The following is a 57,671-nucleotide window of genomic DNA, read 5'->3' as shown; positions in this document are numbered from 1 at the left end:
CGACCAGTTCGACGATCCGGTCATCGCCGGAACCGGAGGCGGCCACGGTGGCCACCGTGGCCGCCGACGACACGGTCCGTGCCTTGCCCTCGACCACCATCACCACCTCGACCGGCCCGTCGAGTCCGGGCAGGCCGGTGCCGGCGAGACCGGCCAGACGATCGCGTAGTCGCTCGGTCGCGCCATGCCGATCACGCCACCAACCGTCGGGTCGCGAACCCACGACGTTGGCGGCGTCGATGATGATCAGGGAGCGCGGCGTATCCGACATGGGAGCCAATCTAGCCCCGGCCTGGGTGTGCCGGGCCCTCTGGCGGAGGGTCGTGCTCGGGCGTCAGCCGAACGCGACCCCGTGGCAGAACCGGTTCTCCGGGTCGAGGGCGGCTTTGATGGCGTTGAGCCGGCGACGATTGGTGTCGCTGAAGGCGCTCGCCGACCGTGCGGCCTTCTCGTCGCCTTCGAGGAAGTTCAGGTAGGCCGCACCCGTCACGTACGGGGTCAGTGCCTGTCGGGTCAGCCGTTGGGCGGACTCCACCGCGAGCCCCACGTGGGGATCGGGCACCACCGAGCCGAATTCGAGCAGGAAGGTGCCGTCACGGCCCCGGTCATTGGGGGCGTCGGTCGCGCCGCGGGCGACCGCCGCGCCGGCGTGACGGACCTCGGCGAACAAGATCAACGGCATGGTCCCGGGGGAGGGGAGCACGCGATCCACCAGGATATCGACGGCACCATCGGGCAACTCGTCCATCCACTCGGTCGTGACCATTGCCGGCATCGGATCGGTCGGATCCATGCTGATGGCGTCGGCCGCCGAGAACGGCATCTCGGCCCACATGTCGAGTTCGGGCGTCTTCCACCGCCGCCACTCGTCGATGATCTCGGCGCCCACGGCGACATCACCGGACCAGCAGCCGCGCAGAAGAGTGAAACTCTTGCCGCGCAGCGGCTCCGGCACGATGTCGAGCGGCGGGAAGTTCATCAGCGTGACCGCCGACGTGAGGTCGTCGGGTTGGTGCGGCGCCCATGCGGCGAACCGTCGCATGATCTCCGCGGCATCCTCGGCCGGATAGAACAGGTTGCCCGCGTACACGGTACTGACCGGGAACAGGTCGATGACGACATCGGTGACGACGCCGAGATTTCCGGCGCCGCCGCCGCGCAGTGCCCAGAAGATGTCCGGATGGCTGGTGGCGCTGACGCGCAGCGGATTCCCGTCGGGGGTGACGAGATCGAAGGAGCGCACCGCATCCGAGGAGAGCCCGTACTTGCGGCCCAGCCATCCGAAACCGCCGCCGAGGGTGTAGCCCACCACACCGACGCCGGTGGTGGAGCCGAGCAGCGGCGCCAGACCGTGCCGCTGCGTCAGTTCGAGCACCGGTGCCCATGTCGCGCCGGCACTCACCGTGGCGGTCCGCGCGACCGGATCGACGGTCACCTCGGTCATCTTCGACGTGTTGATCAGCAGCGCGTCGTGGGCCGGCGCTCCGGGACCGTGTCCGGTGGCCTGGATCGCCACCCGCAGACCCTGCTCCGCAGCGAATCGGACGGATTCGACGACGTCGTGCCGGTTGGCCGGTACGGCGATCAACGCGGGCCGGTGATCGGTCAACAGATTGAAGCCTGTGCGCGCCTCGTCGTAGCCCGGCTCGCCGGGACCGTGGACGTAGCCGGCGATGCGGTCGGCCAGTTCGGCCAGGACAGTGGTCCGGGGCCGGATGGCGAGGTCGGTCGGATCGGGTGCGTCGGTCGGTCGGGTGGACTGGATCGTCATCGGGGTTCCTCACTGTGTGCCGGATGTGCGGCGGGCCTGGTTCTCCGGATGTCCCGGACGATCAGTACTCTCGTCGGCCGGCCTTGAGGGGCACTTGGATCCGACTTGGGGTTGCGATCGCAAGTCGTCGGGGATCGATCACCACCTGCGCGTACCGCAGTGCGCGGCTCTCAGAGCGCGGTGTCGGTGACGTCGGGCCAGTAGCCGTGGTCCATCGCAAAGGCATCGATCCGCGCGCACAATGTGGTGGCCTGCTGGCGGATCGCCACCCTGCGGGCCTCCCGCAGGGTGTCGTGGACCGTCGCGGCCGGGAGGTCGGTGGCGTTCTGGAACTCGGCACAGACCAGCAGCCGATGGGCATCCGGATATCGCTGGCCGGTGCGCTCGGCGAAATCCTGTGCTTGCCGGAGCAGGGCCGGGACGTGCTCGAACCGACCCGCGATGACAAGGGCCTCCGCATACAGCGACCACCACAGGCCGGTGCCCGTCCGGTGTTCTCCGCGCGGATCGTGCAATCGGGCGATGTGATCGAACGCCTTGTCGGGTGATCCGCTCACCGCTCGGGCCCACCAGTAGATCCGCTCCCCGCCGGTGCGCAGATACTCCAGCGCGCTGTGCCCGGACGAACCCACCATCCGTTCGCCGACCTCACCCACCCAGTCGGCATCACCGACCAGGGCGCCGGCCGTGGCCGCAAAGATCGCGGTGCCCAGGTGCGACATCGGGTCGTCGGGCCCGATGTCGATCTGCTCGAACAGCTCACGACCGTACGAGGGGCCCACATGCAACGTCGCCGCGACCGCTCGGAACCCTCGGCCGATCATCAACTGGTCGGTCTGCACACCGTCCACCGACCCGTCGATCGGAGCATGCGCCTCGAGGAGCCGGTGGGCGTCACCGATGTGCCCTCGGTCGAACAGGTCGATGGCGGCGGCCTGCATCCCGAGGTGCTGCACGACAGGCTGGTCGGAGCGCCGCGCCCGTTCGGCCAACGCTTCGGCGTATCGACGTGCCGGTCCGATCTCCGCGAGCTGGGAGTGCGCGGCGAAGCGGGCATAGTCGAGTCGGGCGAGAAGAGCGTCGTCGGAGGCGCGCTCACCGAGTTCACGGGCACGGCGCAGCAGCTCGCGATCGGCCGCGAAGTAGCCGTTGCGGGCGACCTCGCTGTCGAGAAGTGTGGTGATCGACTGGAGTTCCAGTCCGTCGTCCCCGGTGGTCCGGGCCAACTGGGCCGCGCCGGTGAGTCGACGACCCGCTGCGTCGAAATCGTAGCTGCGCAACGCGATTCGACCCGCATCCAAAAGTGTGCGGGCGGTGCGAGACCGGTCGGCGAGAGGGCCTGCCGCCCACAGGTGGGTGGCGCGCTGGGAGACGGCGGTGGAGGTGGTCGAGTTCTCGAGCTGATCGGCTATCGCGAGGTGGATGCGGTATGCCCGCGCGGTCGACATTCTCCCGGCGATGGCCTCGCGAATGAGATCGTGGTCGAACTCGACGGTGAACGGGTCGTCGGGTGCGGTGCTGATCAGGCCGGCGGCGTACGCGGACTCGAGGGTCTCGAGCATCTCGTCGGTCGGCATCCCGGCCGCGGACGCCAACAGCGAGAGGTCCACGCGGCTTCCGATCAGGGCAGCCACCTCGAGCAGGGCCACGGTCGCCGCCGCGAGCGGGCCGAGCCGGTCGCGGACCACGTCGCGAACCCCGGCCGGAACTGCGCCGTCGTCGATTGCCCCGCGGTCGGCGAGGATTCGTGCCAGCTCGCGGACGAAGAACGCATTTCCGCGCGTCCGGCGAGCGATCGTGGCCACAGTGCCCGATGCGGGCCACTCCCGGGTCTCTCGCCGCACCAACGCCGAGATGTCGTCGTCGGACAGCGGACCCACTTCGATCCGACGATGCTCGGGTAACCGCGAGACCGCCGCGAGTGCATCGGCGACGGCCGCCCGCTGGGTGCGGGTGCGTACGGAGGTGAAGAATGTGACTCCCGCGGTGCGACGAGCAGCCATGTGCGCGAACAGTTCCAGCGAGGCGCCGTCGGCCCACTGTAGATCGTCGAGGACGATGATCAGCAGGTGACCATGTGCCACGCGCGCGAGCATGTCGGCGGCCTGATCGTAGAAGCGGAAACGAGCGGCGGCATCGGGCATCTCGCGCGGCGGCGGTATGACGGTGCTGCCCTGGGTCACCATACGGCCGAGGTCGTTGTCGAGGAGTGCGTCGCGATCGTCGGTGGTCAGATCGGGCAGGACAGCGCCCAGGATCTGCACCCATGGCCACATCGACGGTGCCGCCGCATCCTCGATGCACCGTCCCCACAACACCTTCAGGTGGGCGGAGGCGGCGGCGCGGCGGGCGGCTTCGCCGAGGAGGGCGCTCTTGCCCGCGCCGGCATCACCCTCCACCACGACGATGCCGCCGGGCCCCTGCACGGAGGTGAGCACGGCGCGATGCAGAACCGCGAGTTCGTCGGATCTGCCGATCAGTGCGGCCTCGTCGTCGGCCCGCGCGGGCGGTGCCGCGGTTGCCGTGTCGGCGTTCGCGTGCGGACTGTTCGTTTCCCGGTTGGCCGGCCTGTCCACCTCGACGCCTGCCACATCGACGCTGCTGACTTCGACGGTGTTGTGTGTGGGGCCCTGGAGCCGCGGGGAGTGGTCCAGGATGTCGCGTTCGAGTTCCCGCAGCCGGGGGCCGGGGTCGACGCCGATCTCGTCGGCGAGAATGCGGCGGGCATCCGCGATGGCGGCCAGCGCCTCGGATTGGCGGCCCAACCGGTAGCGTGCGGTGGCCAACAACACCCAGAGTCCCTCATCGAGCGGCGCGTGGCGCACAGCCTGCTCCAGTTCGGGGACGAGTGCCCGATGCTCGCCGAGTGCGAGTCGCAGCTCGTAGGAGAACTCCCGGGCCTCGGCGATGGTGCGTTCGAGATGTACCGCCGCCTCGTCGCGAAACGCCAACCCCTCGAACTCCGGCAGCAGCGGGCGGTAGTCGGCCAGCGCCGTGCGTAGATCGCGTGCAGCGGTGGCGAGTTCGCCACTGCGGTGTCGCTCGTGTGCGCTCACGATGGCGGCGTAGAGCACCCGGATGTCGACGTCGGCGTCGTCGGCGATGAGGGCGTAGCCCGTGCCACGCGTGAGGAGCACGGTCGACGGGGTGCGCGGCCGACGGCCCGGCTCGAGCGCCTTGCGCAGACCCGAGACATATGCCTGTACCGAAACCTCGGCGCGATCCGGGGGCGTCGGACCCCAGATTCCGTCGATGAGTCGATCGACGCTCACCGAGTCGCCGCGGGCGAGGAGCAGTTGTGCGAGGACGGCTCGTTGCTTGCGCGTGCCGAGTTCGGCGGGCTCGGAATCGATCTGCGCGCCGAGGCCGCCCAGGACCGTGTACGCGAGCCGAGCCATCAGCGAGAGTGTAGACCGGAATGCGTGGCCTCGCCCCGTATCGGCAGACTGCCGGACTACGCTGGCGCCGTGTCCGTTTCCGCGACCGAGGTGGTGTCTCGGGCCGCCGCCAATATGAGGAGCCGATGGGATTCACCAAAGACGAGTTGATGCGGTATCGCGGCGTGGAGGTCGCCGATCTGGTCGGGGACGACTGCCGACTGCTGTTCGTCGGAATCAACCCGGGGTTGTGGACAGCGGCGGTCGGCGCCCACTTCGCCCGGCCGGGGAACCGCTTCTACCCGGCGCTGTTCCGCGCCGGGATCGTCGACCGATTGATCGACGCGTCCGCGGGCATGTCCGCCGACGACCGTGATCTGCTGTACCGCCGCGGTGTCGGCATCACGAATGTGGTCGCACGCGCCACGGCGGGGGCCGCCGAGTTGTCCGCCGACGAACTCCGATCTGGTGGACGCGACCTGCGGGAGCGGGTGGCGAAGATTCGCCCGAGGGTCGTCGCCGTCGCCGGGATCACCGCATTCCGTTCGGCGTTCGGCGCGCCGCGTGCCGTCGCCGGCCGCCAGGAGGAGCGCTGGGCGGGGGCGCAGGTGTGGGTGGTGCCGAACCCGAGTGGTCTCAATGCGCACGAGACCGTCGATTCGCTCGCGGTCGCCTACGCGGCGCCGGCACGGGCCGCGGGGCTGTTCGGCTGATGCTCAGATGTCCGACGAGGAGATGATCCGTCGCCGGACCGAGAGCAGTTCGAGTTCGGGGCGACCGCCGGCGAACCGCTCCACGTTGTCGAGCACTTCGATGACATGCGCTCGGTCGGCGGCCACCACGCCCACTCCGATCAGCGTCCGCCGGTGCGCGTCGAGATGGCCGACCTCGGCGGTGGAGACGGCAAAGCGGCGACGCACCTCCGCGACGACCGGTCGCACCAACGACCGCTTGTGTTTGAGCGAGTGCACATCTCCCAGGAGATAGTCGAACTCCGCGAAACCGATCCACATGGTGAGGACACTAACCGGTATCCGACCCAGGACACCGGTGCCGGACGTGGCTACCGGTCAGAAGCGTCGTCGCGGGTACAGGCGATCGGCGAGGGCACGCTTGTCGGCCACCAGCCGTGCGCGTGCATCCGGGTCGAACCCGCCGGTGGTGGGGCGGTCCGGGATGACCTCGGGGTCGTCGACCACGGTCCAGCGTGAGCCAGACGCCACCAGCGATTCGTGCTTGGTGGCGTAATAGTCGCGCCTCGGTATCACGGCCACCCCGGAGTCACCGGCGGCGGCGGCCACCAGATGCGGGTGGAAACGGGTACTGATCCAGGTGTCGCCGGCGCCGACCGGCAGACCCCGCCGCCACAGGTCGAGGAAGGGAATCGTGCGGGCACCGGTCAGACGGTCACCAAGACGGACCGGCACGTCCCGGTCGCGGCCCGGGATTCCCTCGACCACGGTGACCGCATCGCCCGGCACCTCCCACGCATCGAGGGTGGCGCGGACGAACTCCGCGAGCGCGGCGGCACCCGAACGGCCGCGCATCGTGAAATCCTCCGTCAGATCCCCCTGGACGCAGAGCGTCACTCCGCCACCCGCAGCCGGGTTCTTCGGCATGTGGAAGGCGTCGCGTCCGTCGAGTCCGAGCCAGGCGTCGTCACCGGTCCTGCGCACTGCCGGCGTACCTGCCAGCGCCTCCAGCGACGCCGCGTCGCGGACGTCGAAGACGCTGAACTCCTCGACCGCCTTGAGGAGAACCGACCTGGCCGGTTCGCCGGCCAGCGGCTGCAGTCCCTGCCCGGTGGCGTATGCCGGGACGCCGGTGCTTCGCACCAACTCGGCGACCGCAGCCACCAGCGAGATGTGGTGGGGCCACACGGCATTGAGGTAGCCACCGCCGAGCAGGTGGACCGAGGAGGCGCGGCGGAACACGTCGACGCCCTCGGCCAGGCGCGGAGCCGGCCCGAAGCGCGTCGCGGCGTCGGCGACCCAGTCCCACGGTGCGTCGGGGTCGGGCCCGTCGGTTCGGGTGCGATTCGAGGCGTATTGGGTGAGTTGCCAGAGGGTGTCGACGAACACCGCGCGGGGGTGGATGCCGCGCAGCAGCAGTCCGGCCTGACCCGGATTGTGGCAGTCCAGGACGACCAGCGCCCGTGGGCGGGTGCGGGCCAGGTGGCGCAGCCAGCTCCGCGCGATCAGTTCGTCGCCGTAGTTGGGCCATCCGGCGGGGGAGATGAGATAGATGATCTCCTCGTATCCGCGACGCGCACGGACGCGATCGCGGATTGCAGCAGGCACACCGGGCACAGGCACCCACGGGATGTTACCCATCCGCGGCGGTCGCCGGAGCGGGTGACTCAGTGATCGCCCCCGAGCAGACTGGACACGTGGTCGGGGACGTACTTCGACAGCGACCGCGGCGGTCGCCGGTAGTTGCCGGTGTCGACCGGTTTCTTCGGCAGCTCGACCTTCGGCCGGGGGACGTCCTCATAGTCGATGGTGGAGAGCAGATGCGAGATCATGTTGAGGCGGGCGTGCTTCTTCACGTCGGATTCGACCACATACCACGGGCTCGTTGCGGTGTCGGTGTGCACCATCATCTCGTCCTTGGCCCGGGAGTAGTCCTCCCACCGATACACCGCCTCGAGGTCCATCGGACTGAGCTTCCACTGCCGGACCGGGTCGTGCAACCGTGACCGGAACCGCTTGAGTTGTTCGTCGTCGGAAACCGAGAACCAGTATTTGCGCAGCACGATTCCGTCGTCGATCAGCATCTGCTCGAAGATCGGTGTCTGGCGCAGAAAGCGCGTGTGCTCGACCGGGGTGCAGAAGCCCATCACCTTCTCGACGCCGGCCCGGTTGTACCAGGAGCGGTCGAACAGCACGATCTCGCCCGGGGCGGGGAGATGAGCGACGTAGCGCTGGTAGTACCACTGGCCGCGTTCACGATCCGTCGGTGCGGGCAGAGCTGCGACGCGAGTCACGCGAGGGCTCAGGTATTCGCTGATCCGCTTGATGGTGCCGCCTTTGCCTGCGGCGTCGCGTCCCTCGAAGATCACCACGACGCGGCTGCCGGTGACCCGAACCCACTCCTGCAATTTCACCAATTCGGTCTGCAGCCGAAAGAGTTCGGCCTCGTAGACCTCTTTCGAGAGCTTCTTCTTCGTCGAGCTCTTGTCGCCCTTCGCCTTCTTCGCCATGGACAGAGGATGCCATGGACACCGGCCGTCGGCGACGTCCGATCCGGGACCCGGACGCCATGCCTGCTGAGGTCAGGCGGGCAGCAGGTCGCCCACGGCTGTGATCTCGCCGGCGAGTTCGGCCACCGAGGCGTCTATGCGGGCGCGCGAGAACTCGTTGATCTCGAGACCGGAGACGATCTCCCACCGACCGCCGACCGACCGGACCGGGAAGGAGCACACCAGCCCCTCCGGAACGCCGTACACCCCGGGGGACGGGAGTGCGGCCGACGTCCAGTCGTCGCTCTCGGTGCCGAGCACCCAATCGTGAATATGGTCGATGGTCGCACTCGCTGCCGACGCCGCCGATGATGCCCCGCGCGCCTCGATGATCGCCGTGCCGCGTCTGGCCACCGTGGGGATGAAGTCGTCGACCAGCCAGGCGCGATCTGTGGCGAGGTCGGCGCCGCTGCGCCCGGCGACCCTGGCATGGAAGATATCGGGATATTGCGTGGGGGAGTGATTGCCCCACACCGAGACCCGGCTGATGTCGCGGGCCGCGCAGCCCGCGCGGTGGGCCAACTGTGCGATCGCGCGATTGTGGTCGAGACGGGTCAGCGCGGTGAACCGCTCCGGCGGGATGTCCGGTGCGTGTGCCGCGGCGATGGCGGCGTTGGTGTTGGCCGGGTTGCCGACGACAACGACCCGGAGATCTGCTGCGGCGACATCGTTGAGCACTTCGCCCTGCTCGGCGAAGATGGCCGCGTTCGCCTGCAGCAGGTCCGCGCGTTCCATGCCCCTGGCGCGCGGTTTCGCACCGATCAGGAGTGCGAACTCGGCGCCGTCGAATGCGGCGCGGGCGTCGTCGAAGATGTCGACCGAGAGGAGTTGCTCGAAGGCGCCGTCGTCGAGTTCCATCGCGGTGCCCTCCGCGGCCGACACCGCGTGCGGCAGCTCGAGCAGTCGCAGCCGAACGGGGCGATCATGGCCCAACATGGCGCCGGCGGCGATCCGGAACAGCGCGGCGTACCCGATCTGACCCGCGGCACCGGTCACGGTCACCACTGCGGGGGTGGTCGACGACATCGCGTCCTCTCGTCTCGGTCGATGAACGACGTGGTGGATCCTGCACAGTCAGGATGACCAACAGGCGACGGCCGTGTGAATGCCGCGTTCTACGACTGTTCCTCGATGAGGACGACGGTCTGCAGCGGGCTCGACAAGGTGAGGATCGGGCCGAACACGCGCCACGTCAGTGGCACCGAGGTGAACCGGGCCAGCCAGTCGTCGGCGTCGGCACGCGGCGGCGGACACGCCATCATGGTGGACGCGAGCCGACCGATGCGGAGTTGGTCGCCGGACGCGGTCACGCTGCCGGCGTGGCTGTTGCAGCCGGCGTCCATTCCGACGCGGGGCGTCTCGTCGAACGCGACCACCAGTGGTCCGCCGCCCGGGATGGAGCCGCCGATGACGGCCACCGAGGAATAGGTGCGGTCGGCGAGCAGGGTGTAGGGGTCGTCGGGCACCACCGGAGGCACCGGGGCCGGCCTGATGGGCGCGGGTGGCAGTGGCGCGGGACCCGCCGCGGCCGATGCGGTGACCAGAGTCGGCGCCGCCAGCGCGAGGCAGGCCGCGAGCATCGGCACCGATCGACGGAGCAGCCGCGACCGGGTTCGCCGGGGACGGTGCGGTTCGCCGTCCGCGGTGTGGCGGTCGCTTGTCGGTGATGGTGCCTGCGCCCCGATGACTGGCATGGTCCCACGGTACCAACCGGGACGTGCGACGTGGGAGCAGCAAACGGATGAGATGACATCGATTCAACCGTCGGGTGTCTGGCATCGGACGCCCCCGGTGGTTCACGCAGAACCGGTGGGAGCGGCGCGTACCGTGGACGGCGACCTCGGGGCGCCCCGCGGTGACTTTCGACGCGTCTGCGGACGTGGTCGTTCATCGAGTCGGGTGCCACGACCGCTACCCATGCCCGGCAGGCACGAGTCAGGAGAAGTGTTTCGGTGGGAAAGCTGACCAACAGCATGTGGCGCCTTCTCGGCTCCCAGTCATCGCGCAACCAGTCGAAGTCGGTCGCACTGATCAAGGATGCGGACGCGCACACATCCTGGGCCGCCGACCTCACCGACGGTGAGTTCGCCCCAGAGGCCCAGAAACTCGACATCGGTTCGAAGACTGCCGATCGGGCGCGGTTTCTCGCGCTCGTTCGCGAAGCCGCCGACCGCTCGCTCGAGATGCGGCCATTCGACGTGCAACTGCAGGGCGCGCTCCGGTTGCTCGAGGGTGACGTCGTCGAGATGGCCACCGGCGAGGGCAAGACCCTGGCGGGCGCCATCGCCGCCATCGGACACGTCCTGCAGGGACACCGGGTGCACGTGATCTCGGTCAACGACTACCTCGCGACCCGCGATGCCGAGTGGATGGCGCCCTTGTTCGCGACGTTCGGGCTGGTCGCCCGAGCGGTTTCGGAGAACTCCGATCGCGCCGAACGCCAGGCCGCCTACGCCGCCGACATCACCTACGGCTCGGTCAACGAGATCGGCTTCGACGTGCTCCGCGACCAGCTCGCGCTGTCGCCCGACGACCTCGTCTCGCCGACACCAGACGTGGCGATCATCGATGAGGCGGATTCGGTGCTGGTGGACGAGGCGCTGGTCCCGCTGGTGCTGGCCGGTTCGACCGAGACCGAGGTGCCCGATCAGGCCATCCACGAGGTGGTTGCGCGGATGAAGACCAAGCACTACGAGGTCGACGCCGAAGGGCGCAACGTGACCCTCACCGAGGAGGGCGCGGCGTTCATCGAAGAGGAATTCGGTGGGATCAACCTCTACGACGAAGACCACGTCGGTACGACGCTGGTGCACATCAACATCGCCATGCACGCCCACTACCTGCTCGAGCGTGACATCCACTACATCGTCCGCGACGGTGGGGTTCACCTGATCAACGCCTCGCGCGGCCGCGTGGCGCAGCTGCAGCGCTGGCCCGATGGCGTGCAGGCTGCGGTGGAGATCAAAGAGGGTCTCAGCCAGACCGATTCCGGCGAGGTCATCGACACGATGACGGTGCAGGCACTCATCGGTCGGTATCCCACGGTGTGCGGAATGACCGGCACGGCGCTGGCGGCCGGCGAACAGTTCCGGCAGTTCTACGACCTGCTTGTCTCGCAGATCCCACCGAACACCTCGAACATCCGCGTCGACGAGCCCGACCGTGTTTACGACACCAAGGCGAACAAGGTGGAGGCGATCGTCGCGTACGTCAAGGAGGTGCACGAGACCGGGCAGCCGATCCTGATCGGAACCCACGACGTCGCCGAGTCCGAAGAGCTGGCGTACTTCCTCGACAAGGCCGGCGTGTCGACGGTGGTGCTCAACGCCAAGAACGACGCCGAGGAGGCGAAGATCATCGCCGAGGCGGGTGCCCGCGATGCGGTGACCGTCTCCACGCAGATGGCCGGCCGCGGCACCGACATCCGGCTGGGTGGTTCCGCCGACGACGAGGACGCGCGGGCCGAGGTGGTGGAACTGGGAGGACTCTGTGTCATCGGCACCGGACGGCACGACACCCAGCGACTGGACAACCAGCTGCGAGGTCGCGCCGGCCGGCAGGGCGACCCGGGCAGGTCGGTGTTCTTTTCCAGCCTCGAAGACCCCGTCGTCACCAAGAATCTCGCATTCAAGCGGGATCCGGTCTCCCAGTCCGAGGACGGCTCCATGGGGGCCAAGGGCATCGACCTCATCGAACAGGCGCAGCGCGTCGCCGAGGGCGTCATGCTCGAACTGCATGCCAACACCTGGCGCTACAACAAGCTCGTCAATCAGCAGCGCGACATCGTGGTCAAGCGGCGGATGGAGATCCTGACCACCGAGGCCGCGCTCGACGAACTCGCCGATCGCGAGCCGGGACGGTACGCGGAGTTGACCGGTGCGCTGACCGCGGCGTCGGCGCCGGACGAGGCGAGTGCCCAGCCGAGCACCGACGAGTCGACGGCCACCGACGAGTCGGGTACGGGGGAGTCGAGCTCAGCGGAAACCAGCCCAGCGGAAACCAGCCCAGCGGAAACCAGCCCAGCGGAAACCAGCCCAGCGGAAACCAGCCCAGCGGAAACCAGCCCAGAGGAAACGAACTCGGGCGAACTGACAGCCGCCGAGCCGAGCCCGACCCCGCGGGCCGAGCCGGTCGAGCGGCCGGTGCTGGTCCAGGCGGCACGCGAGATCATGCTCTATCACCTCGACCGGGCCTGGGCCGACCATCTGGCGTTCGTGTCCGACGTCCGGGCGAGTATCCACCTGCGATCACTGGGCAAGGAGAGTCCGCTCGACGAGTTCCACAAATTGATCCTCGACGAGTTCGCCACTCTGCCGGGCGACGCCGTCGACAACGCGTGCGAAACTTTCCGCACGGCGACCATCACCAACGACGGTGTCGATCTGGGTACCGCCGATCTGCATCGCTCCACCACGACGTGGACCTATATGGTGCACGACAATCTGTTCGCGTCGGGCGGCGCGAAGACTCTGCAGGGCATCATCGGCATCTTCCGGTGACCGGGGAGGCGGCGGACCGTCCGGGTCCCCGATCGCAGGGTGAGTCGACGGGCGTGGCCGACGATCGGTGGCTGACCGTCCCGAACGCGCTCAGCCTGCTGCGGCTGGTGCTGATCCCGGTCTTCGTCTGGGTGTTGCTGGTCGAAGAGGCCGACGCCTGGGCGTTCGCGATCCTCCTGTTCTCGGGGTTCTCGGACTGGGCGGACGGCAAGATCGCGCGCTGGCTCGACCAGTCGTCGCGGATCGGTGCGTTGCTCGATCCGGCAGCCGACCGTCTCTACATCGTCATCATCCCGATTGTCTTCGGCATCCGGGACTTCGTGCCGTGGTGGCTGATCGCGGTGATCATCGGTCGCGACCTGGCATTGTTCGCCACCGCACCGCTGTTGCGTTCTCGCGGCCTGGTGGCCCTGCCGGTGCTCTACATCGGGAAGGCCGCCACCTTCGCCCTGATGAGCGCGTTTCCGTGGCTGCTTGCCGGACAACTGGATTCGATCATCGGCACCATCTGCTACCCGATCGGGTGGGCGTTCATGATCTGGGGTGTCGGGCTCTACCTGTGGTCGTTTGTCCTGTACGCCTACCAGACGGCGCTCGTGATGCGGCGGATGCCGCGCAGCACGTCGTCGGCAACGTAACCTGAGTCGGTGGAGTCGCCGCCGCAGATGGTGCGACAGACCAGAAAGGTGCACCGTGACCGAAACCAATGTGCCCGCGGGCCTGCGCTATACGGCCGAACACGAATGGGTGGAGAGGACCGGGCCGACCAGCGTGCGGGTGGGCATCACCGATTTCGCGCAGGATGCGCTCGGCGACGTGGTGTTCGTGCAGCTGCCGGCTGTCGATGACGCCGTCGAGTCCGGTGAGTCGTTCGCCGAGGTCGAATCGACCAAGAGTGTCTCGGACATCTATGGGCCCCTGGAAGGTACGGTGGCCGAGGTCAACGGCGAGCTCGAGACGACTCCCGAACTGGTCAATTCGGATCCGTACGGTTCCGGCTGGTTGGTGGTCATCGATGTCGCCGACGAATCCACACTCGACGCGGCACTGGCGGAGACGCTCGACGCCGACGGCTATCGCGCGGCGATCGACGGCTGATTCATCGCACGATGTGGCGGTGAAACACCGGCCCGTGACTCCCGCGGTGTCGACGGTCGGTCGCGGCGACCCCTACGACTATGATCGTCGGTGTCGTGATCGACTCGATCGCCCGTGTGGAGGCCGCGACACGGTACGGTTACTCACAGCAGATCCGGCCCGCCGACGCCAGCGTCGTCGGCCGGACCGAAGCCCGAGGTGGACGATGACGGACCGGCATCGCCGGCGCGAGGGGCATGCGACTCGCGTGCCGCCGCGGGCGTTGACATGTCGGTGATGCCGAGATCCGCGGGCACCGAAACAGACGAAGGAGAAGTGGTGAGCGAAAACGACAAGGACCTCGAGGCGCCGGTGGAGACCACATCGGTTTTCCGGGAGGAGTTCATCTCCGAACTCGACGCCGGGGCGACCACCTCGAGTGAACCAGCCGACACCGGGGTGGAGAGGCTCTCGCCCGGCACGGCGTTGCTTGTCGTCAAGCGCGGTCCCAACGCCGGCTCGCGTTTTCTGCTCGATCAGCCGACGACCTCGGCGGGACGGCATCCCGATAGCGACATCTTCCTCGACGATGTCACGGTCAGTCGTCGCCACGCCGAATTCCGCCTTGGTGACAACGAGTTCCAGGTGGTCGACGTGGGCAGCCTGAACGGCACCTATGTCAATCGTGAGCCGGTGGACACCGCGCAGCTGAGCAACGGCGACGAGGTGCAGATCGGCAAGTTCCGTCTCGTGTTCCTGAGCGGTCCGCGCGACGGCCACGCCGGCGCCTGACGCCGTGACGGCGTCGTCGGCAGGTCAGCGCGGCGAAGGATCGATGTCGATCGGCTCGGTCCTCGCCCTGCTGCGGGAGGATTTCCCGGATGTGACGATCTCCAAGATTCGTTTCCTGGAATCCGAGGGTCTGATCACACCCGACCGGGCGCCATCCGGGTATCGCCGATTCAGCTCGGCCGACGTCGAGCGACTGCGGTTCGTGTTGACCGCACAACGGGATCGGTACCTGCCGCTGAAGGTCATCAAGGAGCAGCTCGAGGCGATCGACCGGGGGGACGGCGGACCGGGAGGCGGCGCCACTCGGCTGATCTCCTCGGCACGCGGTGCGGTGGCACCGGCAACCGACTTCGGTTCCCGGGGAGATCGGGTCTCGCGTGAGGCGCTGATCGACCGGACCGGGGTGGACGCGGCATTCGTCACCGAGTTGCAGCGCAACGGGTTGCTGGCGGCCGGCCCGGCCGGATTCTTCGACGAGGACGCCGTGCGGCTCGTCGAGGCCGCCGCGGCACTCGCCAACTACGGTTTGGAGACCCGCCATCTGCGGGCGTTCAAGGTCTCGGCCGACCGTGAGGCCGGGTTGGTCGCGCAGATCGCGAACCCGATCGCCAAGGGCAAGGGGACCGGTGCGCGGGATCGCGCCGAAGAACTGGTCCGCGAGATCGCGGCACTGTCGGTCACCTTGCACACCCAGTTGGTCAAGGCCGCCGTTCGCGACGTCCTGGACTGATCGGATCGGCCCGGCCGATCTGGGCTCGGGCAGCCGCCATGGCCGTCGCATGCGGTGTAGCGTCGTGTTCAGTGATCGGAGACTCGCGAGGAACCACCCTCGCTCCGACGGTGACCGATCATCCGGCGATCATGAGGAAGCGGGTGCGAGATGGGCGAAATGCGAGTCGTGGGCATTCGGGTCGAGCCACCGCAGAGTCAGCCGGTGCTGCTCCTGCGCGAGGTGGACGGCGAACGGTATCTGCCGATCTGGATCGGGCAGAGCGAAGCCGCATCGATCGCGTTGCAGCAGAAAGGTATCGAGCCGCCACGCCCGCTCACCCATGACCTGATCGTCAATCTGATCAACGACTTCGGCAAGACCCTGCGCGAGGTGCGCATCGTCGACATGCAGGAGGGGACGTTCTACGCGGAGATGATCTTCGCCGACGAACTGCGTGTGTCTGCACGCCCGTCGGACTCGATCGCGGTCGCGATGCGTGCGGGTGTACCCATCGTCGCCGACGAGGACGTGCTGACCGAGGCCGGTCTGCTCATCCCGGAGGAGAGTGGGGACGAGGGTGCTCCGGCAGAGGCCAAAGAGGACGAGGTCGAGAAGTTCAAGGAATTCCTCGACAACGTCTCGCCGGATGACTTCAAGGCGAGTGGCGGGGCGTAGGCCGAGCAGTGTGGGCCCGGGGCGTGTGCTGATGCCGGCGGATTCGGGGTCGGACGGACGGCCCAGATCACGGAATGGACACCGCCAGGTCACCGTTTACTCGATCTCAAGTAGAGGTTGAGGGCTGACCGCGAGTCGCGTTGATTCAGTGCTCGCAGGCCGCATACCGTCGACACGTCGCCCGAATTGAGCGGGGACGAAGGATGATCGTCTGTCAGGCGCGTACTGTTGAAGCAGTCTCGAGGGAGGCCTCGAGGTGACGTGTTTGTCGAGTCGATCCTGGCGTTGCGAGGGAGTCTGCAGTGGGCGATCAGCCGTTCGACGACGAAATGCCGTCACCGACCGAGGTGACTGCGGCCGACGGCGAGGGCCGCGGCGATCGCACCGGCGCGTCGAACCCGGGTACCGCCACCCAAGGCAGTCTCGACGACATCGCGCCGGGCATCTTTCCCAACGACACCGTCCCGGACGACCTGGTCGGCTATCGCGTGCCCAGTGCATGCCAGATCGCCGGGATCACCTATCGGCAGCTCGACTACTGGGCCCGGACCTCGCTGGTGGTGCCGTCCATTCGAAGCGCCGCCGGTTCGGGGAGTCAGCGCCTTTACTCGTTCAAGGACATCCTCGTCCTCAAGATCGTGAAACGGTTGCTGGACACCGGGATCTCACTGCAGAACATCCGGGTCGCGGTCGACCACCTGCGCCAGCGTGGTGTGGAGGATCTGGCCCGGATCACGCTGTTCTCCGACGGCACCACCGTCTATGAGTGCACATCCGCCGAAGAGGTGGTGGATCTCCTGCAGGGCGGCCAGGGTGTCTTCGGTATCGCCGTGAGCGGTGCGATGCGTGAACTGACCGGCACCATCGCCGATTTCCCCGGCGAGCGCGCCGACGGCGGGGTCTCCGAGACCGCACCCGAGGATGAACTCGCGGCGCGTCGTAAGAGCCGGACCCGCCGCACCGGCTAGCGGGACTCCAGTTGTCGCACGACACCAGTGGCGCCGGACGTTACGACCTCGACCTGCGTCCCGCAGTCCTCGACGTATACTGATGACGCGTCGCTGCGTCGCGGGAGAGAGTCGCCGTCGGAAACGGCGGGGGCCGCCGAAGGAGCAACACCTCCTCGTCAAACTCTCAGGCACCCAGGACCGTGATGTTGACGGCGTCTCTGGAAAGTGAGCCGGGGTGACCCGGCTCCGCCCACGGTGAAAGGTCGATCACGACCGAATCTCTCAGGCGCCCACGTGTCCGTTCGCGGATTCCCGGTATGACAGAGGGGGAGGGCCGCAGACCGCCGAAAGGTTGACCTGTCATGCCCGCCGCCCACGACTCCACCCCAACATTCGTCGACCGTCACGTCGGTCCCGACGCCGCCGAGACCGAGCGGATCCTGGCCGCGATCGGCGTCTCCTCGCTCGACGAACTCGCCGCCCGGGTGGTGCCCGCGGTCATCGCCGACGACCCGGAGACCAATGGTCTGCAGTCGCTGCCCGCAGCGGTCAGCGAACACGACATACACGAACAGCTCAGCGAACTGGCGAACCGCAATATCGTCGCTCGGTCGATGATCGGGCTGGGTTACCACGACACCTACACCCCTCCGGTGATCCTGCGCAACGTGCTGGAGAACCCGGCGTGGTACACGGCGTACACGCCGTACCAGCCCGAGATCAGCCAAGGACGGCTCGAGGCGCTGCTCAACTTCCAGACCATGGTCGCGGATCTGACCGCGATGGAGGTGGCCAACGCGTCGATGCTCGACGAGGCGACCGCTGCGGCCGAGGCGATGACGCTCATGCGCCGCGCCGGCAAGTCCCGATCGTCGCGACTGGTCGTCGATTCGGATCTCTTCCCCCAGACACGCGCGGTGATCGAGACCCGCGCAGAGCCGCTCGGTATCGAGGTCGTCGAGGCATCGCTGCATCCCGCGATGCCTGCCTGCGGCCTGCCCGAGGGTGACTTCTTCGGCGTGATCCTGCAGACGCCCGGCGCATCGGGTCGCATCCTGGACATCGGCGCGATCATCGACGCGGTCCATGACCGCGGAGCGTTGGTGTCGGTCGGTGCCGACCTGCTGGCGCTGACCCTCATCACGCCGCCGGGGGAGATGGGGGCCGATGTCTGCTTCGGCACCACGCAGCGCTTCGGTGTCCCCATGGGCTTCGGTGGGCCCCACGCCGGCTATCTCTGCGTGCACACCGCGCATGCGCGACAACTGCCCGGCCGTCTGGTCGGTGTCTCGAAAGACGTCGACGGCAACCTCGCGTACCGGTTGTCGTTGCAGACGCGCGAACAACACATCCGTCGCGAGAAGGCGACCAGCAACATCTGCACCGCACAGGTGCTGCTCGCGGTGGTGGCCGCGATGTACGCGTCGTATCACGGCGCCGAGGGATTGCGGGCGATCGCCCGGCGTGTCCACGAGCATGCCGCCTTCCTGGCCGACAGTCTGACCGTCGCGGGGTTCGCCATCGCCCATTCGTCCTTCTTCGACACCATCGTGGTGCGCGCTCCGGGACAAGCCGACCGAGTGATCGCACACGCCAAGCGGGAGAACGTGAACCTGCGCCGGATCGACGCCGACACTGTCGGTGTCGCGTGTGACGAGACCACGTCCTCGGCCGATCTTGCCGTGGTGCTGCGCGCGTTCAGTGCCGAAGGTGTTCGGCGGCACGCATTCTCGCAACCGATCGAAACCCGGCGCAGCGAGTTCCTGACGCACCCGGCGTTCAACCGGTATCGCACCGAGACGGCGATGCTGCGTTATCTGCGCGTGCTCGCGGACAAAGACATCGCACTCGACCGCAGCATGATCCCGCTCGGTTCGTGCACGATGAAGCTCAACGCCACCGCAGAGATGGAACCGATCACCTGGCCCGGCTTCGCGCGTCTGCATCCCTTCGCTCCGGCGTCGGACACCGTCGGCATCCGCGAGCTGATCTCGACTCTCGAGGACTGGCTGGTTGCCGTCACCGGCTACGACCGGGTGAGTGTTCAGCCCAACGCCGGTTCCCAGGGGGAGTTCGCCGGGTTGCTCGCCATCCGCCGCTACCACCTCGGCCGCGGTGACACCGGGCGCGACGTGTGCCTGATCCCATCGAGTGCGCACGGGACCAACGCCGCGTCGGCGGTCATGGCCGGGTTGCGGGTGGTGGTCGTCGGCTGCCGCGACAACGGTGACGTCGACGTCGACGATCTGCGCGCCAAGATCGGCAAGCACCGGGACGCGCTGGCCGCGATCATGATCACCTACCCGTCGACACACGGCGTGTTCGAACACGACATCGAGGAGATCTGTGCGGCCGTGCACGATGCGGGCGGTCAGGTGTACGTCGACGGCGCGAATCTCAACGCCCTGGTGGGCGTGGCCCGCCCGGGACGATTCGGCGGCGACGTGAGTCACCTGAATCTGCACAAGACCTTCTGCATCCCACACGGCGGCGGTGGACCGGGCGTCGGACCGGTGGCGGTGCGGGCCCACCTGGCGCCGTACCTGCCCGGTCACCCGCTCGACGACGATCTTCCTGGTGACGCGACCATCGCAGCAGCGCCCTACGGATCTGCCTCGATCCTGCCCATCACCTACGCCTATATCGCGATGATGGGCGCCGACGGTCTGCGCCGGGCCACCCTGACCGCCATCGCCTCGGCGAACTACATCGCCGGCCGGCTCGGCCAGTACTTCCCGGTGCTGTACGCCGGGGAGAACGGGTTGGTGGCCCACGAGTGCATCCTCGACCTGCGACCGTTGACCAAGGACACCGGCGTGACGGTCGACGATGTGGCCAAGCGTCTGGCCGACTACGGTTTCCACGCGCCCACCATGAGCTTCCCGGTGGCCGGCACGTTGATGGTCGAGCCCACCGAGAGCGAGAACCTGGACGAACTCGACGCGTTCTGCGATGCGATGATCGCCATCCGCGCCGAGATCGACCAGGTGTCCGCGGGGCAGTGGCCCGCCGACGACAACCCGCTCCGCGGGGCGCCGCACACCGCCGAAGCGCTGGTCGGTGACTGGGATCACCCCTACTCCCGCCAGACCGCGGTGTACCCGCTCGGTCTTCCGTCGGCCGGCGGCCGCGCGAAGATCTGGCCCGCGGTCCGACGCATCGACCAGGCCTTCGGCGACCGCAACCTGGTGTGCAGCTGCCCGCCGATCGAGGCCTTCAGCAGCTGATCCGGTTCTGGCCGCAACCCGCCGGCTACCCGACCGTCGCCGGCCCGCTGTCGGGGCCGTAGACGAGGCGGTTGATGGTGACCGTGGCCGCCGTCTCCGGCTGGGGCATCGGGTTCTCGGTGAGTGGGAACGTGACGGTGGCGGTTTTCGGGGGCATCGGCGCGTCACCGCGGAAACCGAGGTCGGTCAGGACCGCGAGATGTTCGGGCTGACTGACGAATTCGAAGAACTCGGCCACCGCATCGGTCTGTTCGGGAGCGACGTCCTCGCCGGAGAGACGAATGATCGGATAGTCGGCGATCGGCGTCGGACCGCCGGGGATCACCTCGGCGAGCCGTGGGGTGGTGTCCTCGCGGGTCAGTTGGTACAGGGCCTGTTCGGTGATGGCCACGGCGTGAATTGGGGATTCGCCCGGATCCGACGCCTCGGCGATCTCGCGGGCCGCCCCGACCGGGGTCCCATCGGGTGACTGCGGGGCACCCGACGACATGGCCTCGACGCTCGAGGCCACCCGCGGTGAGTTCGCGTCCTGTTCGGTGAGCGTGCCCATGGTCCGGGTGACCTGCATCGCCACGGCCTGCGCCGCCAACGCGGTCGCGTCGGATTGGGCGCCGACCGGCATCGCGAGGCGGATCGAGCCCCAGCTGCCGAGTCCGAAGGCGCCGAGCGAGGCGTCTCGCTGTTGCAGTGTGGGCAGTTGTTGCCAGTCGAGTTGACCGTCGAAGGCCTCGGCCAGCTGCGGCGCGGTGGCCAGCACCACCGGCGAACTGACCAGCGATGCCGGGTTGCCGTCGACGATGTCGGGGCGTGCGGTCATCAGATCGGCCGCCCAGATCGAGGACTGTGGCACCCATGCGGCGGGGCGTGCGCCGAGCGCGACCGGATCCCAGGTCCCGGACAGACCATCCAGGGTCACCTTCGCGTCGCCCGGACGGACTTCCACCACCACACAGTGATCGCGCACCACCGGCCCGGTCTCGGTGTATTCCGTGGCGATGGAGTTCAACGCGTCGGCGACATCCGGGTCGGCGATGATGGGGACGGTGGAGCGACCCTCGACGCAGTTGCCGGCGGCCTGTTCACCCTGCCGGTCGATGCGGTCGCCGAGTTGGAACCACACCACGACCACGGCCGCCACGAGGACGACGGCCAGCAGAGCGCCGACCAGCCCGCGGCTGACCCCCCGACCACGCATCGATGCGCCACGGTCGGTACTGCGATGGTGTGCCAACCCCCCGCCTTCCGCTGTTCCGGGCAATCGTCATCTGTCACCCCGAGCCGACTGTGATCGGGGTGACAGATGACGACGATAGCGGACATCATCCCGCCGGACAGCATGGTGGCCTCTCGACCACTCGTGCGACGGGCCTGTCAGGGCGTCGATCAGGCGTTGGCGGCCTTGAACTCCCGCCGCTTGCGGTGCAGGATCGGCTCGGTGTAGCCACTGGGCTGGGTCGTGCCCTCCAGGATGAGTGCCTTGGCCGCCTGGAATGCGATATTGGAATCGAAGTCCGGTGCCATCGGCCGGTAGGCGGGATCGTCGGCGTTCTGCCGGTCGACCACCGGAGCCATCCGCTGCAACGAGGCCACCACGTCGTCGGCGGTCACGATGCCGTGGTGAATCCAGTTCGCCAGGAGCTGGCTGGAGATGCGCAGCGTGGCGCGGTCCTCCATCAACGCGACATCGTGGATGTCGGGCACCTTGGAACAGCCGACGCCGTGATCGATCCAGCGGACCACGTACCCCAGGATCGACTGGCAGTTGTTGTCGAGTTCCTGCTGCTTCTCCTCGTCGGACCAGTCGGTCTTCGGTGCGAGCGGGATGGTCAGGATGTCGTCGACGCTGGCCGGATCGCGTTTGGCGATCTCGTCCTGACGTTCGAAGACGTCTACGAGGTGGTAGTGCATCGCGTGCAGGGTCGCGGCGGTGGGTGAAGGCACCCAGGCGGTGCTCGCGCCGGCCTTCGGCTGACCGATCTTCTGCTCGACCATGTCGCGCATCAGGTCGGTCATCGCCCACATACCCTTGCCGATCTGGGCCTTGTGCTGCAGCCCGGCGGCCAGCCCGGTGTCGACGTTGAAGTCCTCATAGGCCGCGATCCACTTCTGCTGCTTCATCTCGCCCTTGCGGATCATCGCGCCCGCCTCCATCGACGTGTGGATCTCGTCGCCGGTGCGGTCGAGGAAGCCGGTGTTGATGAACACCACGCGATTCTTGGCGGCCTTGATGCACGCCTTGAGGTTGACCGTGGTGCGGCGCTCCTCGTCCATGATGCCGACCTTCAGCGTGTTTTCCGGCAGGCCGAGGACCTGCTCGACCCGGCCGAACAACTCGACGGTGAAGGCGACCTCGTCGGGGCCGTGCATCTTGGGCTTGACGATGTAGATCGAGCCGGTGCGGGAGTTCTGCACGCCGCCCTGGGTGGACAGGCCGTGGATGGCCGCCAGCGAGGTGACCAGGGCGTCGAGGATGCCCTCGGGCACCTCGTTGCCCTCGGCGTCGAGTACGGCCGGATTGGTCATCAGGTGTCCGACGTTGCGCACAAACAGCAGGGACCGGCCGTGCAGGTCGAATGCGGAGCCGTCGGGAGCGGTGTAGTCGCGGTTGCCGTTGAGTGTCCGGGTGAAGTTCTTGCCACCCTTGCTGACCTCTTCGGCGAGGTCGCCCCTGTTCAGCCCCAGCCAGTTGCGGTAGCCGAGCACCTTGTCGTCGGCGTCGACCGCGGCCACCGAATCCTCGAAGTCCATGATCGTGGTGATCGCCGACTCCATCACGACATCCTTGATGCCGGCCGGGTCGGTCTTGCCGATCGGGGAGTCCGGGTCGATCTCGATGTCGAGGTACAAACCGTTGTGGCGCAACAGGATCGACGACGGTGCTGAAGGCTCCCCGCGATATCCGGCGAAGGCCGAGGGATCGGCCAGTGTGGAGGTCTTGCCGTCGGCGAGGGTCACGCCCAGTGCGCCATCGGCGATCGTGAATGCCGTCACATCGGTGTAGCTGCACTGCTCGAGCGGGACGGCCTTGTCGAGGAAGTCCTTGGCGTACGCGATGACCTTGTCGCCGCGCACCTTGTTGTAGCCCTTGCCCTTTTCCGCGCCGTCGGTCTCCGGGATCACATCGGTGCCGTAGAGGGCGTCGTACAGCGATCCCCACCGCGCGTTGGATGCGTTGAGTGCGAAGCGGGCGTTGAGCACCGGCACCACGAGCTGCGGGCCGGCGGTCTCGGCGATCTCGCGGTCGACGTTCTCGGTCGCGATCTGGAAGTCGGCCGGAGGCTCCACCAGATAGCCGATGTCGGTGAGGAACTTCTTGTAGGCGGCGAAGTCACCGGCGACGTTGTTGTCCTTGTGCCACTGATCGATCTTGGCCTGCAAATCGTCGCGGATCGCGAGGAGTTCCTCGTTGCGCGGGGTGAGGTCGCCGATGACCGATGCCGCACCGGCCCAGAAGCTGTCGGTGTCTACACCGGTACCGGGCAACGCCTCGTTGTTGATGAAGTCATACAGGACGGTAGCGACCTGCAGCCCGTTGACGGTGGTCCGGTCAGACATGACAGCCTTTCTCCTACGGTGAATCGACGTATCCATGCTACTCGCCGGTAATCGGTGCTTCGCGGGGATCCCGTCAGGTCTGTCCGAGCAGCTCGCGACACCGATCGGCCACCCTGGCCCGCAGGATCGCGCCCGCGTCCGCGATCTCGGATTGCTCGCGGACATACTGCGCGCGGCCGGTGGGTGTTTCGATCGGCACCGGGGGGTAGCCGAGGGCCCGCAGGTCGTAGGGACTCGCGCGCATGTCGAGCTCGCGGGACCGCAGTGCGAGGGCGAAGCTGTCGAGGGTCAGAGCAGAATCGATCAGCGGCGCGAGCGTGAAGCAGGCCCGGTACAGATCCATCGTCGCGTGCAGGCAGCCCGGCTGTTCATCGGACAGTTGGCGGTCGCGGCTCAGCTCTGCCTCGTTGTGGGGTCGAGCAGCCGGCGTGAAGAACCGGAACGCGTCGAAATGGGTGCAGTGCAGTGGCATCTGATCGACCACGGCGTCGGTGCCGGCCCGGCCGAGGCGTAGCGGCAGATCGTGACGGATGTCGTCGGTGCGGTAGACCATCGCCCATTCGTGCAGGCCGAAGCAGCCGAGCCGGGCGGGGCGTGAGGCGGTGGCGCGCAGCAGCGCCTCGGTGGCCGCGAGCGCACCTGTCCGTGAGCTCAGATATGCGGGATCCACCGAGACCCCGCCGTCGACGCGACGGTAGCCGCGCATCGACAGGAATTCGTCGGCGTCGGCAAGGACGACACCGTATCCGGGATGCCAGCGCCGGACATGTGCCGGACGTGACGAGTAGTAGGTGAACAGGAAGTCGATCACCGGGTGTTTCGACCCGCGGCGACGGCTGCGCAGATAGTCACCGATCAACGCGTCGACCCGCTCGCGGTGCCGCTGCCGTCGCCACTCCCACTCGCCGCGCGACAGCCTCGTTTCGGTGACGGCGCCGGTCATGGGGTCAGACATCGCCGTCACACCCGGTGGGTCTCGTCGCGGACGTTGCCGACGAACTCCTCGACCAGGTCGGCGAGCGCGACCACCCCGATGGTGCGGCCGCTCTCGCCGACCACCGCGCCCAGGTGGGAGCTCGTGCGACGCAGGGTGGACGTGGCCTCCTCGAGCAGGGTGGTCGAGGCGATCACCGGCAGGGGGCGGATCTTGGAGATGCCGATGATGGTGTCCGGTCCGATCTGCTCGTCGAGGATCTCGTCGAGGACGTCCTTGAGGTGCAGGTAGCCCGTGAACGTGCCGTCGGGTCCGCGGACCGGGAACCGGGAGAACCCGGTGTCGCTCACCGCCCGCTCGACCGATCCCAGCGTGGGTCCGGTGCCGCCGGTCATCTCCTCGACCTCGACCGACACGCTGCGCAGGCTGTCCAGTGGGATCATCACCTCGCCGACGGTGCGGCTGACCGACTGCAACGCTCGGGTGAGTCGTTCATGCTCTTCGGCGTCGATCAGACCTTCTTGCTTGGATTCGGCGATCATCTGGGCCAGCTCGCCCGGGGAGACACTCGAGGCCAGTTCGTCCTTGGGCTCCACCCGCATCAGGCGCAGCGAGATGTTGGCCAGCCAGTTGTAGAACGCGATGAGCGGTCGCGCGATCCGGATGAACATGAGGTGGGCCGGAACGAGCAACATGGCCGACGTCTCCGGGCCGGCGAGCGCGATGTTCTTGGGCACCATCTCGCCGATGAGGATGTGCAGGACCACCACCAGCGACAGCGCGATGGTGAAGGAGATCGGATGCAGCAGGGCCTCGGGTACGTGGACGAGATGTAGCGGCCGCTCGATGAGATGTGCGACCGCCGGCTCGCCGACACGTCCGAGCAGGATGGAGCAGATGGTGATACCCAACTGGGCACCGGCCAGCATCAGCGACAGCCGCTCGCCGGCGCCGATCACCGTCCGGGCACGCTTTTTGCCCGCTTCCTCCAGGGCCTCGAGCCGGTCGCGGCGCGCGGAGATCAGTGAGAATTCCGCTCCGACGAAGAATGCGTTGCCACCGAGCAGCACGAAGGTGAGCAGCACCGCCCAGAGGTCACCCACGGGTCACCTCCGCGTCGCCGATGGGTTGTAGCGAGACGACGTCGATCCGTCGTCCGTCCATCTGGGTGACGGTCGCCCGCCAGGCGATCTCGTTGTCCTCGGTCGGCTCGTGTTCCTCGTCGTCGGCGTCGGCCACCGGGGTTCGGTCGGGCAGGTCGACCGTGTCGCCGACCTCGGCTATCCGACCGAGACAGAACATGATCAAACCGCCCAGGGTGTCGTAGGACCCCTCGGGTGCGCGGTACCCGGTGGCGTCGGCGACCTCGTCGATCCGGAGCAGGCCCGAGCACAGGAAGCCGGCGCCGTCCTCGGCCACGTCGGCGCGCTCCTGGTCGTGCTCGTCGGTGACGTCGCCGAGGATCTCCTCGATCAGATCCTCGGTGGTGACAATGCCGGCGGTACCGCCGTACTCGTCGATCACCACGCACAGTTCCATACCGTCGGCGCGGATTCGTTCCATCAGCGAGTCCCCGTCGAGGCTGACCGGTACCCGCGGCACACCCCGTGCGATCGACGCGACGGTCGTGTCTGCGGCGCGTTCGGGACTGACCGTGAACGCCTGTTTGATGTGGACGACGCCGACGAGGTCGTCGAGGTCGCCGTCGATCACCACCGGGAAGCGTGAGTGCCCGGTCCGTGAGGAGGCCATCACCAGATCCCGGATACTGTCGTCGCGATCGAGGCATTCGATGGTGACGCGCGGTGTCATCAGATCCTCGGCGGTGAGTTCGCCGAAACGAAGCGAGCGGTCGACGAGAGCGGCGGTGCCGGCGTCGATGGATCCCTCACGGGCAGAGTTGCGCACCAGCGACACCAGTTCCTGCGGTGAGCGCGCCGAGGCGAGCTCCTCGGCGGGTTCGATGCCGAGTCGTCGCACCACCCAGTTCGCGGAGCCGTTGAGTCCGTTGATCGCCCACCGGAAGGCGGCCGAGAAGATCGTCATCGGGCCGGCGGTGGCGCGGGCGACCGTCAGCGGTTTCGCGATCGCAAGGTTCTTCGGGATCAGCTCGCCGAGGACCATCGACAGCGACGTCGCGATGACCAGCGCCAGAATCAGCGACACGCCTCGGGTCATCGACTCGCCGAGCCCGAGCGCGGTCAGCGCGGGGGAGAAGATCCGGGCCAGCACCGGCTCGGCGATGTAGCCGGTGATCAACGTGGTGATCGTGATACCGAGCTGGGCGCCGGAGAGCTGAAACGACAGGGTGGAGTGGGCGCGCTGAACCAGTCGGGACCGGCGGTCGCCGCGGGTGTCGACGTCGTCGGAGATGGTCGACCGTTCCAGCGCGGTGAGCGAAAACTCCGCAGCCACGAAGAGTGCGGTGCCCAGGGTGAGGGCGAGAAAGCCGACGAGGCTGGCGACGAGGAGGAAGATCTCCAACCGTCACCACCCGACCGGTAGCGGGCGCCCTTCGGCGAATCCGGCGGCCGACTGCACACCCAGGACGACCTTGTCGTGCAACTCGGCCAGGTTGTGGGCGCCCGCATAGGTGGCGGTGCTGCGCAGTCCCGAGCAGATGTGGTCGATCAGGTCCTCGACCGAGGGCCGATCGGGGTCGAGGCGGATACGCGAACTCGAGATACCCTCCTCGAACAACGATTTCCGAGCGCGATCGTAGGCGCCGTCGCTCGCCGAGCGAGCGGCGACGGCACGTTTGGACGCCATGCCGAAGCTGACCTTGTACATGCCCTGGCCGTCGGTCTGCAGATCACCGGGCGACTCGTAGGTGCCGGCGAACCAGGAGCCGATCATCACGTTCGACGCACCTGCGGCGATCGCGAGTGCCACGTCGCGCGGATGGCGTACACCACCGTCGGCCCACACGTGGGCGCCCCGCGCACGGGCCGCGTCGGCGCACTCGGCAACGGCAGAGAACTGCGGGCGACCGACGCCGGTCATCATGCGAGTGGTGCACATGGCGCCCGGTCCGACGCCGACCTTCACGATGGTGGCGCCGGCGTCGAGGAGATCGGTGGTGCCCTGTGCCGACACCACGTTGCCGGCGGCGATCGGCACCCCCGGGTCGGCCGTGGCGACGGCCTCCAGCGCACTCAACATCTTCTCCTGGTGTCCGTGCGCGGTGTCGATGACCAGCAGGTCGGCGCCGGCCGCGGCGAGTGCCTTTGCCTTGCCCACCACGTCGCCGTTGATTCCGACTGCGGCGGCGATGCGCAGCCGGCCCGCGTCGTCGACGTTGGGCCGATAGATCGCGTGTCGTAGCGCACCCAGACGGGTGAGGACGCCGGCGAGTCGGCCGTCGTCGTCGACGAGTACTGCCAGACCGAGGTGCCGGTCGCCCAGCGCGTCGAAGACGTCGCGCGGTGCAGTGTCCACGGGCAGCGTGATGATGTCGCGGTCGAGCACCTCGCGCACCCGCGCGAACCGGTCGACGTCGCGGCACCGTTTCTCGGTGATCACACCGATCGGCCGACCGTCATCGACCACCACGGCCGCCCCGTGCGCACGCTTGGGAATCAGGGCGAGGGCCTCGGAGACCGAGCTCTCCGCGGTGAGCGTGACCGGGGTGTCGGCGACGAGATGCCGAGACTTCACGTGATCGATCGACGCCGACACCGCGGCGATCGGCAGGTCCTGCGGGAGGACCACCAATCCACCGCGGCGGGCGACGGTCTCGGCCATCCGCTTGCCCGCGACCGCGGTCATGTTCGCGGCGACGATCGGGATCGTCGTCCCGCTTCCGTCCGAGGTCGCGATATCCACGTCGAACCGTGACGTCACGTCCGACCGGTTCGGCACGATGAACAGGTCGTCGTAGGTCAGGTCGTGGGTGGGCGCGTGGCCTTCCAGGAATCGCACGGTACTGCCGAGGCTCCTCTCAGGCCGTGACTTCGGTCCGGTCACCGCTCCACAGGGTGTGGAACGTGCCCGGCTTGTCGATGCGCTGGTAGGTGTGCGCACCGAAGAAGTCGCGCAGACCCTGGGTGAGGGCGGCCGGCAGCCGTTCGCTGCGCAGGGCGTCGTAGTAGGAGAGCGATGACGCGAAGGCCGGGACCGGGATGCCCATCGTGGTGGCGGTGGCCACCACGCGGCGCCAGCTGTCCACCGCGTCCTCGAGCGCAGTGCGGAAATACGGCGCGAGCAGCAGGCTCGGCAGTTCCGGATTCTCCGCGTAGGCGTCGCGGATGCGGTTGAGGAACTTCGCCCGGATGATGCAGCCGCCGCGCCAGATGGTGGCCAGATCTCCGGGTGCCACATCCCAGCCGTACTCGGCGCTGCCGGCGGCGATCTGATCGAAGCCCTGCGCGTAGGCGACGACCTTGGACGCATAGAGCGCCTTGTTGATGTCGTCGACGAAGGTGGTGGTGTCGGTGGGTGCGGCCGACAAGGTACCCGACTCCAGACCCTGGGCCTGTTTGCGCTGATCGGTGGCGCTGGACAGTGCCCGCGCAAAAACGGCCTCGGCGATTCCCGTGGTCGGGATGCCCAGATCGAGCGCCGATTTCACGGTCCAGCGACCCGTGCCCTTCTGACCGGCCGCGTCCACGATGACGTCCACGAGCGGTTTGCCGGTCTCGGCGTCGACCTGGGAGAGCACCTCGGCGGTGATCTCCACCAGATAGCTGTCGAGGTCGCCGGAGTTCCATTCGCGGAACACGTTGGCGATGTCGGCGACCGGCATGTCGAGTGCCTTGCGCATGAGGTCGTAGGCCTCGCCGATGAGTTGCATGTCGGCGTACTCGATACCGTTGTGGACCATCTTCACGAAGTGGCCCGAACCGTCCGGCCCGATGTGGGTGCAGCACGGTTCACCGTCGACGTGTGCCGAGATCGACTCCAGCAGGGGGCCGAGGGACTTGTAGGACTCGGCGGGACCGCCGGGCATGATCGACGGGCCGTTCAGCGCGCCTTCCTCACCGCCGGAGATGCCGGCGCCGACGAAATGCAGCCCGCGCTCGGCGAGTGCGCGTTCGCGCCGGATCGTGTCGGTGTAGAGCGCGTTGCCGCCGTCGATGATGATGTCGCCGGGTTCCATCGCAGCGGCGAGTTCTTCGATGACGGCGTCGGTCGCTGCACCCGCCTTCACCATGATCAGTACGCGGCGTGGGCGTTCGAGCGCGGCGATGAACTCCTCGACGGTCTCGGTCCGGATGAACGAGCCTTCCGAACCGTGCTGTTCGATCAGCGCGTCGGTCTTCGCGATGCTGCGGTTGTGCAGGGCGACCGTGTAGCCCTTGTGGGCGAAGTTGCGGGCGATGTTCGAGCCCATGACGGCGAGACCGGTGACACCGATCTGGGCTTTCGTCGCGTCAGTGGGGTCCGAGTCGGTGGCGGCAGAAGTCGTCATGGCTGCAAGCCTATTGCGTGCGGCGCGGTGTCACGAGCGGGAGGGTCACGAGCGTGGCTGTGAAGTGGTTCACGCCGCCGAGATCAGTCGGCTGAGTTCGGTCAGCCACGGGATCGCCACAGCCAAGGTGGGCACCACCAGGATCGCCGCCGCGGCCGTGTAGGCGGAGACGGCGAGAAGTCGGGTGGGACGCTCGTCGCGCAGCCGATGGATGCGCGCCAACGTGGTGGGGCCGCCGACAGCCATCGCCCCGCGCGGCGCGACCGCATCCGCACACGCGACCAGTGCGCGTCCGAGTGTGGTGGGGGCGGTTGCGCGCACGGCCTGATCGTCGGCGAGGGACTCGACGAGCAACTCGACGGCGCCGAGTGCCGACTTGCTGCGGACGACCCGCGGGAAGGCCTCGTGGAGCGCGATGAATGCCTCCAGGACCAGGTCATGGCGAGCGCGCAGGTGCGCGCGTTCGTGGGCGAGTACCGCGGTCAACTCTGCCCGGGTGAGGCGGGCGACGACGCCTTCGCTGACGACGACTCGCTGCCGGAGCCCGGGTAGGCAGTAGGCGAGGGGCTGTTCCACATCGATCATGCGCACATCCCGGCCGAACAGCGGATGCGACGGGTCGCTGCGATGGCAGCGATCCAGGATGTCGATGAGCTGGCGGTGCGTGTGGCGTCGTGCGCGGGTGCGGACGCCGACGCGGATCACCGTGTACATCAGTCGCGCGCCGATCATCAGCGTGAGGGCGAAGACACCGACCAGGGTGAGCCACAGTGGCAGGCCCAGCCGATCGATCTCATGAAGTGGATTGGTGGTCGGCGCACCGTCCGGGCCGGGGGCCAACAGGTTCGCGGCGATCGCGAGGCCACAGCTGAATGCCGACAACACCCCCGCCAGGGCAATCGCCTGCCACAGCGTCATCGCCGCGCGCGGGGCGTGGACCGGCCACGAGGCGCGCGACATGGCCTCGGCGGCGGGGCCGACCAACACCAAGGTCAGGATGCCGAAGAAAAGCGCGGTCATCGAAACGTCCTTGCGTGGGCTGCGGGGTGCGGAATGTGTTGCGCCGAATCTATCCCGTGTCCCCGGCACCTCGCGCGGCTTCGAGTTCATCGAGGGCGTGCCGCAGCGCGGCAGCCTCGTCGGCGCCGACCCGGCCGACGAAGGACACCAGTGCCGCGTGCCGGGAGCCGGGTGCGTCCGCCTCGCTGAGGGCGTCGACCATCAGGCTGGCGACGAGGTCCTCACGCGGGTGGGTCGGGATGTACTTGTGGGCACGATCGTCACGGATCTGGGTGACCAGGTTCTTTTTCGCGAGTCGCTGCAGCACGGTCATGATCGTCGTGTATGCCAGCGAGCGGTCGCGGGACAGCGTCTCATGGACCTGTCGCACCGTTTGCGGGGTCGAACTCTCCCACAGGGTGTCCATGACTGCTCGTTCGAGGTCGCCCAGCCCATTCATTCTTCGCATTTTACTTCTGATTCTCCTACTCGTGCAGACCGGTCACCGGATGGTCGCCGACTCGTCATCCAGCACTTTCATCGGCACCCTTGACAACATTGGTAAGGCTATCCTACGTTCTAATCACGTCGGACCGAGTGAGAGTCCTGAGGGCTGCAGAGACCCCCGGTCCACGCCGCGGTAGGCCCCACGATGCAACGCATCGTGGGGCCTACCGGTTCCCGGACCCGTTCCGCCGACACACCGGGCGGCCTCACTGCACCGATCCGCACGCCTCGTGCCAGGCTCATGGAATGAGCGTGGACGACGAGCAGTTGATCAAAGACACCTTCGGCCGGGGATTCGACGCCGCATTGGGTTTGCGGTTGACCGATGTGACCGCTGATCTGGTGGCCGGCACGGTGGAGATGTCCGAGCAGCATCATCAGCCCTTCGGGATCGTGCACGGCGGTGTCTACTGCGCCCTCGCCGAGGGCACGGCCAGCATCGGGGGCTTCACCTGGTTGCAGTCCAGCGGCATCGGCGGGACCGCGGTGGGCGTCAACAACAACACCGACTTCCTCAAATCCATCAGCACGGGCACCGTGTCGGTCGAGGCGACCCCGGTTCACCGCGGTCGACGGCAGCAGCTGTGGCGGGTCACCATGACCGACGGCGATGGCCGGCTGGTGGCGACCTCACAGGTCCGACTGCAGAACATCGAGCTCCCCGAGGGAGTGGCCGCCCCGGACGTCACCGCCGGCGCATGATCGCGCGCGGATTGCCCGACACGGACCGGGCGCACATCGACGACATCCTGGCTCCGGTCGACGCCGAGCTGGCCGAGCAGTATCCGGGCGACCGACCGCAACCACAGCCCGCGCACACCGTGTACGTGAGCGCCGCCGACGTCGACGTCGACACCCCGCGCGTGTGGGGCGAGCGCGCCGCGACGCTGGCAGACGAGGTCGGTGAGCTGCTGACCGAACTCGCCGGCGGCGACGCGACGGTGGTCGACCTCGCGCGGCGGCGGCTGCACACCGACCCCGTCGAGGACCTGCGGATCGACCTCGAGGACGGCTATGGCTGGCGCGCGGATGCCGTCGAGGACGCGGATGCGCGTCGGGCCGGGGAGATCCTCGCTGCGTGGGCGGCGGCACGTCCCGGATCGCCACGCAGCGCCGGGGTGCGGGCGAAGGGCCTCGGCGCGCATGAGCGTGCGCGCGGATTACGGACCCTCGAACTCGTTCTCGACGGCGCGGGAGGTGTCCCGCACGGTTTCGTGTTCACGGTGCCGAAGCTGCGTGACGTCCGTCAGGTGGAAGCGGTCAACGCGCTGTGTGCTGCGTTCGAACGTGCGCACGGCCTGCCCGAGAACTCACTGCGATACGAGCTGCAGGTGGAGATCCCGCAGGCGGTGCTGGGTGCCGACGGTCGCGCCACCGTTGCCGAAGCCATCCATCGGGGAGTTCCGAGGCTCTCGGGTTTGCACTACGGCACCTACGACTACAGCGCGGCCGCCGGCATCGTCTCGGCGCATCAGTCGTTGGCCCACCCGGTCGCCGACCACGCGAAGGCCGTGATGCAGGCCGCCGCCGCGCAGACGGGGGTGTGGATCAGCGACGGCTCGACGCAGGTCGTCCCGGTGGGTACACCCGAGACGGTGGCCGCCGCGGTTCGGCGACATCATGCGTTGGTGCTGCGATCGCTGGAACGCGGCTTCTATCAGGGGTGGGATATGCACCCGGGCCACCTCGTCACCCGGTGGACCGCGGTCATCGGATTCTTCCGGTCGGCGATGCCCACCGCGGCGCGGCGCTTGCAGGCCTACTTTGATCGCACCGCCTCCGACGTGGTGGACGAACCGGCGACCGCGATGTCGTTGGCATCGGTTCTCCAGCGCGGGCTCGCCGCCGGAGCGTTCAGCGTTGACGAGGTCGTGCGGATCGCCCCGTTGTGCACCACCGAGCGCGTGGCCGCGTTGCGGGCCGGCGGCGGGGGACTGCCGGCCTGATCCCCGGCAGCGGGCGAGAGAGCCTGTTCCCGGCCGTGGCGGAACCGACCCGAGTGCGTTCGCCGAGCCGAGAGCGCGGTGCTCATGGCAGGATGATTCCTACGCAACGCCGGGTGCACGGCGTGCGCCGTCGCCGGATGGATGTGGTCCGTGATGACCGCCTCCGTGTCGCTAGGAGAGGAACTGGTGCGTCTGTCGCCGCATGAGCAGGAACGTTTGCTCATTTCCTATGCCGCGGAGTTGGCCCGGCGCCGGCAGGCGCGTGGGTTGCGGCTCAACCATCCCGAGGCCGTTGCGGTGATCACCGATCACGTGCTCGAAGGTGCCCGGGACGGACGGGCCGTTGCCGAGTTGATGGCATCGGGTCGCGAGGTCCTCGCGCGTGCCGATGTGATGGACGGCGTGCCCGAGATGCTGCATGACGTGCAGGTGGAGGCCACCTTCCCGGACGGTACGAAGCTTGTGACCGTGCACAATCCGATCGATTGACCGCGAGAGGCCGAAATGTCGCGAACGCAGTCGTCGGTGGTTCCCGGCGAGATCCTGCCCGCCGAGGGGACCATCGAACTCAACGAGGGTGCCGATTCCATCACCCTGACCGTGATCAACACCGGTGATCGTCCGGTACAGGTGGGCAGTCACGTCCACTTTCCGCAGGCCAACGCCGCCTTGGACTTCGATCGATCAGCCGCCCGTGGGCGCCGACTGGACATTCCGGCCGGCACCGCGGTGCGATTCGAACCTGGGATCGCGATGACGGTGGCATTGATCGGACTCGGCGGCGCCCGCGAGGTCCACGGCATCTCGCTCGACGCACCCGGAAGGCTTGACTGATGGCGACACTCGGACGAGACAGATATGCGCAGCTCTTCGGTCCGACGGTCGGTGACCGGATTCGGCTCGCGGACACCGACCTTCTGATCGAGGTCACCGAGGATCGTTGCGGCGGGCCGGGTCTGGCCGGTGACGAGGCGGTGTTCGGTGGCGGCAAGGTCATCCGGGAGTCGATGGGCCAGAGCCGCGCCACCCGTGCCGACGGCGCGCCGGACACCGTGATCACCGGGGTGGTGATTCTCGATCACTGGGGAATCGTCAAGGCGGACGTCGGTATTCGGGACGGCCGGATCGTGGCGCTGGGCAAGGCCGGCAATCCGGACACGATGAACGGGGTCCACCCGGACCTGGTGATCGGACCGTCCACCGAGATCATCGCCGGCAACGGCAAGATCCTCACCGCCGGTGGGATCGACTGCCACGTCCACCTCATCTGCCCGCAGATCATGGACGAGGCGTTGGGCAACGGGATCACCACCGTGATCGGTGGCGGGACCGGGCCGGCCGAGGGCAGCAAGGCCACCACGGTCACCCCGGGTGCGTGGCATCTGGCGTCGATCCTCGGGGCCACCGACCACTGGCCGATGAACATCGCGCTGCTGGGCAAGGGCAACACGGTGTCCGCGGAATCGATGCATGAGCAGATCCGTGCGGGCGCATCCGGTTTCAAACTCCACGAGGACTGGGGCAGCACCCCGGCCGCGATCGACGCCTGCCTGCGCGTCGCCGACGAGACCGGGGTGCAGGTGGCGCTGCACTCGGACACGCTCAACGAGGCCGGATTCGTCGAGCAGACCATCGGGGCCATCGCCGGACGATCCATTCACGCCTATCACACCGAGGGTGCCGGCGGCGGTCATGCGCCGGACATCATGACAGTGGCGTCGCACGCCAACGTCTTGCCCAGTTCGACGAATCCGACGCGCCCGCACACCGTCAACACCCTCGACGAACACCTGGACATGCTGATGGTGTGCCACCATCTCAATCCGACGGTGCCCGAGGATCTGGCGTTCGCGGAGAGCCGGATTCGGCCGTCGACGATCGCCGCAGAGGATCTGCTGCACGACCTCGGCGCCATCTCCATGATCGGTTCGGATTCGCAGGCCATGGGACGGATCGGTGAGGTGGTGCTGCGAACCTGGCAGACCGCTCATGTCATGAAGACCAAGCGCGGCGCGTTGTCGGGTGACGGTGCCGCGGACAACAACCGGGCGCGGCGCTACATCGCCAAGTACACGATCTGTCCGGCGATCGCACACGGCTTCGACGGTGAGATCGGGTCCATCGAGACCGGTAAACTGGCCGACCTGGTGCTGTGGGACCCGGCGTTCTTCGGGGTGCGTCCGGATCTGGTGATCAAGGGCGGCGCCATTGCGTGGGCCGCGATGGGTGATGCCAACGCCAGTATCCCCACACCACAACCGGTGCTGCCGCGTCCGATGTTCGGCGCCGCACCGAAGGCCGCCGCTGCGACATCGGTGAGTTTCGTCGCCCAGGGCGGGCTCGACGCCGGGCTCGAGGAGGCCCTGGGGCTCGATCGGCGGCTCGTCGCGGTGGGTGACACCCGCCGGATCGGCAAGGCGGACATGATCAACAACGCCGCGACCCCGGAGATCACCATCGAACCCGACACGTTCACCGTGCGCGTCGACGGCGAGGTCTGGGACAGTGAGCCGGTGGCCGAACTGCCGATGGCGCAGCGGTACTTCCTGTTCTGAGCGCGATGTCGAACACCGAACAGACTCGCCCGCGCCGATGATGCCGACCCCACACACCCGTTCCCAGCTGGCGATGGTGCTGACACTCGCCGACTCGCGGCTGCCCATCGGCGGGCATGTGCACTCGGGTGGAGTCGAACAGGCCATCGCCGACCGGGTCGTCGTCGATGCCGAGACCCTCGCGGAATTCCTGCGGCGACGCGTGGCCACCAGCGGGCTCGTCTCCGCGTCGATCGCCGCGGCGGTGGCCGATGGCACGCTCGACATACCCGCCGCGCAACGCGAGACCGATGCGCGTACACCGTCGGCGGCGGCGCGGTCCGCCTCGCTGGCGCAGGGTCGGGGCATGCGCCGCCTCGCCGGCCGGCTGTGGCCACAGCACGACTGGAGCGGCCACACCCCACGCACCCATCTGCCGGTCATCTCCGGGGCGGTGGGACGGCTCAGCGAGCTGTCCGGCTTCCACACGGCGTTGATCCTCGTCTACACCACGATGAGCGGCGCAGCGACCGCCGGTCAGCGGCTGCTCGCTCTCGACCCGGCCGACGTCGCGGTCGTGATCGCCGACCTGGGCGCGGAATGCGAGCGGGTCGCCGCCGCCGCGGCGGTCGAACTCGCGGATCTCTCCGACCCGATGCTCGACGTGTTCGCCGAACGCCACGAACGCCGCGACATGCCGTTGTTCGTGTCCTGAGCACCCCACACGCAACTTCCCGCACGTATCCACGAGAGGACGACATGCCCCCGCATCTCATCGACGGACAGCCCCACGGCCACGACCATTCGCGACCTCGCCGCCACCGCGAGCCGGGAGAGGCGCTGCGGATCGGTATCGGTGGCCCGGTCGGCTCGGGCAAGACCGCGCTCGTCGCCGCGCTGTGCCGTCAACTCCGCGACGAACTCTCGGTGGCCGTGCTGACCAACGACATCTACACCACCGAGGACGCCGACTTCCTGCGCCGCAACGCGGTGCTGCCGGACGAGCGCATCACCGCGGTGCAGACCGGCGGATGCCCACACACGGCGATCCGCGACGACATCACCGCCAATCTCGACGCCATCGACGATCTCGTCGAGGCCAACCCGCCGCTCGATCTGATCCTGGTGGAATCCGGCGGCGACAACCTGACCGCCACGTTCTCGACCGGGCTGATCGACGCCCAGATCTTCGTCATCGACGTCGCCGGTGGCGACAAGGTCCCGCGTAAAGGCGGACCCGGCGTGACGTATTCGGATCTGTTGGTCATCAACAAGACCGACCTCGCACCGCAGGTGCACGCCGACCTCGACGTGATGCGCACGGACGCCGAACGGGTACGCGAGGGACGGCCGACGGCGATGATCTCGCTGACCGACGACCCTGCCGCCACCGAAGTGCTGGGCTGGGTACGACGACAGTTGGCCGAACTCGCGGTGACCGGCTGACCGTGCACACCGAGATCGAGATCATCGCCCGTCGCGGCCGATCGCCGCGGGTCATGGCCGTCGGTGGTCTCGCGGTGCGGCAGACCGGCGTGGACACCGTGCACCTGATCAGCACCGCCGCGACGCCGCTCGGTGGTGACGTCATCGACATCCGCGTGGTGGTGGAGCCGGACGCTTCGCTGCACCTCAAGACGGTCGCCGCGACGCTCGCGCTACCCGCACGGCAACGACCCGATTCGCAGATGACCTGGGACATCGAGGTGGGCGCCGGTGGGCGACTGCACCTGGATCCACAACCGACGGTCGTCGCTGGTGGCGCCGACCACCGCACGACGACCACCGTTGCCGCCGACCCGTCCGCCACGCTCATCATCGCCGAACACGCTCAGCTCGGACGGTCGACCGAGCGCGTCGAGGATGTCGAGCGCGCACGGTGGCAGGGCGGGCTGCGGGTGGACGTCGGTGAGAGCCCCCTGCTGCGACACCGACTCGGACTCGGCGGCCCCACGGGCAGCGGCCATTGCGCCGTGAGCAGCGTTTTCCGATACCCCGACGCGCGCGAGTCCGCGGTCTCCGAGGTCGCGTACGCGGCTCGCCTCGAGCTCGCCCGGACCGACCAGAGCGCGCCGGCAACCCTCACGACAGCGCTGGGATCGTCGGCGCATCACACCCGGGTGCTCGCCGACGATCTCGATCTGGCGGCGCTGAGAACCGGGTGAGTCCCGTTGTCGGGTCAGCCGGCCTCGGCCCGCGCCTCCGAGTCGGCGGACGGCGACTCAGAGCTCGCCGACTCGGCACTGTCGCCGGCCTCGGCCGTGGAGGACGGAACGCTTCCGGCGCCGGGCGCCCTCGTGGAGGGAATCGCCTCGGTGGCCTCGGCGACCGCCTCGTCGTCGGATTTGCCCTCCAGCGCTGACAGCGCACCGAGGGCGGTCCGGGCGTAGACCTGCTGCTCGGTGACCGCGAGCTGGGTGCGGCCCCGAGTGCTGAAGGCGAAGAACCAGTTGATGAGCGTGTTCAGCCGATTGCGGAAACCCACCAGATAGACCAGGTGCAATGCCAGCCAGCCGAGCCACGCGAAGTAGCCCTCGGTCTCGAACTTCTTCTTCGTTCCGGGCAGCGGCACCTGCATGACCGCGCTGAACCGCGAGATGGTCGCCATCGAGCCCTTGTCGAAATAGCTGAACGGCTTGCGTTGCTCCTGTGTCTGCCCGCGCAGACCCGCCTTGATCGCGTCGGCGGCGTACCGGCCGCCCTGGATCGCGCCCTGCGCCACCCCGGGCACACCGTCGACCGCCATCATGTCGCCGACCACGAACACATACGGGTTGTCGGGGATCGTCAGATCGGGCAGGACCTTGACGCGGCCGGCGCGATCGAGTTCCACCCCCGACTGTTCGGCGAGCTGCTGTCCGAGCGGACTGGCCTGCACGCCGGCAGACCACACCTTGCATTGCGACTCGATGCGCCGGGTGCTGCCGTCCTTCTCCTTGACGACCAGGCCGTCGTAGTCGACGTCGATGACCATCGCGTTGAGCTGGATCTCCACGCCCATCTTCTTGAGACGTTCGGCGGCCTTGCGACCGAGCTTCTCACCGAACGGCGGCAGCACCGCGGGTGCGGCGTCGAGCAGGATCACGCGGGCCTCGGTCGGATCGATGTTGCGGAAGGTGCCCTTGAGGGTCTTGTCGCTCATCTCGGCGATCTGACCGGCCAGTTCGACACCGGTCGGTCCGGCGCCCACCACCACGAAGGTGAGCAGCTTCGCCCGTTCCTCGGGGTCGTCGGACAACTCGGCCTGTTCGAAGGCGCCCAGGATGCGTCCACGAAGTTCGAGCGCATGGTCGACGGTCTTCATGCCGGGTGCGTACTCGGCGAAATGGTCATTGCCGAAGTACGACTGATCGGCGCCGGCCGCGATGATGAGGCTGTCATAGGGCGTGACGGTGATGCGTTCGAGTAACCGCGACGTGACGGTCTTGTCGGCGAGGTTCACGTCGTAGACGTCGCCCAACAGCACCGTGATGTTCTTCTCCTTACGCAGGATGACGCGGGTGGCCGGCGCGATCTCGCCCTCGGCGATGATGCCGGTGGCCACCTGGTAGAGCATCGGCTGGAACAGGTGATGGGTCGTCTTCGCGATCAGGGTTACGTCGACGTCTGCCTTCGCCAGTCGTTGGGCCGCAAAGAGGCCACCGAATCCGGAACCGACGATGACGACGTGCGGACGCGTGGTGGTCGGAGTGGGGCTGCTCATCTGAGGAACATCTCCTGTCGGTGGGCGGTGGGGCTGCTGACTCGCACCACTAACGGTAGTCAATGATCGCCAAAAGGTCCGGATGAGGACCTCCACGACTTGTCCGGCGTCCGATCTGTCCGATCGACAGCCGGCGGGCGTCAGGCCGTCAGGTCGCCCACCGCGTGGCGTGCCCGTGCGGTGACCTGCGGATGCGTCTGCCCGGCGAACGGACGGCCCTGGAACCAGGCCATCGTCGTGGTCTCCCAATGACTGTGCAGGAGTTCGTATTCCACTTCGCCGGAGCCTGATCCGAACAGAATGTCCTCATCGCACAGGTGGATGGCCGACAACCGCATGCCGATTTTCTCCATTACGCGTCGGGAAGCGATGTTGGCCGCCATCGTGCTGGCGAAGACCCGTTCGGCGCCGAGTTCGCGGAACGACAGCGTCAACAGGGCGTGGGCACCCTCGGTGGCCAGCCCGCGGCCCCACACCTCGCGGGTCAGCCGATAGCTGAGCTCCACCTCGGGCCGATGACTGTGTCGCGGCGTACGCAGGGCGAACCAACCGCGGAAATGACCGGCATCGCGGTCCACGGCGGTCCACATCCCGGTGTTGTGCGCGCGACGTTCGGCCTCGGCCCGGGGCAGCACCCAACCTTCGATGACCTCGCGCGAGGTGGGCACGCCGCCGCTGACGTAGCGCATCACGACGGGGTCGCTGTCGAGGCCCACCAGGGCGCCGACGTCGGATCCGGTGACCGGCCGAAGCCGTAACCGCGCGGTCTCCAGAATCACGATCTCCCCCTCGCCGACAGTGCTCTGCGGTGAGTCTACGGTCCGAGTCCCGCGACACGCGGTCACTGCCACCCGTGTGTCGATCAACAATCGATGGCGACGACCGTGATCGTCCGAGCGCGATCTGGTCGGGGTCAGCGGCTAGGGTTCTCGAACGTGGCCGACGAACATCTCGACGTGCCGGTTCAGCTGCGCTGGGGCGACATGGACATCAACAATCACATCAACAACGTGCAGTTCGCGCGCATCTTCGAAGAGGCGCGGGTGCGGTCGTTCGCCCGCTGGCTGCGGCACCGGCCCGCCGGCTTCTCCATGCTGGTGGCACGGCAGGAGATCGTGTTCACCGCGGTGCTGGAGTACTCGATGGAGCCGGTCACGGTCCGGTCCTGCGTCAGCCGTATCGGCACCACCTCCTTCAACCTCTCGCTGACGTTGATCGATCCCGACGGCGTCACATGTGCCGTTGCCGAGTCGACGATGGTGTCGGTGGAGCCGCACACCGGTCGGCCCACGCCTCCGCCCGACGAGGTACGCACCATCCTCGAGTCGCACCTCGTGGCCGACGCGGGGCTGCCGGTACGGTGACGGCGCAGACCGAACCGCGGCAGTAGGGCATACGCAGGCAACGACACACAGGCGGCAGCAGATGTTCCATCTTCATCGGGCCGAACGCACCGACGTCCTGGCCGATGCGCTGGCACAGCTACTGGCGATCCCGCTGCCGGATCCGATGACCACCGAGATCGTCTCGGTACCCGCGCCGGGGGTGGAACGTTGGCTGCAACAGCGACTGGCCACGCGGTTGGGCACGTCGCGGGGGCGCGACGGTGTGGCCGCAAATCTGGACTTCACCTCGCCGGCACTCCTGACCGATCAGATACTCCAGAGCGCCGAGCGTTTCGTCGACGGCGAGGGTGCGCGGGTTCCGGCGGCGCAGCGCTGGCGGCCCGCGGCGATGACGTGGCCGGTGCTACGGGTGCTGGACGATCTGATCGACGACCCCCGACTCGCCGTGCTCGCCAGACACGTCGGGGCCGATGCCTCCGCCGAGGACCATCGTCGGGGCCGCCGCTACGCCACCGCCCGCCAGATCGCCGACCTCTTCGACTCCTACGGCAGGCAGCGGCCGGCGATGCTGGCCGCGTGGGCCGCGGGGACCGACACCGACGGCGTTGGTGCGCCGGTGCCCGCGGACCTGGCCTGGCAGCCGGACGTCTGGCGCGCGGTTCGGCGCGAGATCGGTCATCCGCACCCGGCGGAGAGGCTCGCCGAGCATTGCGCGGCCCTGCGGGAGCATCCGAACGCGACCGATCTGCCCGAGCGGCTGTCGGTCTTCGGGCCGACCCGGGTCACCGAGTCGTTGCTCGCGGTGCTGGTGGCGGTCTCGGCCCATCGCGATGTGCACCTGTTCGTGCCGCACCCGAGTCCGGCGCTGTGGCAGATCCTCGCGCCGATCGCTGCCGTCGGCACCGCGGATGGCCGGCGCCGCGCCGACAACCCGCCACCACCGCTGGCACATCCGCTGCTCGCCGGGCTGTCCCACGACGTGCAGGAGTTGCAGCGGCGGGTGGCGCCGATCGTCGATCACGACGTACACCACCCGCTGCCCGGCGCTGCGGACCACGATGGTGTGCTGGCTGCGCTGCAGGCAGGTCTACGTGACGACATGCCGGCCCCCGCGCTGCGTGACGCGGACACCTCGGTCGAGGTCCATGCATGTCACGGCGCGGAACGTCAGGTGGAGGTGTTGCGCGACCGGTTGTTGCACCTGTTTGCCGCCGATCCCACCTTGCAGCCGCGCGATGTGTTGATCATGTGCCCCGACGTGGAGGTCTTCGCCCCCTTGGTGCGCGGTGCCTTCGGACAGCCGGGGCTCGGACATCCGGCATTCGAATTGCGGGTGCGCCTGGCCGATCGCGGTCTACGGCACACCAACAGCGTGCTGGACGTGATCGCCGCGGTCGTCGAACTCGCGGCCGGCCGGGTCACCGCCGGCGCGGTCGTGGACCTGCTCGGTCGAGACCCGGTGCGCCGGCGCTTCGACCTCACCGACGACGATCTCGAGGTGATTCGGGAATGGTTGGTGGGCAGCAACATCCGTTGGGCGATCGACGATGCACAGCGGGCGCGGTTCGGTCTCGCCGGCTTCCGGCAGGGCACCTTCGAGACCGGCATCGATCGCATTCTGCTCGGGGCGGTGGCCGAGGAGACCGACAACGAGTGGCTCGACACCGCGCTGCCGCTCGGCGGGGTCGAAAGCACCGAGATCGATCTGGCCGGCCGGTTCGCCGAGTTCGTGGATCGACTGTCGACCACGCTGAACGCGCTGACCGGCACACAGTCCGCGGACGCCTGGACGCAGGTGATCACCGACGCGGTCGATGCGCTCGTCCGCACCGAGGCTGACTCCGAATGGCAACGAGCGCAGGCCCTCCGGGCCGTCGCCGGCGCCTTCGACGATGGTGCGGTCGACGCCGGGGGATCGGACGCACCCCCGGTGGACCTACGGCTGGGCGACATCCGCGATCTCATCGCCGGGCTGGTGTCGGCTGCACCCACCCGTGCCAACTTCCGCACCGGGGAGCTGACCGTGTGCTCGATGGTCCCCATGCGTTCGGTACCGCATCGGGTGATCGTGCTCCTCGGAGTCGACGGCGATGCCTTCCCTCGTGCGTTGCGCCACGACGGTGACGACGTTCTCGCACGGGCGCCGTTGCTGGGGGAGCGTAACCCGAGGGACGAAGACCGTCAGTTGTTCCTCGATGCGATCTGTGCGGCCGAGGAACATGTGCTGGTGTTCTACAGCGGCGCCGACCCGGTGTCGGGACAACGTATTCCGCCGGCGGTGGTGGTCAGCGAACTCGTCGATGCGGTGTCGGCCATCACCGGGGTGCCCGACGGTTGCGTTCGCCGCCACACCCTGCACGCGTTCGACGCCGACAATTTCACGCCCGGCGCGATCCCGGGGGTTGCCGGACCGTTCTCGTATGACATCGCCTTGCTCGCCGGGGCCCGGGCGTCGGGTACGACGCCGGATCGGCGGCCGCTCATCGCCGACATCCGGCTGGACCCACCCGCCCCCGACGACATCGAACTCGCATCGCTGATCGGCTTCCTGACCAATCCGATCGAGGGATTCGTACGGCAACGACTCGGCGCGCGCATCCCGGACGAGGAACTGCCGCACGCCGATCAACTCGACGTCGCACTCGCGCCGCTGGACCGCTGGGCCATCGGCGATCGATTCCTGTCGCGGATGCTCGCCGGTACCGACCTGACCGCTTGCCAGGCAGCCGAACGCCGTCGCGGCACCCTGCCGCCGTACGCGTTCGGCACCCGCGAGCTGCAGGACATCTCTGCCGACGTGGCGTCGGTGTTCGCGGCGGCCGAGTCCGCTCGAATGGGTGCGCCCGCGACGGTGGATGTTGTGGTGCCACTACCGGACGGACGACGCCTGTACGGGACGGTCGGCGACGTCTATGCCGGCACCGTGGTGACGGCGTCTTATTCCAAACTCCGGGCCAAACAACGGTTGACCGCGTGGATTCGGTTGCTCGCGGTCGCGGCCGACCGACAGGCCGCGGGCCGCGGAGACGACATCCACGCTGCGGCTGTCATCGCGCGGCGACCAACCCGTTCGGGTGGGGTGGCGCGGTCCTTGCTCGCCGTCCCGGACAATCCGCTCGACGTACTCGTGTCATTGATCGGGTTGCGCGATCTCGGATTTCGCCGCGTGTTACCCCTGCCGCTGGACCCCGCGGCGGACTTCGCCGATCACCATCGCCGTTCGGGCCGCGCCGACCGTGCCGTGCCGGCCGCGCGCCGCGCGTTCGACGGTGATTTCGGTGCGGGCCGAGACCGCTATCTGCGCATGGTGTTCGGCGGAGACGTCACCCGGCCGGTGGACTTCGATGTGCTGCTCGCAGAGCCGATCCCCCCGGACGATGACTGGTCGGGGCCGACATTGCCCACCGATGCCGACGGCGCGCTGTTCGGTGCGCTGGCCCGCCTGGTGTGGGAGCCGTTACTCGACCACGAGACGATGACCTGAGATGCCGAGATCTGACCTGCCCGGACCCGCCATGAGCGACATCGATCGCCGGCACGGCGGTGCGCCCGTGCCGTTCGACATCACCGCCCCGTTGCCCGCCGGCACGACCGTGCTAGAGGCGAGTGCGGGCACCGGCAAGACCTACGCGATCGTCGGTCTCGGTGCTCGGCTGATCGCGGAGGGGGTGCCGATCGACAAGCTGCTGTTGGTCACCTTCAGCCGCGCCGCCACCGCCGAATTGCGCGAGCGAATGCGCGAACGCGTAGTGGAACTGATTGCGGCGCTGTCGGTCCCGGCGGACTGTCACGATCATGACGACCCGCTGGTGCGGCATCTGGCGGACGGTGAGCCGAGTGCGGTGACCATCCGCCGCGAGCGGCTCGTGCGTGCCCTGTCGGACTTCGACGCCTCCACGATCGCGACCACCCACACCTTCTGCAACCGTATGCTGGATGCGCTCGGTTTTCTCGGCGAACGCGAGATGGTCTACGAGATCGTCGAGGACGTCGACGATCTGGTCGACGAGGCCGCACTCGACCTCTACCTGCGGGGCTACGCGGGTGCCGATCGACCGGAGTTCTCGCTGGGCGACGCGACCGACATCGCCCGTGATGCGGTCCGGCAGCCCGCCACCGCGCTCGCACCGTCGCAGGACGATCTCGGCGGGGCCGACACACCCGATGCGGTCGTGGCGGCGCGCCGGGTACGTTTTGCCGCCCGGATCCGCGAGATCGTCGAGGAGCGCAAGCGGACCTCGCGCCTGCGCACCTACGACGACCTGCAGATGATCCTCTACCGGATCGTCACCGATCCGGTCGTGGGGGCGGCGGCCTGCGAACGGATTCGAACGATGTTCGACGCCGTGCTCGTCGACGAGTTCCAGGACACCGACCCGCAGCAGTGGGAGATCGTCCGGCGGTGCTTCCACGGCAGTCGGAGGTTGGTGCTGGTCGGTGACCCCAAGCAGTCGATCTACGGGTTCCGTGGTGCCGAGGTGCTCAGCTACCTGCAGGCGGTCCGGTCTGCCGACTCGCGGTGTGTACTCGACGTCAACCGGCGCTCCGACGGTGCGCTGGTGGACGCCCTGGCCCGGTTACACGGCGGCGCCGAGCTCGGACACCCCGACATCGTGGTGCACGATGTCACCGCCGCCCGGGCCGGCAGCCGACTCCACGGGATTGCGCCGGTTCGGTTGCGCGCGTTGCCGCGTCGGGAGTTCACCACCGTCAACCGGAGCGGTTTCCCGGCAGTCGGGGCGGTCCGCGCCAAGGTCATCGCCGACGTCGCGGCCGACATCGCCGGCCTGCTGGCGTCGCAGACGACGATCGAGGTGGACGGCACGACACGCTCGGTGGAACCCGGGGACATCGCCATCCTGGTGACACTGAACAAGACCATCGCACCATTGCAGGAGCATCTGCAGGCCCATGGCGTCGCGGCGGTGATCGGCTCGGGCACCAGCGTGTTCCACACCGCGGCGGCCCGGCAGTGGCTGGCGGTCATCCGCGCGGTCGAACAGCCGGCGCGCACCGATCTGGTGCGCTCGGCCGCGCTCGGACCGCTGATCGGCTGGGACGTCGACCGGTTGGCCGCCGACGACGGCACCGACACCACCGAACTGGCGACCACCCTGCAGCACCTCGGACACGTCTTCGCCGAGGGCGGCTTCGCGGCGATGGCGCAGCGGTTGATGGGTCGCATGCAGGTGGCCGAGCGGGTCCTCGCCGGGCCGGACGGCGAACGCGATCTGACCGATCTCATCCAGGTGGCCTCGCTGTGCAACATCGAGGTCATGCACAGCGACTGCGGGCTGAGCGGGCTGGTCGAATGGCTCGCCGACCGCATCGCCGACCCGACCCGGTGGCAACGGCATCAGGATCAGACGCGGCGACTCGACCGCGACACGCAGGCGGTGCAGATCATGACCGTGCACCGCAGCAAGGGGTTGCAGTTCCCGATCGTCTACGTGCCGTTCGCCTGGGATGGCGCGCGCAACTCCAACCGGGCCACCTTCACCTTCCACGATGCCCAGGCCGACCGGGTGCTGGATGTCGGCGGGACCGACGCGCCGGGCCGGCGGCAGCGGTGGCAGCGCCACGAGAGCGAGGCGGCCGGGGAGGAGTTGCGGCTGCTCTACGTCGCGCTGACCCGAGCCCAGTCGCAGGTGGTGATCTGGTGGGGACCGGCCTACCACACCCGCAACTCCGCAGTGCATCGTCTGCTGTTCGGTCGGACCCCTGGATCGCCGGTGGTGCCCGAGACCTTCGACGTCCCCGACGACGACACCTGCGGGCGGGTGCTGATGGGCTATCGCACCGACGGCGTCATCAGCGTGGAGGTAGCCGGCCGCGACGGCGACAGCCGGGTCGATTCGCCCGTCGCGACACGTGCGCCGACCGCTCTGTCGGCCGCCCGATTCGACCGGAGCATCGATCAGAGTTGGCGGCGCACCTCGTATTCGGCGATTGTCGCGGCCGCCGGGCACGGCCATGCCGTGCTGGAATCCGGGAGTGAGTCCGACGCGGACCTGATCGCCGACGAACCCGCCGAACCGGGTGACGCGCCGGCACCGGCCGCTCCGCAGCCGGCCGGTGTCGCATCGCTGATGAACGGCATGCCGTTCGGTGCGGCCTTCGGCACCCTGGTGCATGAGGTACTCGAGTATGTCGACACCGACATGCCGGATATGACCGCACATGTCGCCGAGTTGTGCGGTCGGTCGGTGCAACAACGGATGCTCGACGTCGACGTCGAGCGCCTCACCGCTGCGCTGGTCGGTGTGCTGACCACCCCGCTCGGGTTCGGTGACCTGTGGTCGGTGGGCCCGCGGGACCGCCTGGCGGAGATGGAGTTCGAGTTCCCGCTGGCCGACAGTGTGGCGACGGACTCGGCGGCGGTGCGCTCTGCGGTGACGGGCCCGGCGGTGACCACGGCCGCCATCGCCGACCTGATGGACCGGCACCTGTCCGCCGACGACCCGCTCGCCGGCTACAGCGCACAACTGCGCGAGATGCCGCCCCAACGGTTACGCGGTTACCTCACCGGCAGTATCGATTCGGTGCTGCGCACGCCCGACGGACGGTTCGTGATCGTCGACTACAAGACCAATCGTCTCCGGCCCGGCGATCTCAGTGCCGAGGACTTCGATCGCGTATCGATGGCAGCCGAGATGGCCGCAGCCAACTATCCGCTGCAGGCACTGCTGTATTCAGTTGCGCTGCACAGGTACCTACGTTGGCGGCTACCCGGATACCGCGCCGCCGACCATCTCGGCCCGGTGCAGTACCACTTCGTCCGCGGCATGGTGGGACCACAGACGCCGCCCGGTTGCGGAGTGTTCGAATGGGCGGTGCCCGCCGCGATGGTGGAGGATCTGTCCGATCTGCTGGCGGAGGGAGACCGGTGAGCGGGGGACAGGTGGGCGCAGCCGAGACCGCCGGTCGAGGAGACGACGTGCTCGCGGCACGAACGCGGTACGACGCGCGGTCGTTCGCCGGCGCCGAGGGCGTGCTCGCCACGCTGTGCAGTTCCGGTGTGCTCGACGCCGCCGACCTGCACATCACCCGGCGACTGGCGCGTCTGTGCGGTGAACCGGTGGATGAGGTGGCGCAGATCGGTGCCGCCCTCGCCGTCCGGGCGGTGCGGTTCGGCTCCACCTGCCTCGCCGTGTCGCGGGTTGCGGAGATCGTCGGTCCGTTCCCCGACGTGACGCCGCCCGCCCTGCCGGCTCCCGACGACCTGGTGCGCGCGCTGAGTGGGAGCCCGTTGGTGCGCGGCGCCGACACCGGACCGCTGCGTCCGCTCGTCCTGGCCTCCTCGGCCGATGGACCGCTGCTGTACCTGCGCAAGTACTTTCGTCAGGAGCAGCTCATCCGCGAGGCGCTGGACGCGCGGGAGTTGACGCGTCCGGACGTCGACGCGGGAGCGGTTGCCGCAGCCGTCGAGGAGGTGTTCGGTCCGGCCGCACCGGGCTCGGTGGATCTACAGCGACTGGCCGCGCAAATGGCCGCGGTGAGCTGGACGCTGGTGGTCGCCGGCGGACCGGGTACCGGCAAGACCTACACCGTCGCGCGGATCCTCTCGGTGCTCGACCGGCTGTCCGGTGGGAGCATGCGGATCGGCCTGTGCGCCCCGACCGGCCGGGCGGCGGCGCAGCTGCAGGCTGCGGTGTCCGCCGACGATGCGGCGCCACCGTCGGTGCGCGCGGTGACCGTGCACTCCCTGCTCGGATGGCGGCCCGGATCGACCCCGCGGTACGGACGCGGCAACAAGCTGCCCTACGACGTCGTGGTGGTGGACGAAACGTCGATGTTGTCGATGACGGCGATGAGCAAGCTGCTGGCCGCGGTACGCCCGGACACCAGGGTGATCCTGGTGGGTGACCCGCATCAACTCGCTTCGGTGGAGGCCGGCGCGGTGCTGGCCGACCTCGTCGATCGGGAGGCGTCCGCCACGCCGGTCGCGGTGCCGCCGGGAGCGGTGGACGTGCACGTCTTCGCCGGTCTCGACGACCGCGACCGGGTCGAGCGCGGGGTGGTGACCTTGCAGCGTGGTCACCGGTTCGGTGGGGGTATCGCGCAGGTCGCCGCCGCGATCAACCGCGGCGACGCCGACGCGGTGGTGGCGCTGGTCGCCGACCCGGAGTTGTCCGAGGTGAGCCTGGTGCCACCGGACGAGTTGGACGGTGTGCGCGACGACGTGGAGGCCTGGGGCGCGGCGATGTCGCGCGCGGGGGAGCAGGGTGATGCCGCCGGCGCGCTCGATGCGCTCGATGCACACCGCGTGTTGTGCGCGCACCGCGACGGCAGCTGGGGTGTGCAGGGGTGGTCGCGCCGGGTGGTGGAGTGGCTGGCCGGTGGCGAGGCGGGCACGTGGCAGGGTAGGTCCCCGGGGGCGGGGACGGCGACGTCGGCGATCCCGCACCCCGGCGAACCGCTGCTGGTGACCGCCAACAACCGGCAGACTGCCACGTTCAACGGGGACAGTGGGGTGGTGATCCGTTCCGGCGACACCCTGGAGGTCGTGTTTCGGCGGGGCTCCGAGATCCGGCGCCTGCATCCGACGCGACTGGCGGATGTGGTGCCGTTGTATGCGATGACCATCCACCGCAGCCAGGGCAGTCAGTTCGACGGGGTGACCGTTGTGTTGCCGCCGGAGGGCTCGGAGTTGTTGACCCGTGAACTGCTCTACACCGCGGTCACCCGGGCGCGGCGACATGTCCGGATCGTCGGTTCCACCGAGGTGCTCGCCGCCGCCGTACGCCGCCGGGTACAGCGCGCCAGCGGGCTGCGGTCGCCGGTCACGGTCACCGAACGCGACCAACTCTGACGATCCCGAGAACCCGACGCCCGGGTGTCAGCAGATGTCTATTCCGCCTGCGACGAGGTCGCGGCGGATGAAGTTCTCCGAGGCGAGCAGCCTGCTACGGCGCTCCGGAGGCAGCGCCATCAAGCCCTGGATCGTGCGGCTGCGGCGGACCTCGGTGCGATGCGCCGCAATGGCCGCCGCCTTCTGTGCACCCCACCGGCCGACGTCCAGGGTGAGATCGATGCCGTCGGGTGGCGTACCGGGCAGATGGTCGCGGCGCACCGAGGCGAACAGGTCGTCGCGCACGTCGTCGACCATCCAGTCGGCGATCGTCACGAAGTAGATGGATCGGGTCTGCCAGGCGTCGCCGGCCGAACGATACAGGCGCGGGCTGGCTGCGGCATCGGCGGCCACCGACGCCAACCGGTGGGCGTGGATGTGATCGGGGTGCCCATAGATGCCCATGGCGTCGTAGGTGACGATCGCATCGGGTCGGAGCCGTCGCAGGTGCTCGACCATCGTGCGCACCACCGGATCGAAGGGGGCGGCGCAGAATCGCGGCGCGCCGGGCGATGAATCGGGTATCCGATCGTCGGCGTAGCCGAGCATGATCGGCGGTCTGGGCATCCCCAGTTGGCGCGCGGACTCGATCAGTTCCCGATGACGGGCGGTGCCCTCCGCCCAGGTGCACATGATCAGGTCGGCGTCGCCGCCACGTGCCGTGTGGCGAGCGATGAGGCCACCCGTCCACAAGGCTTCGTCGTCGGGGTGCGCATGCACGAACAGCAGACGAGGGGCTGGCATTCACCTGATCTTTCGATGGGGTGGCGGGGCGTCGGCCGCCAAAACCACGGTGCATGCATCTGCGCCGCGCAGCGATCGACCCACCTCAGATTAGCCAATCCGGTGGTCGGTAAACTGCGCCTTCGTCAGTGACGCTTGAGCGGAGGTCGATCATGACTGGTCAGACAGAGGTTCGTGAGTTCCAGGCCGAGACCCGGCAACTGCTGGATCTCATGGTCCACTCGGTGTACTCGAACAAGGACAGCTTCCTGCGGGAGTTGATCTCCAACTCCTCGGACGCGCTGGACAAGCTGCGGCTGGAGTCGCTGCAGGACAAGGGGCTCGACGTCGACGCGAGCGACCTGCACATCCAGCTCGAAGCGGATGCCGACAATCGCACACTGGTCGTCCGCGACAACGGCATCGGCATGTCCCGCGACGACGTGATCGATTTGATCGGCACCCTCGCCCGGTCGGGCACCGCGGAGTTGCGCCGCAAATTGGCCGAGGTGAAGGACGCGGCGGCGAGTGAGGAACTGATCGGTCAATTCGGCATCGGTTTCTATTCGACGTTCATGGTCGCCGATCGGGTGACCCTGGTGACCCGCCGCGCCGGCGAGGCGACGGGCACCCGCTGGGAATCGACCGGTGATGGCACCTACACCATCGACGACGTCACCGACGCGCCGCAGGGCACCTCGGTGACGCTGGCGCTCAAGCCCGTCGACACCGAGGATCACCTGTACGACTACACCGACGCGGCCAAGCTGCGGGCGCTGGTGAAGCGCTATTCGGACTTCATCGCCTGGCCCATCCGAATGGACGTGGAGAAGCCGGTCGCGGCGGACGAATCGGATGCCGATTCCGGCGAGTCGACCGATGAACCCAAGACCGAGGTCGTCACCGAGACCATCAACTCGCAGAAGGCGTTGTGGGCCAAATCGGCCGACGAGGTCACCCAGGACGAGTACCACGAGTTCTACCGGCACGTCAGCCACGCCTGGGACGAGCCGCTCGAGGTCATCACGGTCAAGGCCGAGGGCACCTTCGAATATCAGGCGCTGCTGTTCATTCCGACCCAGGCACCCTTCGACCTGTTCATGCGCGAGCGGTCGTCGGGCATCCACCTCTACGTCAAACGCGTGTTCATCATGGACGACTGCGAAGAGCTCATGCCGGAGTATCTGCGGTTCGTCAAGGGTGTGGTCGACGCCGCAGACCTCTCGCTGAATGTGTCGCGCGAGATCCTGCAGCAGGATCGGCAGATCCGGGCCATCCGCCGCCGACTCACCAAGCGGGTCATTGCCACCGTCGGTGACCTCCGCGATTCTCGGCCGGACGACTACCGGACGTTCTGGGACAATTTCGGCCGGGTCTGGAAGGAGGGCCTGGTCAACGACTACGACAACCGCGACGCCATCCTCAAGGCCTCGTCGTTCGCCTCCACCGACTCCACCGACGGGCTCACCACCCTGGCCGACTACGTCGGCCGGATGCGCAGTGGTCAGGACACGATCTACTACATGACCGGCGAGAGCCGTCAGCAGATCGAGAACTCGCCGCATATCGAGGCCTTCCGCGCGAAGGGTGTCGAGGTGCTGCTGCTGACCGACCCGGTCGATGAGATGTGGGTCTCCAGCGGTGTGGAATTCGACGGGAAGTCGTTCACCTCGATCGCCAAGGGCGCGGTGGATCTCGACAGTCTCGACGACACCGAGTCCGACGAGGACAAGGCGGACAAGGAGAAGAAGACCGAAGAGTTCTCGGCTCTACTCGGCTGGTTGGCCGAGACCTTGTCCGACGACGTGAACGAGGCGCGGCTGTCGTCTCGGCTCACCGACTCGGCCGCCTGCCTGGTGGGGGACACCTTCTCGATGTCGCCCCAGCTGGAGAAGCTGTATCGCGCATCCGGTCAGGAACTACCCAAGAGCAAGCGGGCGCTGGAGGTCAACGCCGATCATCCGCTGATCACCGGGCTCAACAAGGCGTTTGCCGGCTCCGCGGACCACAGCGCGCTCGTGCCGACGGCGAAGCTGCTCTACGGCATGGCCGTCATCGCCGAGGGTGGCGAGTTGGGCGATCCCGCCGAGTTCGCGAAGCTGTTGGCAGGCAACCTGACCGAGTCGCTGCAGACCGAGAGCTGAACCGCGGGAAGAAGACCGCGCCCCTCCCGTCACGCGCGATGGATATGCGTGGCGAGGGGGTGCTGGTCTGGTGGGTCCAACAGCAGGGCGACACCGTCGAGGGTGTCGCCGTATGGGGCGGCGACGGTGACGTCCGGGGTGGATTCCTCGAGGAGCTCGATGAATCGCGATCGGATCAGCGCATTGTTCGCCAAGACGTTGCCCATCCAGCTCACCCGTACGGGGACTGCGGGTCGATGTCCGCTGCGCCGTAGTGCCGCGCGCACCGAGTCGGCGAGTTCGGCCGCGGCCCACTGCAGGATCTCGACGGCGACGGTGTCGTCCGCATGGGCGGCGACGGACACCGCTCGGGCGAATCCCGCGATGTGGGCGACCCGATCCGGGTGGGCCTGGAGCACCATGTACAGCTCGGGCAGCGGGCCGAACTCGGTGGTCGCCGCCTCCTCGAGTGCGGTCGGTGTGCCGCGCCCGTCGTAGGAGCGCAGCGCGGCATCGAGTCCTGCGCGCCCGATCCAATAACCGCTACCCGCGTCGCCGACCAGGTGCCCCCAGCCGTCGACGCGGGCCACTCCCCGGACGCCGACGCCGAGGGTGACCACGCCGGTCCCCGCGGCGATCACCGCGCCGTTCTCGAATCGGTTCGCGGCGAGGTAGGCCGACACGGAGTCGTGAGCGAGCGCCACCGTACGCGGTCCGGCCTCGTTCACCGCGGCCAGCAACTCGTCGGGGCGGGTCGCCTGCGGAGTCAGACCCGACACCCCGGCGGCCAGAGCGACGACATCGGCTCCGCTCGCGGTGATGACATCGCGGGCCACCGCGGCGATCTGTGGAACGACCGGTCGATCGGTGTGGATCGGTCCGGCGGTGTGCTCGCTGCTCCCGCTCTGGCCGATCAGCCGGATGCGGGTGCCCGTCTGGCCGCCGTCGATAGCCATGCGCTGCCGAGCGTCCACCGTGCCTCCTGTCTGCAACGACCCCGATCCTCCGGGCCTCAACGTACTACCGCGCGATGCGACCGGGTGTCGGTGTCGTGGATCAGGCGGCGGCCTCGTTTGCATTGGTCAACGCGACGAGTTCGACGTCATTGGCGCGATGAACCGGTTGGAGCGGCACACCATGGCGGCGAGCGGCTTCGACCAGCAGTCGTGCCCACGCGAGGTCGTCATCGGAGACGCCGTCGCGACCGGGACGTGAGATGAGCAACGCGACCGAATCCGCCCCGAGTTCCGCGACCACGACGCCGAGTGTGGACAGCAACGGATCGGCGTCTGCGGGATCGGGTTCCGCGGGCAGCGGCAGCCAGTCGAGGACCTTCACCAGACGGTGGTCGGAGCCGACGAAGGCGAACCAGAGGCGGGCGCTGCCGAACCCGAGTGGCCCCATCAGCGCGCGCCAACGCTGCCGCAGGTCGTCGGGGCACAGGATCGGATCATGTGCGGTCTCGATGGCGGGGATGGTGCTGTCATCTGTTGTCATGTCCCGATCATCGCGGCTTGTCGGTGCCTGACAGATCGGCGATCCACAGGATCGTGAGCCTGTGGAAGAGGTCGTTGACGTGGCTGGCCGGCTGACCGATCATGCTCGACCCCAGCTGGCAGACTGGGGCCATGGGTGTGCTCACGCCGTTGGCGGTGAAGATCGGTTCGATCAGCTGGCTGCCGCGCTATCTACCGCAGATCGTGGTGGCGGACAGCGCGCTGCAGAAGGTGACGGGGCAGCGGGTGACCTTGCTCGACGTGGCCGGGTTGCCCAACATCACGCTGCTCGCGGCGGGTCGTAAGAGCGGGGTTGTCCGGTCCACCCGCCTGCTCGCGGTGCCCGAGGAGAAGGGTGGGTGGCTGATTGCGGGGTCCTACTTCGGTGGTCCCGACATGCCGCAGTGGGTGTTCAACGTCCGTGCGGCCGAGACCGTGGAGGTGGAGCATCACGGCACCCGCACCACGATGCATCCACGCGAACTCGAGGGTGACAAACGAGAGCGCGCGTGGCGCACGTTGGTGGACGTGTGGCCCAACTTCGACCTCTATGTGAAGCGCACGGATCGGCAGATCCCGGTATTCCGGCTGGAGCCGGTCGAATCGAACTGACCGACCCCAGCCACGGTCGTCAGGCGCCGCGGAAGTCGGGACGTCGTTTCTCGAAAACGGCTGTGACCGCCTCGGTCAGGTCCTCGCTGGGCAGGAAGGCCGAGTTCCAGGCAGCCACGTAGCGCAGGCTGTCGTCGACGCTCGCACGGCGGCTGTGGTCGAGGACGGCCTTGATGCCGTTGACGACGAGCGGCGGGTTGGTGGCGATCTCGGCTGCTGTCGCGCGGGCGGCGTCGAGCGCGGCATCGCGGTCCGGCAACACTTCGTTCACCAGGCCGATACGTACCGCGTGCTCGGCGTCGATGTCCTTCCCGGTCAGCGCGAGTTCACGCAGGTGACCGTCGCCGATGATCGCGGGCAGCCGGGCGAAACTGCCCACGTCGGCGACCATCGCGACGCGGACCTCACGGACGCTGAACTTGGCGTCGGCGCTCGCATAGCGGATGTCGACGGCGCTGATCAGGTCGACGCCTCCGCCGATGCACCAGCCCGCGACGGCCGCGATCACCGGCTTGCGGCAGTCGGCCACTGCGCTGATAGCGGCCTGCAGGCGCCGGAGGTTGTCGTGGAACTCGGTGCGCGGCCGGGCTTTCGCGCCCTCGGCGAGTACCGGACCGAGGTCGCCACCCATCGCCGCGAGATCGAGCCCGTAGGAGAAGTGTGCGCCCGAACCGGCGAGTACCACCGCCCGGACGTCGTCGTCGCGGTCGAGCTGGGCGAAAATCTCCGGCAACTCGCGCCAGAAGTCCGGCCCCATGGCGTTGCCCTTACCCGGGCCGGTGAGGACGACTTCGGCGATGTAGTCGGAGACCGATACCTCGAAAGCTTTCCACTGTTGATCGCTCATGCTGAGTAGGCTACCGCTCCGGACCTGCGGCGACGTGGGGTGTTGCGGCTGAAGCGGGACAGGCCGCGTGGTCGTGGTCATATCGAGACCACCGCCACCCCGATAGGTCGGCCTCAAGCTCTGTCTCGCGGACCACCAGGCATCAGTTCGACTCCCCGCCGCCGAGCCTCCTGGTGGTCGAGTAGGCCGGCGCCAGCCTTCTGGTGGTCGAGTAGTCCGAGGCGCTAGCCGAGGTCGTATCGAGACCACCACCACCCGAGACGGACTCACCACGAGCATTGTCCCGCAGGCAATGTCATCCTGAACGAGACTGTCACACCCCGCCGATATCCTGGACCCACCACCGAACGAACAACTCATCCACACCCCACCCGCAGCCCATCAAAGTTGTCGGACCCAGCCGATACTCTGACAGCAGTTCGATTCCCCACCAACCAAACCCGCGACGACACCCCCTGGCGTTCGATCAGGCCGAGGCGCCAGCCTCCTGGTGGTCGAGTAGGCCGAGGCGCTAGCCGAGGGCGTATCGAGACCACCACCACCCGAGACAGAGCCGCCACAAGCTTTGCCCCGCAGTCAATGTCACCCCGAACGGAATTGTCACACCTCACCGATATCCTGAACCCAACAGCTCAACGACCAATCAATCCACACCCCACCCGCAGCCCACCGAAACTGTCGGACCCGCCCGATACTCTGGTAGCAGTTCGATTCCCCACCAACCGATCCCGATCTCGCTGTCGTCGTCGGAAAGGAGCGTGTCGTGTTCACCTTCACCGATCGTGCCGCCGACGACGCCCTGCTGGCCAGCAGCAGCCTCGACGAGTTGGCCCAGTACGGTCGCGACGCCCTCCGGCTGAGTAATCAAGCCCAAGCTGTTGCCATGCAGATCGCCCGTCGGATCGGTCAATCCACCTACAACGAGCGCCTCACCGGATACAACGACTACGTCCCGAATCGAATCCGCAACGCCGCCGACAAAGCCGCCATAGGCGAAATCTCGCTGCAACTGGGCCTGGCCCGAACCAAAGCCGGCGAATGGGTCCACCTCGATGAACTCCTCGACGACCACCCCAAGATCCGTGACGCCTTCCGTGCCGGTGACCTGAGCCCCCACCGCCTGGGTGTGGCCATCCGCGGCGCCGCCACCGGCCCCACCGGCGACCTGCGGGCACGGCTGGCCGAACTCGCCGACAACGCCGACACCACCGACGACACCGATGACGAGGACCTCACCCTCGACTTCGACGACGACACCGACAATGCCGACACCGATGACGCCGGTGATGCCGGTGATGGTGCGGTCGAGACCGACCCTGACGGCGATGAGCCGTGGGATTTCGATGATGTGGTGCTCGATCTGGCCAGCCGCCCGACCACCGACACCGTGCTGCAAGCCGATCTCGACGCCATCATCATCACCCTCGACCCCGACCGGGCCGTCGAGGCCCACGACGACATCGCCGACCTGTTCGGCGATGTGAAGATCGGTAGCGAAGCGTTCGGGCACATGACCGTCGACGCCTGCATCCCCGCCGAACACGGTGTGCACCTACGCGACCGGATCAGCGCGCTCATCGGCCGGCGGGTGTGCCGCCGTGACGGGCGCAGTATCAAAGCTCAACGTGTGGCGGCGTTCGCCGAGATCATCAAGGCTCCCGGCGCGACACTGCGCTGCCACTGCGGCGACGACACCTGCCCGGCCACACAGACCCGCACCAGCAACCCGACGCCCGCCACCACCCCGAGTGCGGGTGGCAGCAG

The 57,671-nt window shown here is 68.1% G+C and carries 48 protein-coding genes and 1 riboswitch (2 of these 49 cut by a window edge); of the genes, 24 read left to right on the top strand and 24 right to left on the bottom strand.

The window, feature by feature from the left end; all coding sequences use genetic code 11:
• The 3 genes from NWF22_RS23495 to NWF22_RS23485 form a co-directional block, all read right to left on the bottom strand.
• Positions 1-271, bottom strand: the 5' portion of a protein-coding gene (locus NWF22_RS23495) for a PIN domain-containing protein (RefSeq protein WP_160904239.1). It extends 122 nt beyond the left edge of the window; the window shows 271 of its 393 coding nt (coding positions 1-271); the start codon lies at positions 269-271; the stop codon falls past the left edge of the window.
• Positions 272-334: 63 nt separating this feature from the next.
• On the bottom strand, positions 335-1,771 hold the full coding sequence (locus NWF22_RS23490) for an FAD-binding oxidoreductase (protein ID WP_160904240.1): 1,437 nt from the start codon (positions 1,769-1,771) through the stop codon (positions 335-337).
• 170 nt (positions 1,772-1,941) lie between these two features.
• Positions 1,942-5,169, bottom strand: coding sequence for an ATP-binding protein (locus NWF22_RS23485; protein WP_160904241.1), 3,228 nt, complete (start codon positions 5,167-5,169; stop codon positions 1,942-1,944).
• Positions 5,170-5,294: 125 nt separating this feature from the next.
• Between NWF22_RS23485 and NWF22_RS23480 the strand changes: the two genes are divergently transcribed.
• The gene (locus NWF22_RS23480) at positions 5,295-5,861 is read left to right on the top strand and encodes a mismatch-specific DNA-glycosylase (RefSeq protein WP_160904242.1); all 567 of its coding nucleotides are present in this window, start codon (positions 5,295-5,297) and stop codon (positions 5,859-5,861) included.
• A 3-nt stretch (positions 5,862-5,864) separates the two neighbouring features.
• Here NWF22_RS23480 and NWF22_RS23475 read toward each other — a convergent pair whose 3' ends face one another.
• The 5 genes from NWF22_RS23475 to NWF22_RS23455 form a co-directional block, all read right to left on the bottom strand.
• Positions 5,865-6,161, bottom strand: a complete 297-nt coding sequence (locus NWF22_RS23475; protein ID WP_160904243.1) for a DUF503 domain-containing protein — start codon at positions 6,159-6,161, stop codon at positions 5,865-5,867.
• A 57-nt stretch (positions 6,162-6,218) separates the two neighbouring features.
• On the bottom strand, positions 6,219-7,463 hold the full coding sequence (locus NWF22_RS23470) for a polysaccharide pyruvyl transferase family protein (protein WP_258321261.1): 1,245 nt from the start codon (positions 7,461-7,463) through the stop codon (positions 6,219-6,221).
• Positions 7,464-7,507: 44 nt separating this feature from the next.
• Positions 7,508-8,350: a polyphosphate kinase 2 gene (gene ppk2, locus NWF22_RS23465; protein WP_160904245.1), complete on the bottom strand. Its 843-nt coding sequence runs from the start codon at positions 8,348-8,350 to the stop codon at positions 7,508-7,510.
• 72 nt (positions 8,351-8,422) lie between these two features.
• Entirely contained in the window at positions 8,423-9,415 is a 993-nt protein-coding gene (locus NWF22_RS23460) for a malate dehydrogenase (protein WP_160904246.1), read from the bottom strand.
• A gap of 89 nt (positions 9,416-9,504) precedes the next feature.
• A complete protein-coding gene (locus NWF22_RS23455; protein ID WP_160904247.1) occupies positions 9,505-10,083 on the bottom strand; it encodes an META domain-containing protein in 579 nt (192 codons plus the stop codon).
• A 258-nt stretch (positions 10,084-10,341) separates the two neighbouring features.
• On the opposite strand from NWF22_RS23455, the gene secA2 reads away from it, so the two are divergent.
• From secA2 to gcvH, 3 genes are read left to right on the top strand one after another with little or no spacing between them, the layout of a single operon-like run.
• Positions 10,342-12,888: an accessory Sec system translocase SecA2 gene (secA2, locus tag NWF22_RS23450; protein WP_160904248.1), complete on the top strand. Its 2,547-nt coding sequence runs from the start codon at positions 10,342-10,344 to the stop codon at positions 12,886-12,888.
• Positions 12,889-12,941: 53 nt separating this feature from the next.
• Positions 12,942-13,526, top strand: a complete 585-nt coding sequence (locus NWF22_RS23445; protein WP_258321260.1) for a CDP-alcohol phosphatidyltransferase family protein — start codon at positions 12,942-12,944, stop codon at positions 13,524-13,526.
• A gap of 55 nt (positions 13,527-13,581) precedes the next feature.
• Complete coding sequence (gcvH, locus tag NWF22_RS23440; RefSeq protein WP_160904250.1) at positions 13,582-13,986, top strand: glycine cleavage system protein GcvH; 405 nt, start codon at positions 13,582-13,584, stop codon at positions 13,984-13,986.
• A 143-nt stretch (positions 13,987-14,129) separates the two neighbouring features.
• Here gcvH and NWF22_RS23435 read toward each other — a convergent pair whose 3' ends face one another.
• Positions 14,130-14,282, bottom strand: coding sequence for a hypothetical protein (locus NWF22_RS23435; RefSeq protein WP_160904251.1), 153 nt, complete (start codon positions 14,280-14,282; stop codon positions 14,130-14,132).
• Positions 14,283-14,301: 19 nt separating this feature from the next.
• Here NWF22_RS23435 and garA point away from each other — a divergent pair, with 19 nt between their 5' ends.
• The 5 genes from garA to gcvP all read left to right on the top strand — a co-directional run bounded on the left by garA (position 14,302) and on the right by gcvP (position 20,321).
• Positions 14,302-14,757, top strand: a complete 456-nt coding sequence (gene garA, locus NWF22_RS23430) for a glycogen accumulation regulator GarA (RefSeq protein ID WP_160904252.1) — start codon at positions 14,302-14,304, stop codon at positions 14,755-14,757.
• 4 nt (positions 14,758-14,761) lie between these two features.
• Positions 14,762-15,487: a transcriptional regulator FtsR gene (ftsR, locus tag NWF22_RS23425; protein WP_444881598.1), complete on the top strand. Its 726-nt coding sequence runs from the start codon at positions 14,762-14,764 to the stop codon at positions 15,485-15,487.
• Positions 15,488-15,637: 150 nt separating this feature from the next.
• Complete coding sequence (locus tag NWF22_RS23420; RefSeq protein ID WP_160904254.1) at positions 15,638-16,144, top strand: bifunctional nuclease family protein; 507 nt, start codon at positions 15,638-15,640, stop codon at positions 16,142-16,144.
• Between the two features lie 302 nt (positions 16,145-16,446).
• Positions 16,447-17,112, top strand: coding sequence for a MerR family transcriptional regulator (locus NWF22_RS23415; RefSeq protein ID WP_258321259.1), 666 nt, complete (start codon positions 16,447-16,449; stop codon positions 17,110-17,112).
• A 91-nt stretch (positions 17,113-17,203) separates the two neighbouring features.
• Positions 17,204-17,305: riboswitch (glycine riboswitch) on the top strand.
• Positions 17,306-17,456: 151 nt separating this feature from the next.
• Positions 17,457-20,321, top strand: a complete 2,865-nt coding sequence (gene gcvP / locus NWF22_RS23410) for an aminomethyl-transferring glycine dehydrogenase (protein ID WP_160904255.1) — start codon at positions 17,457-17,459, stop codon at positions 20,319-20,321.
• A gap of 25 nt (positions 20,322-20,346) precedes the next feature.
• Here the strand turns inward: gcvP and NWF22_RS23405 are convergent, their stop codons facing one another.
• From NWF22_RS23405 to NWF22_RS23365, 9 genes are all read right to left on the bottom strand, one after another.
• Positions 20,347-21,552, bottom strand: coding sequence for a substrate-binding domain-containing protein (locus NWF22_RS23405; RefSeq protein ID WP_160904256.1), 1,206 nt, complete (start codon positions 21,550-21,552; stop codon positions 20,347-20,349).
• A 152-nt stretch (positions 21,553-21,704) separates the two neighbouring features.
• Entirely contained in the window at positions 21,705-23,876 is a 2,172-nt protein-coding gene (locus NWF22_RS23400; protein WP_160904257.1) for a malate synthase G, read from the bottom strand.
• Between the two features lie 73 nt (positions 23,877-23,949).
• A complete protein-coding gene (locus NWF22_RS23395; RefSeq protein WP_160904258.1) occupies positions 23,950-24,831 on the bottom strand; it encodes a 3-methyladenine DNA glycosylase in 882 nt (293 codons plus the stop codon).
• Positions 24,832-24,836: 5 nt separating this feature from the next.
• Complete coding sequence (locus NWF22_RS23390) at positions 24,837-25,913, bottom strand: hemolysin family protein (RefSeq protein WP_160904259.1); 1,077 nt, start codon at positions 25,911-25,913, stop codon at positions 24,837-24,839.
• Positions 25,906-27,294, bottom strand: coding sequence for a hemolysin family protein (locus NWF22_RS23385; protein ID WP_160904260.1), 1,389 nt, complete (start codon positions 27,292-27,294; stop codon positions 25,906-25,908). Before NWF22_RS23385 ends, NWF22_RS23390 begins: the two co-directional genes overlap by 8 nt.
• A 3-nt stretch (positions 27,295-27,297) precedes the next feature.
• Positions 27,298-28,731 (bottom strand): GMP reductase, encoded by a 1,434-nt coding sequence (gene guaB1, locus NWF22_RS23380; RefSeq protein WP_160904261.1) that lies wholly within the window; start codon positions 28,729-28,731, stop codon positions 27,298-27,300.
• A gap of 19 nt (positions 28,732-28,750) precedes the next feature.
• Entirely contained in the window at positions 28,751-30,220 is a 1,470-nt protein-coding gene (gnd, locus tag NWF22_RS23375) for an NADP-dependent phosphogluconate dehydrogenase (RefSeq protein ID WP_160904262.1), read from the bottom strand.
• 69 nt (positions 30,221-30,289) lie between these two features.
• A complete protein-coding gene (locus tag NWF22_RS23370) occupies positions 30,290-31,240 on the bottom strand; it encodes a M56 family metallopeptidase (protein WP_160904263.1) in 951 nt (316 codons plus the stop codon).
• Positions 31,241-31,289: 49 nt separating this feature from the next.
• Complete coding sequence (locus NWF22_RS23365) at positions 31,290-31,688, bottom strand: BlaI/MecI/CopY family transcriptional regulator (RefSeq protein ID WP_160904264.1); 399 nt, start codon at positions 31,686-31,688, stop codon at positions 31,290-31,292.
• Positions 31,689-31,972: 284 nt separating this feature from the next.
• On the opposite strand from NWF22_RS23365, the gene NWF22_RS23360 reads away from it, so the two are divergent.
• The 8 genes from NWF22_RS23360 to NWF22_RS23325 all read left to right on the top strand — a co-directional run bounded on the left by NWF22_RS23360 (position 31,973) and on the right by NWF22_RS23325 (position 38,371).
• Complete coding sequence (locus tag NWF22_RS23360; protein ID WP_160904265.1) at positions 31,973-32,428, top strand: PaaI family thioesterase; 456 nt, start codon at positions 31,973-31,975, stop codon at positions 32,426-32,428.
• Positions 32,425-33,672: a DUF6986 family protein gene (locus NWF22_RS23355; RefSeq protein WP_160904266.1), complete on the top strand. Its 1,248-nt coding sequence runs from the start codon at positions 32,425-32,427 to the stop codon at positions 33,670-33,672. The genes NWF22_RS23360 and NWF22_RS23355 overlap by 4 nt, the downstream gene beginning before the upstream one ends.
• Before the next feature lie 186 nt (positions 33,673-33,858).
• Positions 33,859-34,161, top strand: coding sequence for an urease subunit gamma (locus NWF22_RS23350; protein ID WP_160904338.1), 303 nt, complete (start codon positions 33,859-33,861; stop codon positions 34,159-34,161).
• A gap of 15 nt (positions 34,162-34,176) precedes the next feature.
• Positions 34,177-34,506, top strand: a complete 330-nt coding sequence (locus tag NWF22_RS23345) for an urease subunit beta (protein WP_160904267.1) — start codon at positions 34,177-34,179, stop codon at positions 34,504-34,506.
• Complete coding sequence (locus tag NWF22_RS23340) at positions 34,506-36,227, top strand: urease subunit alpha (protein ID WP_160904268.1); 1,722 nt, start codon at positions 34,506-34,508, stop codon at positions 36,225-36,227. The genes NWF22_RS23345 and NWF22_RS23340 overlap by 1 nt, the downstream gene beginning before the upstream one ends.
• Before the next feature lie 73 nt (positions 36,228-36,300).
• Positions 36,301-36,921 (top strand): urease accessory protein UreF, encoded by a 621-nt coding sequence (locus NWF22_RS23335; RefSeq protein ID WP_233752043.1) that lies wholly within the window; start codon positions 36,301-36,303, stop codon positions 36,919-36,921.
• Between the two features lie 44 nt (positions 36,922-36,965).
• Positions 36,966-37,652, top strand: coding sequence for an urease accessory protein UreG (gene ureG / locus NWF22_RS23330; protein WP_160904270.1), 687 nt, complete (start codon positions 36,966-36,968; stop codon positions 37,650-37,652).
• A gap of 2 nt (positions 37,653-37,654) precedes the next feature.
• Positions 37,655-38,371 (top strand): urease accessory protein UreD, encoded by a 717-nt coding sequence (locus NWF22_RS23325; protein WP_160904271.1) that lies wholly within the window; start codon positions 37,655-37,657, stop codon positions 38,369-38,371.
• Positions 38,372-38,385: 14 nt separating this feature from the next.
• Here the strand turns inward: NWF22_RS23325 and NWF22_RS23320 are convergent, their stop codons facing one another.
• A complete protein-coding gene (locus NWF22_RS23320) occupies positions 38,386-39,909 on the bottom strand; it encodes an NAD(P)/FAD-dependent oxidoreductase (RefSeq protein WP_160904272.1) in 1,524 nt (507 codons plus the stop codon).
• A gap of 140 nt (positions 39,910-40,049) precedes the next feature.
• Entirely contained in the window at positions 40,050-40,688 is a 639-nt protein-coding gene (locus NWF22_RS23315; protein ID WP_160904273.1) for a GNAT family N-acetyltransferase, read from the bottom strand.
• Between the two features lie 156 nt (positions 40,689-40,844).
• Between NWF22_RS23315 and NWF22_RS23310 the strand changes: the two genes are divergently transcribed.
• The 4 genes from NWF22_RS23310 (at position 40,845) to recD (ending at position 50,067) form a co-directional block, all read left to right on the top strand.
• Positions 40,845-41,273, top strand: a complete 429-nt coding sequence (locus NWF22_RS23310) for an acyl-CoA thioesterase (protein WP_258321258.1) — start codon at positions 40,845-40,847, stop codon at positions 41,271-41,273.
• A gap of 61 nt (positions 41,274-41,334) precedes the next feature.
• Complete coding sequence (gene recC, locus NWF22_RS23305) at positions 41,335-44,739, top strand: exodeoxyribonuclease V subunit gamma (protein ID WP_160904275.1); 3,405 nt, start codon at positions 41,335-41,337, stop codon at positions 44,737-44,739.
• A 31-nt stretch (positions 44,740-44,770) separates the two neighbouring features.
• Positions 44,771-48,145 carry a UvrD-helicase domain-containing protein gene (locus NWF22_RS23300; protein ID WP_160904339.1) on the top strand — a complete coding sequence of 1,125 codons (3,375 nt, stop codon included), beginning with the start codon at positions 44,771-44,773 and terminating at the stop codon, positions 48,143-48,145.
• A gap of 47 nt (positions 48,146-48,192) precedes the next feature.
• Complete coding sequence (gene recD / locus NWF22_RS23295) at positions 48,193-50,067, top strand: exodeoxyribonuclease V subunit alpha (protein ID WP_373692029.1); 1,875 nt, start codon at positions 48,193-48,195, stop codon at positions 50,065-50,067.
• A gap of 27 nt (positions 50,068-50,094) precedes the next feature.
• Here the strand turns inward: recD and NWF22_RS23290 are convergent, their stop codons facing one another.
• Positions 50,095-50,850: a PIG-L family deacetylase gene (locus tag NWF22_RS23290; RefSeq protein WP_160904277.1), complete on the bottom strand. Its 756-nt coding sequence runs from the start codon at positions 50,848-50,850 to the stop codon at positions 50,095-50,097.
• 152 nt (positions 50,851-51,002) lie between these two features.
• On the opposite strand from NWF22_RS23290, the gene htpG reads away from it, so the two are divergent.
• Positions 51,003-52,973 carry a molecular chaperone HtpG gene (gene htpG, locus NWF22_RS23285; RefSeq protein ID WP_160904278.1) on the top strand — a complete coding sequence of 657 codons (1,971 nt, stop codon included), beginning with the start codon at positions 51,003-51,005 and terminating at the stop codon, positions 52,971-52,973.
• 29 nt (positions 52,974-53,002) lie between these two features.
• Here htpG and NWF22_RS23280 read toward each other — a convergent pair whose 3' ends face one another.
• Positions 53,003-53,908 carry an N-acetylglucosamine kinase gene (locus NWF22_RS23280; protein WP_160904279.1) on the bottom strand — a complete coding sequence of 302 codons (906 nt, stop codon included), beginning with the start codon at positions 53,906-53,908 and terminating at the stop codon, positions 53,003-53,005.
• Between the two features lie 100 nt (positions 53,909-54,008).
• Complete coding sequence (locus NWF22_RS23275) at positions 54,009-54,449, bottom strand: hypothetical protein (protein ID WP_160904280.1); 441 nt, start codon at positions 54,447-54,449, stop codon at positions 54,009-54,011.
• 131 nt (positions 54,450-54,580) lie between these two features.
• On the opposite strand from NWF22_RS23275, the gene NWF22_RS23270 reads away from it, so the two are divergent.
• On the top strand, positions 54,581-55,060 hold the full coding sequence (locus NWF22_RS23270) for a nitroreductase family deazaflavin-dependent oxidoreductase (RefSeq protein WP_160904281.1): 480 nt from the start codon (positions 54,581-54,583) through the stop codon (positions 55,058-55,060).
• A 19-nt stretch (positions 55,061-55,079) separates the two neighbouring features.
• On the opposite strand, the gene NWF22_RS23265 is transcribed toward NWF22_RS23270, so the two are convergent.
• On the bottom strand, positions 55,080-55,907 hold the full coding sequence (locus NWF22_RS23265) for a crotonase/enoyl-CoA hydratase family protein (RefSeq protein WP_160904282.1): 828 nt from the start codon (positions 55,905-55,907) through the stop codon (positions 55,080-55,082).
• A 763-nt stretch (positions 55,908-56,670) separates the two neighbouring features.
• Between NWF22_RS23265 and NWF22_RS23260 the strand changes: the two genes are divergently transcribed.
• Positions 56,671-57,671: the 5' portion of an HNH endonuclease signature motif containing protein gene (locus NWF22_RS23260; protein ID WP_160904283.1), read on the top strand. It continues 982 nt past the right edge of the window; 1,001 of the gene's 1,983 nt are visible here — the first part of the coding sequence; the start codon lies at positions 56,671-56,673; its stop codon lies off the right edge, out of view.

The organism is Gordonia mangrovi, from assembly GCF_024734075.1.
GTDB classification, from domain to species: domain Bacteria; phylum Actinomycetota; class Actinomycetes; order Mycobacteriales; family Mycobacteriaceae; genus Gordonia; species Gordonia mangrovi.
The sequence above is the reverse complement of the archived record's forward strand: the minus strand, read 5'-3'. Positions and strand labels throughout refer to the sequence as shown.

Coding starts and splice junctions, on each gene's coding strand:
- NWF22_RS23420 (WP_160904254.1), top strand. CDS start 15,638: ATGGGCGAAATGCGAGTCGTGGGCATTCGGGTCGAGCCACCGCAGAGT.
- NWF22_RS23490 (WP_160904240.1), bottom strand. CDS start 1,771: ATGACGATCCAGTCCACCCGACCGACCGACGCACCCGATCCGACCGAC.
- gcvP (WP_160904255.1), top strand. CDS start 17,457: ATGCCCGCCGCCCACGACTCCACCCCAACATTCGTCGACCGTCACGTC.
- htpG (WP_160904278.1), top strand. CDS start 51,003: ATGACTGGTCAGACAGAGGTTCGTGAGTTCCAGGCCGAGACCCGGCAA.
- NWF22_RS23275 (WP_160904280.1), bottom strand. CDS start 54,449: ATGACAACAGATGACAGCACCATCCCCGCCATCGAGACCGCACATGAT.
- NWF22_RS23280 (WP_160904279.1), bottom strand. CDS start 53,908: ATGGCTATCGACGGCGGCCAGACGGGCACCCGCATCCGGCTGATCGGC.
- NWF22_RS23345 (WP_160904267.1), top strand. CDS start 34,177: ATGTCGCGAACGCAGTCGTCGGTGGTTCCCGGCGAGATCCTGCCCGCC.
- NWF22_RS23485 (WP_160904241.1), bottom strand. CDS start 5,169: ATGGCTCGGCTCGCGTACACGGTCCTGGGCGGCCTCGGCGCGCAGATC.
- NWF22_RS23270 (WP_160904281.1), top strand. CDS start 54,581: ATGGGTGTGCTCACGCCGTTGGCGGTGAAGATCGGTTCGATCAGCTGG.
- NWF22_RS23455 (WP_160904247.1), bottom strand. CDS start 10,083: ATGCCAGTCATCGGGGCGCAGGCACCATCACCGACAAGCGACCGCCAC.
- NWF22_RS23340 (WP_160904268.1), top strand. CDS start 34,506: ATGGCGACACTCGGACGAGACAGATATGCGCAGCTCTTCGGTCCGACG.
- NWF22_RS23395 (WP_160904258.1), bottom strand. CDS start 24,831: ATGTCTGACCCCATGACCGGCGCCGTCACCGAAACGAGGCTGTCGCGC.
- NWF22_RS23480 (WP_160904242.1), top strand. CDS start 5,295: ATGGGATTCACCAAAGACGAGTTGATGCGGTATCGCGGCGTGGAGGTC.
- NWF22_RS23355 (WP_160904266.1), top strand. CDS start 32,425: ATGATCGCGCGCGGATTGCCCGACACGGACCGGGCGCACATCGACGAC.
- NWF22_RS23300 (WP_160904339.1), top strand. CDS start 44,771: ATGAGCGACATCGATCGCCGGCACGGCGGTGCGCCCGTGCCGTTCGAC.
- ppk2 (WP_160904245.1), bottom strand. CDS start 8,350: ATGGCGAAGAAGGCGAAGGGCGACAAGAGCTCGACGAAGAAGAAGCTC.
- ureG (WP_160904270.1), top strand. CDS start 36,966: ATGCCCCCGCATCTCATCGACGGACAGCCCCACGGCCACGACCATTCG.
- NWF22_RS23365 (WP_160904264.1), bottom strand. CDS start 31,688: ATGCGAAGAATGAATGGGCTGGGCGACCTCGAACGAGCAGTCATGGAC.
- NWF22_RS23360 (WP_160904265.1), top strand. CDS start 31,973: ATGAGCGTGGACGACGAGCAGTTGATCAAAGACACCTTCGGCCGGGGA.
- NWF22_RS23335 (WP_233752043.1), top strand. CDS start 36,301: ATGGTGCTGACACTCGCCGACTCGCGGCTGCCCATCGGCGGGCATGTG.
- gnd (WP_160904262.1), bottom strand. CDS start 30,220: ATGACGACTTCTGCCGCCACCGACTCGGACCCCACTGACGCGACGAAA.
- NWF22_RS23290 (WP_160904277.1), bottom strand. CDS start 50,850: ATGCCAGCCCCTCGTCTGCTGTTCGTGCATGCGCACCCCGACGACGAA.
- NWF22_RS23370 (WP_160904263.1), bottom strand. CDS start 31,240: ATGACCGCGCTTTTCTTCGGCATCCTGACCTTGGTGTTGGTCGGCCCC.
- NWF22_RS23475 (WP_160904243.1), bottom strand. CDS start 6,161: ATGTGGATCGGTTTCGCGGAGTTCGACTATCTCCTGGGAGATGTGCAC.
- NWF22_RS23460 (WP_160904246.1), bottom strand. CDS start 9,415: ATGTCGTCGACCACCCCCGCAGTGGTGACCGTGACCGGTGCCGCGGGT.
- NWF22_RS23400 (WP_160904257.1), bottom strand. CDS start 23,876: ATGTCTGACCGGACCACCGTCAACGGGCTGCAGGTCGCTACCGTCCTG.
- NWF22_RS23265 (WP_160904282.1), bottom strand. CDS start 55,907: ATGAGCGATCAACAGTGGAAAGCTTTCGAGGTATCGGTCTCCGACTAC.
- recC (WP_160904275.1), top strand. CDS start 41,335: ATGTTCCATCTTCATCGGGCCGAACGCACCGACGTCCTGGCCGATGCG.
- NWF22_RS23320 (WP_160904272.1), bottom strand. CDS start 39,909: ATGAGCAGCCCCACTCCGACCACCACGCGTCCGCACGTCGTCATCGTC.